Annotated in this window: 52 protein-coding genes and 1 riboswitch (2 of these 53 only partly in view); of the genes, 10 read left to right on the top strand and 42 right to left on the bottom strand. The window is 70.5% G+C overall.

What is annotated here, in order from left to right; all coding sequences use genetic code 11:
• The 35 genes from ACZ5KV_RS02490 to ACZ5KV_RS02320 all read right to left on the bottom strand — a co-directional run.
• Positions 1–459, bottom strand: the 5' portion of a protein-coding gene (locus tag ACZ5KV_RS02490) for a metal ABC transporter permease (protein ID WP_464240765.1). It extends 432 nt beyond the left edge of the window; 459 of the gene's 891 nt are visible here — the first part of the coding sequence; its start codon is at positions 457–459; its stop codon lies off the left edge, out of view.
• 7 nt (positions 460–466) lie between these two features.
• Positions 467–1,273: a metal ABC transporter ATP-binding protein gene (locus ACZ5KV_RS02485; protein WP_464240764.1), complete on the bottom strand. Its 807-nt coding sequence runs from the start codon at positions 1,271–1,273 to the stop codon at positions 467–469.
• Positions 1,274–1,275: 2 nt separating this feature from the next.
• The gene (locus ACZ5KV_RS02480; protein WP_464240763.1) at positions 1,276–2,106 is read right to left on the bottom strand and encodes a metal ABC transporter solute-binding protein, Zn/Mn family; all 831 of its coding nucleotides are present in this window, start codon (positions 2,104–2,106) and stop codon (positions 1,276–1,278) included.
• A 16-nt stretch (positions 2,107–2,122) separates the two neighbouring features.
• Positions 2,123–3,190, bottom strand: coding sequence for a methyltransferase family protein (locus ACZ5KV_RS02475; RefSeq protein WP_464240762.1), 1,068 nt, complete (start codon positions 3,188–3,190; stop codon positions 2,123–2,125).
• Positions 3,191–3,208: 18 nt separating this feature from the next.
• Positions 3,209–5,134, bottom strand: coding sequence for a TonB-dependent receptor (locus ACZ5KV_RS02470; protein WP_464240761.1), 1,926 nt, complete (start codon positions 5,132–5,134; stop codon positions 3,209–3,211).
• 418 nt (positions 5,135–5,552) lie between these two features.
• Positions 5,553–6,164, bottom strand: a complete 612-nt coding sequence (locus ACZ5KV_RS02465) for a cysteine hydrolase family protein (RefSeq protein ID WP_464240760.1) — start codon at positions 6,162–6,164, stop codon at positions 5,553–5,555.
• Entirely contained in the window at positions 6,161–9,220 is a 3,060-nt protein-coding gene (locus tag ACZ5KV_RS02460; RefSeq protein WP_464241795.1) for an efflux RND transporter permease subunit, read from the bottom strand. Before ACZ5KV_RS02460 ends, ACZ5KV_RS02465 begins: the two co-directional genes overlap by 4 nt.
• Positions 9,220–10,440, bottom strand: coding sequence for an efflux RND transporter periplasmic adaptor subunit (locus ACZ5KV_RS02455; protein ID WP_464240759.1), 1,221 nt, complete (start codon positions 10,438–10,440; stop codon positions 9,220–9,222). Before ACZ5KV_RS02455 ends, ACZ5KV_RS02460 begins: the two co-directional genes overlap by 1 nt.
• The gene (locus tag ACZ5KV_RS02450; protein ID WP_464240758.1) at positions 10,437–11,171 is read right to left on the bottom strand and encodes a TetR/AcrR family transcriptional regulator; all 735 of its coding nucleotides are present in this window, start codon (positions 11,169–11,171) and stop codon (positions 10,437–10,439) included. The genes ACZ5KV_RS02455 and ACZ5KV_RS02450 overlap by 4 nt, the downstream gene beginning before the upstream one ends.
• A gap of 331 nt (positions 11,172–11,502) precedes the next feature.
• On the bottom strand, positions 11,503–11,892 hold the full coding sequence (locus ACZ5KV_RS02445) for an ANTAR domain-containing protein (RefSeq protein ID WP_464240757.1): 390 nt from the start codon (positions 11,890–11,892) through the stop codon (positions 11,503–11,505).
• 16 nt (positions 11,893–11,908) lie between these two features.
• On the bottom strand, positions 11,909–12,163 hold the full coding sequence (locus ACZ5KV_RS02440) for an FmdB family zinc ribbon protein (protein ID WP_464240756.1): 255 nt from the start codon (positions 12,161–12,163) through the stop codon (positions 11,909–11,911).
• Positions 12,164–12,243: 80 nt separating this feature from the next.
• On the bottom strand, positions 12,244–12,621 hold the full coding sequence (locus ACZ5KV_RS02435; protein ID WP_464240755.1) for a NifB/NifX family molybdenum-iron cluster-binding protein: 378 nt from the start codon (positions 12,619–12,621) through the stop codon (positions 12,244–12,246).
• A gap of 2 nt (positions 12,622–12,623) precedes the next feature.
• On the bottom strand, positions 12,624–13,565 hold the full coding sequence (locus ACZ5KV_RS02430; protein ID WP_464241794.1) for an ATP-binding protein: 942 nt from the start codon (positions 13,563–13,565) through the stop codon (positions 12,624–12,626).
• A 4-nt stretch (positions 13,566–13,569) separates the two neighbouring features.
• On the bottom strand, positions 13,570–14,457 hold the full coding sequence (locus ACZ5KV_RS02425; protein ID WP_464240754.1) for a nucleotide-binding protein: 888 nt from the start codon (positions 14,455–14,457) through the stop codon (positions 13,570–13,572).
• 6 nt (positions 14,458–14,463) lie between these two features.
• Positions 14,464–15,159, bottom strand: a complete 696-nt coding sequence (locus ACZ5KV_RS02420; RefSeq protein ID WP_464240753.1) for a DUF134 domain-containing protein — start codon at positions 15,157–15,159, stop codon at positions 14,464–14,466.
• A 453-nt stretch (positions 15,160–15,612) separates the two neighbouring features.
• Positions 15,613–17,184 (bottom strand): amidohydrolase, encoded by a 1,572-nt coding sequence (locus ACZ5KV_RS02415; RefSeq protein WP_464240752.1) that lies wholly within the window; start codon positions 17,182–17,184, stop codon positions 15,613–15,615.
• A complete protein-coding gene (gene aguB, locus ACZ5KV_RS02410) occupies positions 17,181–18,059 on the bottom strand; it encodes an N-carbamoylputrescine amidase (protein WP_464240751.1) in 879 nt (292 codons plus the stop codon). The genes ACZ5KV_RS02415 and aguB overlap by 4 nt, the downstream gene beginning before the upstream one ends.
• Positions 18,060–18,068: 9 nt before the next feature.
• Positions 18,069–19,229 carry an agmatine deiminase family protein gene (locus tag ACZ5KV_RS02405; protein ID WP_464240750.1) on the bottom strand — a complete coding sequence of 387 codons (1,161 nt, stop codon included), beginning with the start codon at positions 19,227–19,229 and terminating at the stop codon, positions 18,069–18,071.
• 10 nt (positions 19,230–19,239) lie between these two features.
• Complete coding sequence (locus ACZ5KV_RS02400) at positions 19,240–20,694, bottom strand: aminobutyraldehyde dehydrogenase (RefSeq protein ID WP_464240749.1); 1,455 nt, start codon at positions 20,692–20,694, stop codon at positions 19,240–19,242.
• Positions 20,695–20,713: 19 nt separating this feature from the next.
• Positions 20,714–22,066 carry a putrescine aminotransferase gene (locus tag ACZ5KV_RS02395; protein ID WP_464240748.1) on the bottom strand — a complete coding sequence of 451 codons (1,353 nt, stop codon included), beginning with the start codon at positions 22,064–22,066 and terminating at the stop codon, positions 20,714–20,716.
• A 76-nt stretch (positions 22,067–22,142) separates the two neighbouring features.
• The gene (locus tag ACZ5KV_RS02390; protein WP_464240747.1) at positions 22,143–23,183 is read right to left on the bottom strand and encodes a polyamine ABC transporter substrate-binding protein; all 1,041 of its coding nucleotides are present in this window, start codon (positions 23,181–23,183) and stop codon (positions 22,143–22,145) included.
• 16 nt (positions 23,184–23,199) lie between these two features.
• Positions 23,200–24,000 (bottom strand): ABC transporter permease, encoded by an 801-nt coding sequence (locus ACZ5KV_RS02385; RefSeq protein ID WP_464241793.1) that lies wholly within the window; start codon positions 23,998–24,000, stop codon positions 23,200–23,202.
• Positions 24,000–24,914, bottom strand: a complete 915-nt coding sequence (locus ACZ5KV_RS02380) for an ABC transporter permease (RefSeq protein WP_464240746.1) — start codon at positions 24,912–24,914, stop codon at positions 24,000–24,002. Before ACZ5KV_RS02380 ends, ACZ5KV_RS02385 begins: the two co-directional genes overlap by 1 nt.
• Entirely contained in the window at positions 24,907–25,929 is a 1,023-nt protein-coding gene (locus tag ACZ5KV_RS02375; RefSeq protein ID WP_464240745.1) for an ABC transporter ATP-binding protein, read from the bottom strand. The genes ACZ5KV_RS02380 and ACZ5KV_RS02375 overlap by 8 nt, the downstream gene beginning before the upstream one ends.
• Positions 25,930–25,957: 28 nt before the next feature.
• The gene (locus ACZ5KV_RS02370) at positions 25,958–27,322 is read right to left on the bottom strand and encodes an NAD-dependent succinate-semialdehyde dehydrogenase (protein ID WP_464240744.1); all 1,365 of its coding nucleotides are present in this window, start codon (positions 27,320–27,322) and stop codon (positions 25,958–25,960) included.
• A gap of 39 nt (positions 27,323–27,361) precedes the next feature.
• The gene (gene gabT / locus ACZ5KV_RS02365) at positions 27,362–28,669 is read right to left on the bottom strand and encodes a 4-aminobutyrate--2-oxoglutarate transaminase (RefSeq protein WP_464240743.1); all 1,308 of its coding nucleotides are present in this window, start codon (positions 28,667–28,669) and stop codon (positions 27,362–27,364) included.
• Between the two features lie 487 nt (positions 28,670–29,156).
• Positions 29,157–30,590: a sigma-54 interaction domain-containing protein gene (locus ACZ5KV_RS02360; RefSeq protein ID WP_464240742.1), complete on the bottom strand. Its 1,434-nt coding sequence runs from the start codon at positions 30,588–30,590 to the stop codon at positions 29,157–29,159.
• A 64-nt stretch (positions 30,591–30,654) separates the two neighbouring features.
• On the bottom strand, positions 30,655–33,810 hold the full coding sequence (locus ACZ5KV_RS02355; RefSeq protein WP_464240741.1) for a hypothetical protein: 3,156 nt from the start codon (positions 33,808–33,810) through the stop codon (positions 30,655–30,657).
• A gap of 219 nt (positions 33,811–34,029) precedes the next feature.
• On the bottom strand, positions 34,030–34,833 hold the full coding sequence (locus tag ACZ5KV_RS02350; RefSeq protein WP_464240740.1) for an HAD-IIB family hydrolase: 804 nt from the start codon (positions 34,831–34,833) through the stop codon (positions 34,030–34,032).
• Positions 34,834–34,911: 78 nt separating this feature from the next.
• Entirely contained in the window at positions 34,912–35,715 is an 804-nt protein-coding gene (gene phnE / locus ACZ5KV_RS02345) for a phosphonate ABC transporter, permease protein PhnE (RefSeq protein ID WP_464240739.1), read from the bottom strand.
• Positions 35,708–36,493 carry a phosphonate ABC transporter, permease protein PhnE gene (phnE, locus tag ACZ5KV_RS02340; RefSeq protein ID WP_464240738.1) on the bottom strand — a complete coding sequence of 262 codons (786 nt, stop codon included), beginning with the start codon at positions 36,491–36,493 and terminating at the stop codon, positions 35,708–35,710. The genes phnE (ACZ5KV_RS02345) and phnE (ACZ5KV_RS02340) overlap by 8 nt, the downstream gene beginning before the upstream one ends.
• A complete protein-coding gene (phnC, locus tag ACZ5KV_RS02335) occupies positions 36,490–37,284 on the bottom strand; it encodes a phosphonate ABC transporter ATP-binding protein (RefSeq protein ID WP_464240737.1) in 795 nt (264 codons plus the stop codon). Before phnC ends, phnE (ACZ5KV_RS02340) begins: the two co-directional genes overlap by 4 nt.
• 21 nt (positions 37,285–37,305) lie before the next feature.
• Positions 37,306–38,322 carry a phosphate/phosphite/phosphonate ABC transporter substrate-binding protein gene (gene phnD / locus ACZ5KV_RS02330; protein WP_464240736.1) on the bottom strand — a complete coding sequence of 339 codons (1,017 nt, stop codon included), beginning with the start codon at positions 38,320–38,322 and terminating at the stop codon, positions 37,306–37,308.
• Positions 38,323–38,387: 65 nt separating this feature from the next.
• On the bottom strand, positions 38,388–39,677 hold the full coding sequence (gene glpB, locus ACZ5KV_RS02325; RefSeq protein ID WP_464240735.1) for a glycerol-3-phosphate dehydrogenase subunit GlpB: 1,290 nt from the start codon (positions 39,675–39,677) through the stop codon (positions 38,388–38,390).
• Entirely contained in the window at positions 39,674–41,287 is a 1,614-nt protein-coding gene (locus tag ACZ5KV_RS02320; RefSeq protein ID WP_464240734.1) for an FAD-dependent oxidoreductase, read from the bottom strand. Before ACZ5KV_RS02320 ends, glpB begins: the two co-directional genes overlap by 4 nt.
• 301 nt (positions 41,288–41,588) lie before the next feature.
• On the opposite strand from ACZ5KV_RS02320, the gene ACZ5KV_RS02315 reads away from it, so the two are divergent.
• Positions 41,589–42,920: a (Fe-S)-binding protein gene (locus ACZ5KV_RS02315; RefSeq protein ID WP_464240733.1), complete on the top strand. Its 1,332-nt coding sequence runs from the start codon at positions 41,589–41,591 to the stop codon at positions 42,918–42,920.
• 116 nt (positions 42,921–43,036) lie between these two features.
• On the opposite strand, the gene ACZ5KV_RS02310 is transcribed toward ACZ5KV_RS02315, so the two are convergent.
• The 7 genes from ACZ5KV_RS02310 to ACZ5KV_RS02280 form a co-directional block, all read right to left on the bottom strand.
• Positions 43,037–43,945 (bottom strand): O-methyltransferase, encoded by a 909-nt coding sequence (locus ACZ5KV_RS02310; protein ID WP_464240732.1) that lies wholly within the window; start codon positions 43,943–43,945, stop codon positions 43,037–43,039.
• Between the two features lie 47 nt (positions 43,946–43,992).
• On the bottom strand, positions 43,993–44,679 hold the full coding sequence (gene thiE, locus ACZ5KV_RS02305; protein WP_464240731.1) for a thiamine phosphate synthase: 687 nt from the start codon (positions 44,677–44,679) through the stop codon (positions 43,993–43,995).
• A complete protein-coding gene (thiF, locus tag ACZ5KV_RS02300) occupies positions 44,676–45,347 on the bottom strand; it encodes a sulfur carrier protein ThiS adenylyltransferase ThiF (RefSeq protein ID WP_464240730.1) in 672 nt (223 codons plus the stop codon). Before thiF ends, thiE begins: the two co-directional genes overlap by 4 nt.
• Positions 45,344–46,498, bottom strand: coding sequence for a 2-iminoacetate synthase ThiH (thiH, locus tag ACZ5KV_RS02295; protein WP_464240729.1), 1,155 nt, complete (start codon positions 46,496–46,498; stop codon positions 45,344–45,346). Before thiH ends, thiF begins: the two co-directional genes overlap by 4 nt.
• Positions 46,495–47,331, bottom strand: coding sequence for a thiazole synthase (locus ACZ5KV_RS02290; RefSeq protein ID WP_464240728.1), 837 nt, complete (start codon positions 47,329–47,331; stop codon positions 46,495–46,497). Before ACZ5KV_RS02290 ends, thiH begins: the two co-directional genes overlap by 4 nt.
• A 3-nt stretch (positions 47,332–47,334) precedes the next feature.
• Positions 47,335–47,535: a sulfur carrier protein ThiS gene (gene thiS, locus ACZ5KV_RS02285; protein WP_464240727.1), complete on the bottom strand. Its 201-nt coding sequence runs from the start codon at positions 47,533–47,535 to the stop codon at positions 47,335–47,337.
• A 102-nt stretch (positions 47,536–47,637) separates the two neighbouring features.
• Positions 47,638–47,744, bottom strand: a riboswitch (TPP riboswitch).
• A 70-nt stretch (positions 47,745–47,814) separates the two neighbouring features.
• The gene (locus ACZ5KV_RS02280) at positions 47,815–48,882 is read right to left on the bottom strand and encodes a LeuA family protein (protein WP_464240726.1); all 1,068 of its coding nucleotides are present in this window, start codon (positions 48,880–48,882) and stop codon (positions 47,815–47,817) included.
• 337 nt (positions 48,883–49,219) lie between these two features.
• Here ACZ5KV_RS02280 and nifH point away from each other — a divergent pair, with 337 nt between their 5' ends.
• The 9 genes from nifH to nifE form a co-directional block, all read left to right on the top strand.
• Positions 49,220–50,050 carry a nitrogenase iron protein gene (gene nifH, locus ACZ5KV_RS02275; RefSeq protein ID WP_464240725.1) on the top strand — a complete coding sequence of 277 codons (831 nt, stop codon included), beginning with the start codon at positions 49,220–49,222 and terminating at the stop codon, positions 50,048–50,050.
• Positions 50,051–50,111: 61 nt separating this feature from the next.
• A complete protein-coding gene (locus tag ACZ5KV_RS02270) occupies positions 50,112–50,465 on the top strand; it encodes a P-II family nitrogen regulator (RefSeq protein WP_464241792.1) in 354 nt (117 codons plus the stop codon).
• The gene (locus ACZ5KV_RS02265) at positions 50,462–50,836 is read left to right on the top strand and encodes a P-II family nitrogen regulator (RefSeq protein WP_464240724.1); all 375 of its coding nucleotides are present in this window, start codon (positions 50,462–50,464) and stop codon (positions 50,834–50,836) included. Before ACZ5KV_RS02270 ends, ACZ5KV_RS02265 begins: the two co-directional genes overlap by 4 nt.
• 20 nt (positions 50,837–50,856) lie before the next feature.
• Positions 50,857–52,488 (top strand): nitrogenase molybdenum-iron protein alpha chain, encoded by a 1,632-nt coding sequence (gene nifD, locus ACZ5KV_RS02260; RefSeq protein ID WP_464240723.1) that lies wholly within the window; start codon positions 50,857–50,859, stop codon positions 52,486–52,488.
• Between the two features lie 34 nt (positions 52,489–52,522).
• Entirely contained in the window at positions 52,523–53,899 is a 1,377-nt protein-coding gene (nifK, locus tag ACZ5KV_RS02255) for a nitrogenase molybdenum-iron protein subunit beta (protein WP_464240722.1), read from the top strand.
• 60 nt (positions 53,900–53,959) lie between these two features.
• Complete coding sequence (locus ACZ5KV_RS02250; protein ID WP_464240721.1) at positions 53,960–55,099, top strand: NifB/NifX family molybdenum-iron cluster-binding protein; 1,140 nt, start codon at positions 53,960–53,962, stop codon at positions 55,097–55,099.
• Positions 55,100–55,137: 38 nt separating this feature from the next.
• Positions 55,138–55,440 carry a (2Fe-2S) ferredoxin domain-containing protein gene (locus ACZ5KV_RS02245; protein WP_464240720.1) on the top strand — a complete coding sequence of 101 codons (303 nt, stop codon included), beginning with the start codon at positions 55,138–55,140 and terminating at the stop codon, positions 55,438–55,440.
• Between the two features lie 9 nt (positions 55,441–55,449).
• On the top strand, positions 55,450–55,917 hold the full coding sequence (locus ACZ5KV_RS02240) for an N-acetyltransferase family protein (RefSeq protein WP_464240719.1): 468 nt from the start codon (positions 55,450–55,452) through the stop codon (positions 55,915–55,917).
• A 1-nt stretch (position 55,918) separates the two neighbouring features.
• Positions 55,919–55,964 carry the start of a nitrogenase iron-molybdenum cofactor biosynthesis protein NifE gene (gene nifE, locus ACZ5KV_RS02235; protein ID WP_464240718.1) on the top strand. 1,394 nt of this gene lie beyond the right edge of the window, so only the first 46 of its 1,440 coding nucleotides appear in the window; the start codon lies at positions 55,919–55,921; its stop codon lies beyond the right edge, outside the window.

The raw sequence follows: 55,964 nt of genomic DNA, 5'->3' as shown, positions 1-55,964 counted from the left end.
TTCCTTGAAGAAGAGCACGAGCCCCAGCAGCAGCGCGGCCGTCACCGCCGCGAGCACCTTGATGTCGAACCACGTGGCCGTGAGGATGCTGCCCCAGAACAGATCCAGGGCCTCGGTGCGCGGGCCGGTCATCAGCCCGAGGAACAGGAAGGCCAGCCCGAGCATGGTCGAAAACAGGATGCCCACCACCGTGTCCGGGGCCAGGTCGGCCTTGTCCGTCAGCGGGCCGAGGATGCCCGCCACCAGGAAGCTCGTCAGAAACGCGGGCCCCAGCGGGCCCATGCCCAGCAGGATGCCCAGCAGCGCCCCGGCGAAGGCCGCGTGGGCCACGCAGATGCCGATGGCCGAGATGCGCATGGTCACCACCAGCACCCCGGTCAGGGCGCAGGACACCCCTCCCAGCAGCCCGGCCAGCAGCGCCTTGTGCATGAATCCGTATTGCAGCAGCGACCAGTCCATGGCGCCCTCAACTGACGATATGGTCGCGCCCGGCATGGCGCACCACGTGGATGGGGATGTTGTACAGGGCCGAGAGCCGCGCGCCGTCCACGGCCTGGGCCGGGCTGCCGCTCCAGGTGATGGTGCCGCCCTTCATGTAGGCCACGCGGGTGCACACGGCGGGCAGGGTGTTCAGGTCGTGGGTCACGATGAGCGTGGTCAGCCCGAAGCGGGCGTGCAGCTCCTGGATCAGGGCCAGGATGCCGCGCTGGGCCTGCCAGTCCAGGGCCGCCGTGGGTTCGTCCAGCAGCAGGATGTCCGGCTCCTGGAGCAGGGCCCGGGCGATGGCCGTGCGCTGCTTTTCGCCGCCGGACAGGTGCCCCAGAGGGCGGCGGGCCAGTTCCGTCAGGCCCACCAGGTCCAGCAGCTCTTCGGCCCGGCGGCGGGCGGCGGCGGGTACGCGGCGCAGCGGCCCCACGCGCCCGAAGCAGCCCGAGAGCACCGTCTCGCCCACGGTGATGGGCAGCAGGGGGTCGATCTCCTGCAACTGGGCCACGTAGCCGATGCGCTTGCGCAGGGCGCCCACCGTGGCGGGCGTGAGCGGCCGACCGAGCACCTCGACCCGCCCGCCCACCACGCGGGCCAGCCCGTTGAGCACGGTGAGCAGGGTGGTCTTGCCCGCGCCGTTGGGGCCGATGACGCCCAGGAACTCGCCCCGGCCCATGGTCAGGTTCACCTCGCGCATGGCCACGTGGCGCCCGTAGGCGGCGCTGACGTTTTCCAGGCGGAGGGCGGTTTCGCCCGGGGCGTGGGGGTGTTCGTCCGTGGCGGCCATGGTCAGGCCCCGGCCAGGGCTTGCAGCAGCAGGCGCACGTTGGCGCGCAGGGCCTGCTCCCAGGTGTCCGCGCCGTCCGGCGCGCCGGGGAAGCTGGTCAGGTCGATCTGCCGCGCGCCCAGTTCCTCGGCAAGGCTCCGGCCCGCGCCCGCGCCGCTTTGGATGTTGTCCATGACCAGCACGACGTTGGCGGCACGCCCGGCCTCCAGCAGGGCGCCCACGCGCCCGGGCGTCAGCTCCTCGGGGCGGCCGTAGGTCATGGCCACTTCCAGCCCGGCCCAGCGCGCCAGGGGCGCCTGGAGGGCCGAGGCGAGCACCGCGGGCCGGGCCGCCCGCAGGGGGGCGAAGGCGGCCTCCATTTCCCGCTCCACGGCCAGGATGCGTGCCGTGCGGGCCTCGGCCCGGGCGCGCACGTGTCCGGCCCAGGCCGGGAAGCGCCGTTCCAGAATGCCCTGCACCGCGCGGGTCAGGGCCTCCTGGCCCCGGGGCAGCATGGGGTTTTCGGGCTCGGGCAGATAGTCCGCGTCCAGGGCTTCGCTCTGGGCGGCGCGCAGCAGGTTGCGCATGGCGGCCATGTCCTTCTGCCACTGGTGCAGGATCACGGCCTGGGCGTCCTGGACCAGGGCCAGGTCGCCGGGCTTGAGGTCGAAATGCCCGGGGCAGGCCCCCCCGGGGATGAGCACCCGGATTTCCACCCCCTCGGGGCACAGGTCGCGCAGCGCGTCGGCCACGAGGGTCGTGCCCGCCAGGATGCGCACCGGTTTTTCGGCCAGGGCCGGGGCGGCCCACAGGGTCAGGCACAGGGTCAGGACGGCGACAAGGCGTAAAGGCACGGGAACCTCCGGGCCGCTAGCGTTTGCGGCCGATGATGATCTGGCTGTCCAGCCGGTCGCCGAACTTGCCCAGGTCGGGCGAGGCGAACTGGCGGGCGTCGAGATGGGCCAGCAGTTCGTAGCGCTCCAGGAAGAAGGGCAGAAACTCCTCGCGGGGCATCTCGTTGGCGAAGCGGTAGACGTTGGGCTGCTTGTCGATGCCCGGAAAGCGCGTGAGCAGCCATTCCAGGTCCAGCAGGGGGCTTTTGGAGCCCTCGGCCGCGTTGTAGTAGGCGTGCTTGGTCACGAACAGACCGCCCGGGGCCAGGGCCTGGTGAATGCGCTCCAGGATGGACCGCTGCTTGCCCCCGGGGTTGTAGGAGAAGAAGATCAGGTCGTAGCCCCGGCCCCAGTCGTCGCGAAAGAGGTTGCCGGGCCGGAACTGCATGCGCTGGTAGCCGAATTCATCGGCGAAGGACTCGAACACCGGCTGGGTGCCCGGGGTGTCCAGGACCACGGCGTGCAGCCCGGGGTTGCGCTCGCACAGGGCCCAGGCATAGAGCCCGTGGCCGCCGCCCAGGTCCAGGGCCAGACGCGCCGTGTCGAACCCCGGGGCGGCGGCGATGGCCTCGGCGCAGGCGTGGACTTCGCGCAGCAGCCCCTCGCGGCCCAGGGCGTCGATGAAATTGCCCTTGAAGACCTGCTCGCGGGCCATGTCCACCGGCCCCTGGCGCAGCAGCTCGGGCAGCCTGCGCCACAGGTCGAAGCCTTCCTCCATGCAGCGCAGCACCTCGCCCTGGAACAGGCTGGAGCGCGGGTCGAGGTACAGGGCGGCCAGTTCCGTGCGCCGCCAGCCTTCGGCCTCGCGGCGCAGCAGGCCCATTTCGCCGAGCAGGGCGCACAGGGCCTCGGTGAGCACGGGGTCCAGGCCGCGGGCGGCGGCCAGGGCGGGGGCGGCGGCGGGCCGCTCCAGGTGCTCGAACAGCCCTGCGCCCAGGGCCGCGCGCAGGGCGTGGAAGCGTTTGATGCCCTCGGAGGCGGCGCGCAGTTGGTCGTACAACCGCGCGCCGTCCACGGCCGGGGGCAGGAGGGTGCTTGCGGGCATCGCTCCGTCTCCGGGGGGTCAGAAGGTGAGCTTGGCGCCGATCATGCCGTTGATGCCGGGCATGGGGTAGTCGGGCCGGTAGGCGTATTCCTCGTCGGTCAGGTTCTGCACCAGCAGGTAGAGCTCGCCGTGGGCGTCCCACCGCGGCAGTTCGAACTCCCAGCCCAGGCGGGAGTTGACCAGGAAGTGGCTGCTCACGCGCGCGGTGTTCGCCTGGCCGACCTTGCGCGCCTGGCGCAGGGCGTACATGCCGTCCACGTATTCGCAGTCCGCGCTGAGGGTGAACTTTTCCAGGAAGCGCCAGTTGAAGCCGCCGCTGACGGAGGTTTCGGGGGCGTAGGGCATGTCGTCGGGGGTGACGCGCTGGGCCGTGACCCCGGCGAACAGGGACAGGTTGGCCAGCGGGGTCACCGTCAGCGAGGCCTCCATGCCCCGGATGTCGAAGTCCTCGGTGTTGGTCCACACCGGGGGGAAGGGCGGCAGGTTGAAGGAGTAGCGGTTGCTGCCCTTGTCCTGGTAGACGGCGAGGTCGAACACGGCCAGGTCGCCGAAGGAGTGGCTCAGGCCGACCTCGTAGTGCATGACATCCTCGGGGTCCAGGACCTCCCAGTCGCTGGCGGGGAAGACGATGAGCACGTCCAGGCCGGGATAGTTCACTCCGCGCGCGACGTTGACGCGCAGGTCGGTGTCGCCGTAGCCGGCCACGATCCCGGCGAAGGGCGCCATGCGGCTTTCGAACTGGTTGTGGAAGTAGCCGCGCGCGCCGATGGAGGGCGTGGCGTGCCAGGTTTCGTCCTCGCCCAGGGTGCGGCTTACGGCCACATAGGGCATGGTCAGGGAGAACTGCGGGGTGGTCAGGGTGTCCTCGGTGCCGCCGATGTAGTCGTAGCTGACGATGCTGTCCCACCATTCCTGGTCCAGCCCGAGCAGCAGTTCGCCGCCCTGGCCGAACTCGACGATTTCCTTGGCGTGCATGCCGAAATACCAGAATTCGTTGCGATTTTTGTCAACGCCGTCGGGGATGTCGTCGCTCCAGACGCCTTCGCCGCCGTTGGCGAAGAACTGGACCTCGCCGTGGGCGCCGTCCAACTGGTTGCGCAGGGTCAGGGCGGCCATGCGCGCGCGGGTTTCGTAGCGGCCCTCGGAGACGGCGCCGGGCGTGTCGGCGCCGGGGTCGTCGGCGTAGTTGTCCATGGCCAGCCCGAGCAGGCGGGCGGACCAGATGTCGTTGAGCCGCATGCCCATGTTGGCGAAGCCCGAGGTCAGGCGGCCGTCGGAGTTGTCGCGGTGGCCGTTGGAGTAGCGGAAGCTCTCGCCCAACTGGTAGTCGAAGTCGCCTGTGCGCCCGGCGTGGCTCAGGCTCTGGGCCACGGTGCCGTAGCTGCCGCCCGCGGCGGCCACGGTGGTGCTGAAGCCTTCCTCGGTGTGCTGTTTGGGCACGAGGTTGATGGCGCTGAAGGTGTTGCCCACGGTCTGGGGCTGCGGGCCCTTGATGACCTCGATGGCCGCGGCCATGTCCACAGGCAGCAGGTCGAGCAGGGGGTGGCTCCAGGGGCCCATGTACATGGGCACGCCGTCGATATACATCTTGATTTCCGAGCCCGGGCGGGTGGAGCCCATGCCGCGGATGAACACCGCGCCGCCCTCGGCGCCGCCGAAGGAGCCCACCTGGTTGTAGCGGGTGATGGTCACGCCCGGGGTCTTGCGCAGGGCGGAGCTGAGGTCCGAAGCGCCCAGGCGCTCGATCTGCTCCTGGCCGACCACGGTGGTCAGGGCCCCGAAGCGGTCCACCTCGTTGCTTTCGATGATGGGCCGTTCGATGACCACCATCTCCGGCATCCGCACGGCGGGTTGCTCTTCCTTCTGGTCCTGCTGCGCATGGCCCGGCCCGGCCATGCCGACCACCAGGGCCAGCGCCGCGAACAGTACGAAAATCCGTTGCATGACACCCCTCCATCTCGCTGTTTGGTGCGCGTTGAGTAGCACCAATTGAAATATCATGCAATTAAAACGGGAACATATCTTGTGATGTTTTTCCTGTCAGGCTGTTTTTCATATTGTCGGCAGGGGGAGACATACAATAACACTGTAAAATAAATGATTTTATTTTACTCGGCTGTCCGGGCTGCCGCTTGTTCGTATGCCTTTTTTCATACTTTTTCAGATTCATTTCTTTTGTGATGGTGGCACGGAGGCGGCCCGCCCGCTGCCGGGCGCCGCGTCGGCTGGCGGCGCTCGCGTCGGTGCATGTGGCGGACGAAGCGACGCCGAAAAATGCGCAGGAGGCGGCTCCTGCGCATTTTTCGGCGTCCGGGCGAGGGGGGGCGGCGTGCCCGGCGTGTCGGGCGCGCCCCCGGGGCGGTCAGTCTTGCGGGTCGGCTTCCAGGGCGGCGGGCAGGTCGGCCAGGGGCACGCAGGTCAGGCCCATGGCGCGCAGGTCGGCCACGTTGGCCTCGGCCACGGCCTGGCTGGCCGCGGAGCAGCAGTCGGTGACCACGATGACGCGGTAGTCCCGGGCCAGGGCGTCGGTGGCCGTGGCCCGGATGCAGTTGGGGTACTGCGTGCCGCCGATGACCACCGTGCCCGTGCCCAGGGCCGTCAGGCGGGCGTGCAGGTCCGTGCCGAAAAAGGCGCTGAAGCGCTTTTTGACCACGCGCTCCTCGCCGGGCAGGGGCCGCAGGGGCTCGACGATGCGCGCCCCGTCCGAGCCCGGCAGGCAGAAGCCCCCGCCGCCGGTGAACAGCCCGCGCCGGGTGATCTCGGCGTCGCTGCCGTCCGGCGCGTGCTCGCGCACCACGTGGAAGACCGCCCAGCCCCGGGTGCGGCCCAGGGCCAGCAGCCGGGCCAGGGCGGGCAGCGTGGCCGGGGCCCCGGCCACGAAGAGCGGCCCCGTGGGCAGCACGAAGTCCTCCTGCATGTCGATGACGAGAAGGGCCACGGGCGCAGCCTCTGTTTCCTTTTGTGTCGTCGTCATGGCGCGGCCTCCTCGGGGCCGTGCCCCTCGTAGGGGCAGGTGCGGAAGAACAGGGTGTAGAGCACGGGCACCAGGACCAGGGTCAGGAACGTGGCCGCGAACAGGCCGCCCATGATGGTCGCCGCCATGGAGGCGAACAGCGGGTCCGTGAGCAGCGGGATCATGCCCAGGATGGTCGTTCCGGCGGCCATGACCACCGGGCGCAGGCGCGAGACCCCGGCGTCGAGCACGGCCCGCAGGCAAGGCGCCCCGGCGCGGCGGTTGGCCTCGACCTCGTCGATGAGCACGATGGCGTTCTTGATGAGCATGCCCGACAGGCCCAGGAAGCCGAGGATGGACATGAACCCGAAGGACAGCCCCGTGGCCAGCAGGGCCGCCGTCACGCCCACCAGGGCCAGGGGCAGCACCAGGAAGATGATGGTCGCCCGGCGCATGGAGTTGAACAGGGCCACGGTGGTCACGAACATGCCCAAAAGGCACAGGGGGAAGATGGCGTAGATGCCCGCTTCGGCCTCGGCGGCGTCCTCGTGCTCGCCGCCCCATTCCATGGAATAGCCCGGCGGCAGGGGAATGGCCTCCAGGGCCGGGCGCAGCTCGGCGCGCAGGGGCTCGGCCAGCCCCCGGGCCGGGTTGCAGCGCACGGTGACGATGCGCTGGCGGTCGCGGCGCTCGATCAGGGCCTGTTCCCACGCGAGCTCCGTTCCCGGGGCGGCCTGCCCGATGCCCACGAAGCGCCCGCTGGTGGAACTGAAGACCTGGACGCTGTCCAGGTTGTCCACGGCCACGCGCTCGGCCCGGGGGGCGCGGGCGATGATGGGCAGCAGCTCGTCGCCTTCACGGTAGACGCCCAGGGTCTGGCCGCTGAAGTTCCATTGCAGGGCCTGGGCCAGGTCCTCGCGGGTCAGCCCGGCGCGGCGCGCCGGAGCCTCGGCGTAGTCGGGACGCAGCACGGGCACCTGCTGGCGCCAGTCGGTGCGCAGGTCGCGCACGTTGGGCGAGGCGGCCATGACGGCCCCGGCCCGGGCGGCCAGCTCGCGCAGCACGGCGAAATCCGGCCCCCGGAAGCGGGCCTCGACCTTCATGTCCACCGCCGGGCCGGTGGTGACCTTGAGGCAATAGGGCTCGGCGTCGGGGAAGCGCCGGGCGATGTACTCCTCGATGCGCGGGATGAGCGCGTCGATGCGGTGGTAGTCGTCCACGCGCACCAGAAGCTGGCCGAAGCTGGTGTCGGGCTTGGCCACGTCGTACACGAGCATGAAACGCAGGGCGCTTTGCCCGGCCAGGGCGGTTACGCCCGTGACGCCCTCCATGCCGCGCACGGCCTGCTCGATGGTTCGCAGGTCGGCCAGGGTGGCTTCGATGTGCGCGCCCTCGGGCTTCCAGTAGTTGACCATGAACAGGCGCTGGGTGGAGTCGGGGAAGAACGACTGCGGCAGGCGTGCGGCGCCGGCCAGGGCCAGGCCCAGAAGCAGCAGCACGAACGCCGTTGCGCCCACGCGGTGGCGCAGGGCCCCGGCCAGGAAGCGCCGGTAGGCCCGGAAGAAGGGCCGGTCGTAAGGGTCGCCCCCCGTGCCGGGCGCGGGAACCTTGAGGAACCAGACGCACAAAAGGGGCGTGGCCGTCACGGCCAGCACCCAGCTCAGGCCCAGGGACAGGGCCATGACCTGGAACAGGCTGCGGCAGAACTCGCCCACGTTGCCCGGCGAGAAGCCGATGGCCGTGAAGGCCAGCACGGCCACCGCCGTGGCGCCCAGGAGCGGCAGTTGCGTTGCGGCCACGACCTCGCGCGCGGCCTGCTCGCGGTCCATGCCGCGCTGCACGCGCACCAGGATGCCGTCGGCGACCACGATGGCGTTGTCCACCAGCATGCCCAGGGCCAGGATCAGCGCGCCCAGGGAGACCTTGTGCAGGTCGATGCCCCACAGGGCCATGCCCGCCAGGGTGCCCAGGATGGTCAGCCCCAGCACGGCGCCGATGAGCAGGCCGCTTTGCCAGCCCATGAAGAGCATGAGCAGGACCACGACGATGACCACGGCCTCGGCGAGGTTGACCAGGAACATGTCCACCGCCTCGGTGACCACCTCGCTCTGGTAGAAGATGGGGGCGAGCTCCATGCCCGCCGGGCGTTGGGAATCCAGTTCCGCCAGCCGTTGACGGATGGCCTCGCCCATGGCCACCACGTTGCCGCCGTCGCGGGTGGCGATGCCGATGCCGATGGCGGGTCGGCCGTCGTGGAGCATGGCGCTTGCGGGCGGGTCCTGGTAGCCCCGGCGCACGTCGGCCACGTCGCGCAGACGGACCATGCCCGATGCCCCGCCGATGAGCAGGTCGCCGATGTCGCCCTCGGAGGTGAAGGCGCCGCCGGGGGCGATGCGTATGTAGCGGCCGTCCACCTCCACGCGCCCGCCCGGGGTCACGGCGTTGCGCCCCTCCAGGGCGGCGGCGATCTGCGCGGGGCTGACGCCGAGCCTGGCCATGCGCGCGCGGCGCATCTCCAGGTACACGACCTCCTGTTGCAGGCCCCAGAACTCGATGCGCGCCACGTCGCGGCACAGCAGCAGTTCCTTCTTGAGGCTCTGGGCGTAGGCCTTGAGCTGGGCCGGGCTGTAGCCCGGGCCCGTGAGAGCGAAAAAGACGCCGTACACGTCGCCGAAATCGTCGTTGACCACCGAGGGCCCGGCCCCGGGGGGCAGGCCTGCCTGGGCGTCGGCCACCTTGCGGCGCAGTTCGTCCCATATCTGGGGCAGGTCCTTCGAGGGGATTTCGTCCAGGATGTCTACATAGACGTAGGACACCCCGGCCTCGGACGTGGAGCGGATGTTCTTGATCTGCCCCATGGCCTGGACGGCCTCTTCGATGGCGTCGGTGACCTGGCGCTCGACCTCCAGCGGCCCGACCCCGGAGTACGGGGTGGTCACCAGGGCCGTCTTGATGGTGAAGGACGGATATTCGAGCTTGCCGAGTTTGCCGTAGGCCAGCACTCCGGCCACGGACAGGACCGCGAGCAGCAGGGTGGTGGTCACCCGGTTGCGCAGGGCGAAGGTGGCGGGGTTCATCACGGCCGGGCCTCGCCGCCCTGGGGGGCTTCGGCCCCGGGGGCGCCCGGGGCGTCGGCGTCGGCCAGGGGCCGCAGGGCCATGCCCTCGGCGATGAAGTCGCGCCCGGCGGTGACCACCTGTTCGCCTTCGGCCAAGCCGTCCAGAATCTCCACCCGCGAGCCTTCGAGCATCCGTCCGGTGCGCACGGCGCGGCGCGCGGCGGTTTCCGCGGCGGGGTCGAAGACCCACACGTCGGCCGCGCCGCCGCCTGCCCGGGCGGAGGCCAGGGCCGAGGCCGGAACGGTCAGGGCGCCCAGGGCCGCCCGTCCGGTGGGCAGCAGCACCTGGCAGGTCATGCCCGGCAGGATGGCCAGCCCCTCGGGGGCGGGCAGGGCGAAAGTCACGCGGTAGGCCCGGGTGGCCGGGTCGGGCTCGGCGCTCCACTCCTTGAGCCGCGCCGGGTGGCGCCGCCCGGGTTGGGCCAGGAACTCGACCTCCGCCGCAGGCGCCGTAGGCGCTGCGGACGCTCCGGGCGCCCGGCCCGGGGCCATGCGGGCCATTTCCGTCTCGGGCACGTCGGCGTCGATTTCCAGCTCGGAAATGTCGCGCAGGGCCAGGGCCTGCTGCCCGGCGGCCACCAGTTCGTGGTTCTCCACGTGGCGGGCCGTGACCAGCCCGTCGAAGGGCGCATTGAGAGTCGTATCGTCCAGGGCGTGGCGCGCGGTGGCGATCTGGGCTTCCAGGGCCCGGGCCTGGGCCCGGGCCGTGTCGCGGGCGCTCAGGGCGTCGTCGTAGTCGGCCTGGGCCACGGCGCCGCGCGCGAGCAGCGGCCCGGTGCGGTCCAGGTGCAGTTGGGCGTTGTGCTCGGCCGCGCGGGCCCCGGCAAGTTGGGCTTCCAGGGTGCGGATGGCGTCCTCGAAATCGCGCGGGTCGATGCGCAGCAGCGTCTCGCCCTTGCGCACCACGTCGCCGGGAGCGACGCGGACCTCCACCAGGGGCCCGCCCACGCGCAGGGACAGCTCGGCCTGCCGCGCGGCGCGCACGGCGCCGGGGTAGCCGCGCCCGGGGCCGTCGCCCAGGCGCTCGGCCCGGGCCAGGGAAACCACCCGGGGCTGGGCGGCGGCCTGTTCCTCGGGCTGGCCGGAGCAGCCCGCCAGCAGCCCGGCCGTCAGGGCCAGCGTCAGGGCCATGGTCAGGGCCATGGTTCGCAGGGTCGGGGTCGGGATGGCGGGTTTCATGCCGGGGCGGCTCCCGCGCTCAGGGTGTGCAGGGTCTGGTTCACAAGCATATCCTCCAGTTCGCGAAGATAGTCCTGGTCGTAGCCGTCGCCTCCGATGACCTGATGGATGGGCATGGCGTAGTCCAGGTGAAAGATGATCGGCCCGATCATGGCCGTGTAGAGCATGACCTTGCGCCGCAGGGGCAGGCCGGGGAGGGCGCTGTCCAGCAGGCGGAAGAAGAGGCTGGTTTCCTGGTGCGCGAATTCCTCCCAGGCCACGTCGAACAGCGCGGAGTCGTGCTGCATGGCCTGGTAGAGGATGCGCTTGTGCCAGGAAGGGCGCTTGGGGTCGAACAGGGCCTGGATGTGCCCGCGGACCATGGCCCGCACCAGCTTGGCCTGGACCGGCGGCGCCCCCAGGTCGGCGGTGTGGAACCCGGCCAGGGTGTCCAGGTATTCCTCCTGGGCCCAGGCCAGCACATGGCGCAGCACGGCCTCGATGAGCCCGGCCTTGCTGCGGAAATGGTAATGGATGCTGCCGATGGTTTCTCCGGCGCGTTTGGCCACGGCGCGGGTGGTCAGGCTGGCGAAGCCCACCTCGGCGGCCAGTTGCCCGGCGGCGCGGATCAGCCGCGCGTGGGTCTTGCGGCCGCTGGCGTAGGACGTGGCGGCTTCGGCCTTGGGCGCGGGGCGGCGGGCCCCGGCGGCCGGGCCGGGCGCGGGTGTGCTGGCGGGGGTGGCGTCGGACATGGCGAAGTCATATCAAGCGACCAAATTTTTTCAAGTGAATTATTTTGTGCCCGGCAGCGGCGATGCAAGGCGTGCCCGGACCGGGGCGGGGCAACGGTGCGCAACGGGATGCCCGGGCAGGGCCGGGCAATGGTGGCGCAAGGGGGCGGGGAAAGGCGGCTGCGGTGGCGGAGGGCGAAGCGGAAGCCGTTGGTCCACGCCACCCGCCCGGTCCGGGTGTGAACGGAAGCGGGGGTGGCGGGGGGCTGGAAAGGAAAACGGCCCGGACCGGAAGGCTCCGGCCCGGGCTCATGGAACGGCGAGGTCGGGGGGGCTGCGGTCCGGCGTCGGCCTAGGCCAGCGGGCCGGTGACGGCGCGCAGGGCGCGCACCAGGGCGGCGGCGTCCTCGGGGCCGGGGGTGGGCGCCAGGGGCATGAGGATGCCCAGGCCCTCGCTGGCCTCGTGGAATTCCTCTTCCTCCAGGGTGCTGACCACCGCCGTGTTGATCATGGCGTTGACGCGCAAGAGGGCCCCGGCCAGTTCCAGGGCGCCCATGCCGGGCAGGTTCTCGTCGATGACCACCAGCTCCGGGGCGTGGGCGGCGGCCAGCTCCAGGGCGCGGGCGGCGCTGGGGGCGTGCAGCACCCTCGCCCCGCCCAGGCGGACCAGTTCGTCGGTGAAGGTTTCCAGCTCCACGGGGCGCGGGCTGGCCAGGATGTGCAGCGGCTGGGTCGTGGGCATTGGCGTGGTCTCCTTGTCAGCCCTGGGTGCGCCCGCAGCAGGAGCCCGGCCCGGCGCAGCCCGCCGCGCCGGGGTGTGAGCCGCAGCAGCCGGTGTCGCCGGGGCCGGGGTGGCTTTTGGGTGTCCTGCCGGTCAGGGAGCTGGGGGCCGAAAGGCGGCGGAACGTGTCCGCCGCGCCGCAGGCCGGGCAGGGCGGCAGGGGGCCGTCGCCGGAGGCGATGACCTCGCTCACGGCGCCGCAGGCCCGGCACTCGATGTCGTACAGGGGCATGTGTCTCTCCTTGGTGTGCGGCCCCGTCCGCGATTTCCGGTTTCGGAACGCGGGGCGGGCGGGGCCGCGCCGGGGCGAGCCTAGTGGCCGCCGCCGCAGGTCATTTCGGGGCGGAACTCGACCAGCCCGCCGCGCAGGAAGGCCTCCACGGCCTGCCCCACGCTGGGCGCGTCCGCGCCGTGGAAGACGTGGATGCCCACCTGGTTGAAGCCCATGAGCGGGCGCATGCCCAGCCCCCCGGCGATGAGCACGCCCACGCCGTTGTCGGCCAGATGGCGCACCGGGGCCATGCAGCCGCCCTGCTGGTGGGGCACGTTGGGCAGGGTGCGCACCCCGGCCACGGCGCCGTTTTCGACCTCGATCAGGGTGTACAGGGCACAGTGCCCGAAGTGGGCGCCCATGGGGGAGTCCATGCCGCCGGGGGCCTCGGAGGGCACGGCGATGAGGGTCTTGTCCATTTTTATTCTCCTTGTGCGTTGAGCGGTTGCAGTGGAGCCCGGCGGGCGGGGCGCCCGGCCAGACGCAAAACATGTTCCCATGCCTGGGTGAGAACCTCCGAGGTCGGCGAGGGCGGCAGCTCCGTGACCACCTTGCCCCGGGCCATGGCCTGGACGAAGGCCGGATCGTAGGGCAACTCGCCCAGCAGGGCGTGGCCCTGGTCGCGGCACAGGGCGGCCAGTCCCTCGGCGGCCTCGGGGTTCAGGTCGGCCTTGTTGACCAGCACGGCCAGGGGCACCCGGAAGTGCGCGCACAGCGCGGCCACGCGCTCCAGGTCGTGGCGGCCCGAGGGCGTGGGCTCGGTGACGGCCACGGCCAGATCGACCCCCGACAGGGAGCTGATCACCGGGCAGCCGATGCCCGGGGCGCCGTCGCACAGGATGAGCTCCAGGCCGCGTTCCCGGGCCAGGGCCCGGGCCTCGGTCTTGAGCAGGCTGACCAGTCGCCCGGAGTTCTCCTGCCCCGGGAAGAGCTGGGCGTGGACCATGGGCCCGAAGCGCGTGGCGCTCACGGCCCGGTGCCCGCAGTGGCGCGCGGGGAAGGCCACGGCCTCGGCCGGGCACACCGCCACGCAGACCTTGCAGCCCTCGCAGCGCAGCGGGTCCACGGCGAAGGCGCCGTCTTTTTCGTGGATGGCCCCGAAGCGGCAGGCGGCGGCGCAGGCCCCGCAGCCCAGGCACAGGGCGGAGTCGATGCGCGCCTCGTTGCCGGAGATGAAGTCCTCCTCGCGCTCGGGGCGCGGGGCCAGCAGGATGTGCAGGTCCGGCGCGTCCACGTCCAGGTCGCAGATGACGGGCGGGCGGGCCGTGGGCTCGCCCCGGCGGGCGGCCAGGGCCGCGAAGGCGCCGGTGATGGAGGTCTTGCCCGTGCCGCCCTTGCCGCTGATGATCACGATTTCACGCACGGCGTCACGCATGGGCGGCCTCCTTGCGGGCTGCGGCCATGCCGCGCACGGCGTCGCGCAGGGCGGTGAACGCCGCCCGCTGCTCCGGGCCCAGGTCGGCGACCACCCGGCCCCGGGCATAGCCCTCGGCCACGGCGCGGTCGAAGGGGATCTCGGCCAGCACGGGCAGGCTCTGGGCGCGGCAGAACCCGCGCACGGCGTCGTCTCCCGTCCCGTCGCCCACTCCGGCGCGGTTGATCACCACGCCCAGGGGCACGCCCAGCGCCCCGAAGGCCTCCACGGCCAGGCGCAGGTCGTGCAGCCCGAAGGCCGTCGGCTCGGTGACCAGCACGGCCATGTCGCTGTCCATCACGGCATTGACCGCCGGGCAACTCACCCCGGGGGGGGCGTCCACCACCGCGTCGGCGGGCTCCTGGGCCAGCATGGCGCCCAGGCGGGCCTTGACCTCGCGCATGAGCGGCGGGCTCATGGCCTCGCCCACGCGCAGGCGGCCCATGAGGAAGCGCGCGCCACGCGCCCGGCCCCAGGCCACCTCGCCCAGCACCCGTCGCCCGGCGCTGACGGCGCCCTCGGGGCATACGACCATGCATCCGCCGCAGCCGTGGCACATCTCGGGGAAGGTCAGCAGCGTGTCGCCCATGAGGGAGATGGCCTTGAACTGGCACAGATCGGAGCAGGCCCCGCAGCGCGTGCAGCGCGCGAGGTCCACCACCGGCACCTCCAGGGTCGCGTCCCGGGCGCCGTCCAGCTCGGGGCGCAGGAACAGGTGCAGGTTGGGCTCTTCCACGTCCAGGTCCACGGCGACCAGGGGGGCGTCCCACACCGCCGCCAGGGACGCGCTGACCGTGGTCTTGCCCGTGCCGCCCTTGCCGCTTGCGATGGTCACGATCATGGCGGCCTACCGGTTGGGGGCGGTGGCGGCGGTGGTCCGCCCGGCGGCGAATTCCTCCACGGCCTGACGCACGGTCATGTCGCCCATGTCCTGGACCACGGCGATGCCCGCGGCCTTGAGGGCGGCGAAGGCCTTGGGGCCGACGTAGCCCGTGAGCAGCGTGCCCGCGCCCGCCCGGGCGATGGTTTCGGCGGCGTTGATGCCCGCGCCCTGGCTCATGGCCTGGGACGCGCCGTTGTCCACGTACTGGAATTCCCAGGTCGCGGGGTCCACCACCATGAATCCGGCGGCCCGGCCGAAGCGCGGGTCGAGCATGGAATCGAGGGTCGGGCCCTCGCTGGTCACGGCGATCTTGCTCATGGTCGTCTCCTTGCTCCGGGGCGCCGCTCCGGGGCTTCTTTTACAGTGCGGTTTCACGGCCCAATGGCCGCCTTCGATGCGCAGGGCCTGGCCCCCGGTCAGGGCGCGGGCCACGGTCCCGCGGGCCTGGGCCAGCACGCGGCCGAAGGTGTGGCGCGACACCTCCATGACCGCGGCGGCCTCCTGCATGGACAGTCCTTCCACGTCGGCCAGGCGCAGGGCCTCCAGGCCCTCCACGCTCAGGCAGGCTTCCTCCAGCTCGCGCATGGGGATGCCCCGTGGCTTGTAGAAATCCACCCGGGGGGTCTTCTCGATGCGGCGGCACTTGCGGGGTCGTGGCACGATGGGCCCTCCTGTTTTGCTCAAATGAGCAAATAGGTCCGGGCATCCGATGTGTCAAGTCATGATAAAATATGACTTTTTTAATATAATATTAAAACGATATTAAATAGTAGGGAAATACAGGAAAGGCGCGGGGTTGGCACGAGGCCGGGGCGGCCGGGTGGAGCGGCGCGTGGGCCGGGGTTGAGAAAAGCAGGCCGGGAGCGCGGTGGGGAAGGCCGGGGTGGGCGGGGCCGATCGGGGCTGGGCGCCGGGCGGGCGGCCCAAGGGATGCGGCCGACGATGGCGCACTGTTCCGGTGGGCAGAGCCCCGGGCGGCGGGGGGGGGGTGCCGGGATCGAAAAAGGCGCGGGGGCCGCGTCGGCGCGGCCCCCGTGTGTGCCGACCTGGGGGCGGGGCGGTGGCCCGGGTCTGCCGCGCCGGTCGTCGCGGGGCACCCGGTGCGGTGCGGGCTCAGGGCAGGGGCGGGGCCTCGGGCGTCGCGTGGGCCGGCCGCCCGGCGACCCACGTTTCCAGCACCGCGATGCGCTCCACCTCGTCCGGGCTCGCGGCCAGCGGGTCCGCCCCGAGGACCGTCAGGTCCGCGCGCATTCCGGGGCGCAGGCGGCCGCGTTCGGCCTCGGCGAAAACGGAGTGGGCCGCTTCGGTGGTGAACATGGCCAGGGCCTCGGGCGCGGTGACCGACTGGCCGGGGATGGGGTGGCGCATGGCGTCGGCCATGCCGCGCAGGGGCGCGTAAGGCGTGACCGGGCTGTCCGAGCCGCCGCACACGCGCACCCCGGCGTCCAGGATGGTGCGGTAGGGGTGCAGGCGTCGCACGCGGTGCGGGCCGAACAGCTCGACCATGTGCGGCAGCCGGGGCCCGGCGATGAACTCCGAAAGGAAGGCGGGCTGCATGGAAGCCACCACTCCGGCGGCGGCCATGCGGTCGATCTGGTTCCTGGTCGGCAGCTCGAAGTGCTCGATGCGGTGGCGGGCGTCGGCCCGGGGCACGGCGCGCTGGGCGCGCTCCACGGCCCGCAGCACCTGCTCGATGGCCCGGTCGGACTCGCAGTGTACCGCGACCTGGAGGCCCCGGCCGTGAGCCGCCAGCACGAAGTCGTCCATGGTCCGCTGGCTGTAGAGCAGGGTGCCGTCGTTGCCCGGGTCGTCGCAATAGGGCTCGAACAGGGCGGCGGTGCGCGCGTCCAGTTCGCCGTCGGCGCAGATGCAGCCGCCGACCCGGGGCAGGCCCAGGGTCTGGACTTCGGCCAGATCCATGCTCTGGTTCCAGCAGATGACGGGCAGGGGCAGCCGGGGCGCGCAGGCCAGCAGCAGCCCCGAGCAGCCCGGGGTCAGTTCGCCGCCTTCCATGGACTGGACCAGGGTCACCCCGGCGGCCAGGGCCTGACGCGCGGCGGTCAGGGCGGCGTCTTCCAACTCCGTCCGGGCCATGGCTTGCAGCACGCCGGGGAAGACGCGGGTCAGGATGCCCGGGTCGCGAACCACACCCGTGGGCGCGCCGCCTTGCAGGTCCAGCCCGGGCACGGCCCGGGGGTTTTCCAGCAGCCCCAGGGCCCGCAGGGCCGCGCTGCTCAGCGAGCAGCGGTGCAGGGTGGGGTGGAAGAGCACCACCGGGCGTCCGGGCGTCACGCGGTCCAGCTCCCGGGCCTCGGGCATGCGGCCCTCGGCCAGATTCCGGTCTTCCAGCAGGAAGCCGCGCAGCCAGGATTCGGGGGGCAACCCGGTGCAGGCCCCGGCCACCAGGGCGCACGCGTCGTCCACGCTACGCGCCGCCGCGAGGTTCAGCCCCTGGGCGACCATGCCCGTGAGCAGCATGTGCGAGTGGCAGTCCATGAATCCGGGCAGGATCACGGCCCCGCCCATGTCGCGGCGGGTCAGGCCCTGGTCCTGCAACGGGGTCAGGTCCGCCTCGTGGCCCAGGGCCAGCACGCGCCCGTTCCGCACGGCCAGGGCCGTGTGCGGTGCGGCTTCGCCGTCCAGGGCATGCACGCGGGCGTTGACGAAAAGCACGCCCGCGTTCATGACGCGGCCTCCCCGCCGTCCAGGGTCGTCAGCGCGCCGTAGGCCTCGGGCCTGCGGTCGCGGAACAGGCCCCAGCCCGCCCGGCGCACGGCGATGGCCGCGAAGTCGAAGGCCGCCAGGGCCACGCCTTCCCCGGTGCGGTCCAGGTGTGCGGCCAGTTCTCCCGTGGGCCCGGCCAGGAAGGACGAGCCGTAGAAGGTCATGGCGAAGGCCGCGCCCTGCTCCTCGCCCACGCGGTTGGCCGCCGCCAGGGGCATCATGTTGGCCGCCGCATGGCCCTGCATGGTCCGCCGCCAGTGGTCGCGCGAATCCCAGCCCGGGTCCGTGGGCTCGGAACCGATGGCCGTGGGGTAGAGCAGCAGGTCAGCGCCCATGAGGGCCATGGCCCGGGCGCATTCGGGGAACCACTGGTCCCAGCAGACGCCCGTGCCCACGGCGCCGTACCGCGTGCGCCAGACGCGAAAGCCCGTGTCCCCGGGGCTGAAGTAGAATTTCTCCTCGTAGCCCGGGCCCTGGGGGATGTGCGTCTTGCGGTAGACCCCGAGCAGGGTGCCGTCCGCGTCGAGCATGGCCAGGGAGTTGAAATAGGCCTGCCCCCGGCGCTCGAAGAAGCTCACGGGCAGCACCACGCCCAGCTCGGCGGCCAGGGCGGCCATGCGCCGCACGGCGGGGCTGTCCCGCACCGTGCGGGCCAGGGCGAAGTGGGCGGGGTCCTGGTCCTTGCAGAAGTAGGGCCCGCTGAACAGCTCCGGGGGCAGGATCACCTGCGCCCCGCGCCCGGCGGCCTCGCGCACCAGCGCTTCGGCGCGGGCCAGGTTGCGTTCCTCGTCCTGCGTGCAGGCCATCTGCACGACGGCGACCATGGTTTCGGCCATGTGCGGCTCCTAGAAAGGCGGCAGGGGCGGCCCCGCCGGTTGCTGCTGGGTGATGCAGTGGATGCCGCCGCCGCCCCGGAAAATGTCCAGGGACGGCACCTGGACGACCTCGCGGCCCGGGAAGGCCCGGGCCAGGGTTTCGCGGGCCCGGGCGTCGGTTTCCGGCGCGTCGAAGCCGGACATGACCAGCCCGCCGTTGGCCAGGTAGAAGTTGATGTAGGACAGGTCCAGCCGCTTGCCGCCGTGGTCCACGCGCGGCGGCTGGTCCACGGGGATGATTTCCAGGCGGCGCCCGGCGGCGTCGGTGGCCAGTTCCAGGCGGCGCAGATTGTCCTGGTAGACGCGGGAGTTGTGGTCCTCCGGGTCGGTGCAGCGGTGCAGCAGCACGGCCCCGGGCCGCGCGAAGCAGCATACGATGTCCACATGGCCGCGGGTGTCGTCGTCCTCCAGGCCCTCGCCCAGCCAGACGACCTTGCGCACGCCCAGGTACGCGGCGAACAGCTCCTCGAAGTCGGCCTTGGTCAGCCCCGCGTTGCGCCGGGGGTCCAGCAGGCACTGTTCGGTGGTGATCAGCGTGCCCTGGCCGTCCACGTGGATGGACCCGCCCTCCAGGATGAACGGCGCGGGATAGCGGCGCATGTTCTGCGATTCGAGGATGCGCTGGGCGATGTCCGTATCGTGGCTGCGCTCGGTGTAGAAGTGGCCCCAGGCGTTGAAGAGCCAGGAGATGCCCGCCACGCGGCCCCGGGCGTCGGTGACGAAGGTCGGGCCGAAGTCGCGGGTCCAGGCGTCTTCCACGGGCAGTTCCATGATTTCCGCCCCCGGGCCGCACAGGCAGGCGGCGTGGCGGGCGTGCTCGGGGCGGGCCAGCATGGTCACGGGCTCGAAGCGGCCAATGGCCCGGGCCACGGCGGCGTAGGCCTCGCGGGCCCGGCCCAGGCCCTGGCCCCACAGGGATTCCAGGCAGGGCCAGGCCATCCAGCAGCGGGCGTGGGGCGCCCATTCGGCGGGCATGGCCAGCCCGTCGCTGGCCGGGGCGCGCACGGGAATGCGCACCGGCCAATGGCCGTGGGTTGCGGAGTCGGTCCCGGGTCGGCCAGCCCCGGGCTCCGGCAGAGTCTCGGGCCGGGAGCCCGGCGGGCTCCCGGCGTTGTCGGTTTCGATATGCATTGCGCGCTCCCTAGGAGTTGAGAATCATGACGTGCTTGGTTACCTGATAGTCGCCTACGGCTTCGCTGGAGAGATCCTTGCCGAAGCCGGACTGCTTGAAGCCGCCGTGGGGCGTTTCGGAGGTCAGGGGCAGGTGGTCGTTGACCCACACGGTGCCGAACTCCAGCGCGGCGGAAACGCGCATGGCCCGGGCCACGTCGGCGGTGAACACGCTGGAGGCCAGGCCGTAGACCACGTCGTTGCCCAGGGCCACGGCCTCGGCCTCGGTGTCGAAGGTCTGGATGGTGATGACCGGGCCGAAGACCTCCTGCTGGATGATCTCCGCGCCCTGCTCCACGCCGGTGATGACCGTGGGGGCGTAGAAGTGCCCGGGGCCCGCCTCGGGCATCGGGGCGCCGCCGGTGAGCACCGTGGCTCCGGCGGCCCGGGCGCGGTCCACGAATCCGGCCACGGCCTCCAGGTGCCCGGCGGAGATCAGCGGGCCCATCTGGGTGCCCGGGGCGAAGGGATCGCCCACGGCCACGGAGCGCATGGCCTCCACCAGCGCCTCGGTGATCTCCTTTTCGCGGCTTTTGTGTACGTAGACGCGGGTGGCGGCGGTGCAGTCCTGCCCGGAGTTGCAGAAGGCCGCCAGGGAGGCCTTGGCCGCCACGTGGGCGGGGTCGGCGTCCTCGAAGACCAGCACCGGGGCCTTGCCGCCCAGCTCCAGATGCACGCGCTTCAGGGTGTCCGCGCAGGAGCGCATCACGTCCTTGCCCGTTTCCGTGGCGCCGGTGATGCTGACCATGCGGATGTCGGGGTGGGCGGTGAGCCGGCGGCCCACCCCGCCGGTGACCACGTTGACCACGCCGTCGGGGATGCCCGCCTCGGCGGCCAGTTCGCCCAGGAGCAGCGCCGTGCGCGGCGTGAGCGAGGCGGGTTTGAGCACCGTGGTGCAGCCCGCCGCCAGGGCCGGGCCGAGCTTCCACACGGCCATGAGCACGGGGTAGTTCCACGGGGTGATCTGTCCGACCACGCCCACGGGCTCGCGGCGGTACAGCGAGGTGTAGCCGGGCATGTACTCCCCGGCGTGGTGGCCGTGGGTGTCGCGCACGGCGGCGGCGAAGAAGCGCATGTTGTCGATGCAAAACGGCAGGTCCGCGCCCAGGCTCAGGAACTCGTAAGGCTTGCCCGTATCTTCGGACTCGACCCGGGCCAGGGTCTCGATGTCGGCCTGCATCAGTTCGGCCAGCTTCCACAGGGCTGCCTGGCGCTGCCCCCGGGGCAGGCGCGACCAGCGCCCGTCCTCGAAGGCGGCCTTGGCGGCGGCCACGGCGCGGTCCACGTCGGCAGGGGCGCCCGCCGGGACGGTGGCCACGGTCTCACCCGTGGCGGGGTTTTCCACCTCGATGCGCGCGGCGGACGCGGAATCCGTCCACTGCCCGTTGATCCACAGTTGCATGTCCTTTGCCACGGCGACTGCCATGATCGGCCTCCTTGCGGCGTCAGGCCGCGATGCCCCGAAGGGTGTCTTCCAGGCGGTTGAGCATTTCGTCGAGCACGTCGTAAGGCACGTTGAGGGCGGGTTCGATGCGGATGCACTCCGCGTTGGTCAGGGTGCCCGCCGTGAGCACGCGGCGCGAGAACAACCCGGCGGCGACCTTGTAGCCGACCTCGCCGCTCATGAATTCCATGCCGATGAGCAGGCCCTTGCCGCGAATTTCGCGGAAGATGCCGGGGTGGCGCTCGGCCAGCCCTAGGAGCCGGGGCAGGAGATAGTCGTTCTTGGCCTTGGCCTGGGCGGGCAGGTCCTCGTCGAACATGACCTCGATGCCCGCCAGGGCCGAGGCGCAGGCCAGGGGATTGCCGCCCGTGGTGGTGGTGTGCATGAAGGGGTTGGGTTCCATGACCTTCCAGATTTCCGGGGTGGACATGAAGCCCGACAGGGGCACCACGCCGCCGCCCAGGGCCTTGCCGAAGCACATGATGTCCGGGGCAACGTCCCAGTGGTCCACGCCGAAGACGGCGCCGGTGCGCCCGAAGCCGGTCTGCACCTCGTCGGCGATGAGCAGCACGCCGTAGCGGGTGCACAGCTCGCGCAGGCGCGGCCAGTAGTCGTCGGGCGGGGTCACGGCTCCGGCCTCGCCCTGCACGGGCTCGGCGATGACGGCGGCGATGCCCTCGCCCACGGCCCGCGCCGAGGCCAGATGCGCCTCCACGGCGTCGGCGTCGCCAAAGGGCGCAAAGCGTACGTTGCCCAACAGCGGCAGCAGCGGCTCGCGGAACATGGCCTTGCCCATGACGGACAGCGAGCCCAGGGTCTTGCCGTGAAAACCCTTGAGGGTCGAAATGAATCCGGCCTTGCCGGTGTAGAACTTGGCCAGCTTGAGCGCGCCCTCCACGGCCTCGGTGCCGCTGTTGGCGAAGAAGCCGTACTGGATGTCGCCGGGGGTCATGGCCGCAAGGACCTTGCCGAGCTGGGCGCGCAGGGGGTCGAGCATCTCCTGGCTGTATTGCGGGGAGCGGTCGAGCTGGGCCTTGACGGCCTCGACGATGCGCGGGTGGCGGATGCCGTAGCTGTACAGCCCGAACCCGCCGAGCATGTCGATGAACTCGCGCCCGAGCACGTCGCGCAGGATGGACCCCTGGCCCATCCACTCCGTCACGGCGAACCCGCCGGACTCGGTGACGGACTTGCGATATTGCAGGAAGCCCTTGTTGATGTGGTTGGCGAAGTTCTCGGCGGTGTCCCGGGCGATGCGCTCGCGCTCCTGTTGGGTGATGGCGTCTTCGGGGCGGCGGATGATGTCCAGGATGCGCGAGGCTTCCGCCTTGGCCAGTGCGAGGTCGCGGTGCATTCGGTCTCCTTGTGTTGCGGTGGCTGGGCGCCGCCGGGGCCGGGGGAGGGGTCGGAGCCCCTCCCCGCGCGGCACCCTAGCGGGTTTTGATCATCGTCCAGAGTTCGTCGTAGATGCGGTTGTCCTTGCCCAGGTCGCGCAGGAGCTGGAGCTTGTCCATGTACTCCGCCGGGGGGTAGATGGCGGGGTTCTCGCGGTCCTCGGGGGTGATGAATTCCATGGCCGCGGCGTTGGGCGTGGGGTACTGGGTCCAGTTGGACAGCACGGCGCCGGCCTTGGCCTCGAGCACGTAGTCGATGAACCGGTGCGCGGCCTCGGGGTTGGGGGCCTTCTTGGGGATGCACAGGCTGTCCACCCACATCACGGCGCCCTCGGCGGGGTTGGCGAAGCCGGAGGTCGGGTCTTCGGCCACGGCGCGCAGGCCGTCGCCGTTGTAGACGATGGCCGCCACGGCGGCCCCGGCCACGACCTTGCTGCGGGCGCCGGTGCCGACCTCGAAGCCCTGGAAGTAGGGGCTCTTCTTCACCTTGAGCATCATGTCGGCCAGGGCCTTGAGGTCCGCCGGGTCGGTGGTGTTCACGTCCTTGCCCATGTAGCACAGGGCGCTGCCGAGCATCTCGCGCACGGAGTCGATGAGCACGAAGGGGCCGACCTGCTTGGTCTCGTCGAACATCACGGCCCACGACGGCGGGTCGCCGGGCACCTTGTCCTTCTTGTACATCATGCCCAGGGTGCCCCACTGGTAGGCGGCGCTGAACTTGTTGCCCGGGTCGTACACGGGGCTCACGAACTTGGGCGCCAGGTTTTTCAGGTTGGGCACCTTGGCGTGGTCGATCTCGGCCAGCAGGTCGAGGTTGATGAGCGTCGGCATCACGTAGTCCGAAGGCACGATCACGTCGTACTGGGACACGCCGCCGGCCTGGAGCTTGGCGATCATCTCCTCCATGGACTCGTAGTAGTCCACGCGGACCTTGATGCCCGTGCGCTCCTCGAAGGTGGGCACGAATTCCTCGGGCATGTACTCGGACCAGATGAACAGCCGCATTTCCTTGTCGGCGGCCAGGGCCAGGTTGGCGGCGAACAGGACCATCGCCAGGGCCAGAAGCAGTCTGCGCATGGGGGGTCTCCTCGGGCTATGGGTTGCTTTGTTTGCGGGACAGGCGTTCGGACAGCATGACCAGCACCACCGTGACCAGCAGGGCCAGGGTCGACAGGGCGTGGATCTCGGGCGTCACCCCCCGGCGCACCGAGGCGTAGATGTACAGCGGCAGGGTGACGGAGGTGGGCCCGGCAGTGAAGAAGCTGATGACGAAATCGTCCAGGGACAGGGTGAAGGCCAGCATGGCCCCGCCGACGATGCCGGGCTTGAGCAGGGGCAGGGTCACGTGGCGCAGGATGTAGGCGTTGTCGGCGTAGAGGTCGCGGGCGGCCTCTTCCAGGTCCTGCGTGATGGCCTCCAGCCGCGCGCCGACCACCAGGGCCACGAAGGAGATCTGGAAGGTGATGTGGCCGATGATCATGTTGAGCATGCCGGGCTCGAAGGCCGAGAAGGCCAGCCGCAGCACGCCGAAAGCCACGGCCAGGGCCGCCGCGAAGACGATCTCGGGCGTGACCACCGGCAGGTGCAGGTTCACGTCCAGCGCGGCGAAGATGCGCCGCGACCAGGGGTGGCGGTACAGCCCGATGGCCAGCATGGTGCCGATGACCGTGGCCAGCACGGTGGATACCGTCGCCAGGACCAGCGTATTGCGCGCGGCTTCGAGAATCTGCTCGTTGGCCAGCAGCCGGGCGTACCAGTCCAGGGTGAAGCCCTTCCACGACAGGCCGAAGCGCGAGGCATTGACCGAGAAGACGGCCACGGCCAGCAGCGGCACATACAGGAAGGACAGGGCGCCCAGGGCCGTTACGGGCACGAGCCAGTGGAAGCGTCGCATCACGCGCCCTCCTTGGCCTTGCGGTCGTATTTGCGGTGTACGTGCAGGCCCACCAGGGTCAGGACCATGAGCGCGAAGCTCACGGCGGCGCCGAAGGGCCAGTCGCGGCTGGTGCCGAACTGCTGCTGGATCAGGTTGCCGACGAGCATGTATTTGGCCCCGCCCAGAAAGTCGGGCACCACGAACATGCCCATGGCCGGGATGAAGGTCAGGGTGATGCCCACGGACAGGCCGGGCACGGTCTGCGGCCAGATGGCGCTCCAGAACACGCGCCAGCGCCCGCTGTAGAGGTCGCGCGCGGCCTCGACCAGGGCCCAGTCCAGCTTCTCCACGCTGGCGTAGAGCGGCAAGGTCACAAAGGGCAGGAAGGTGCCGATCATGCCCAGGTAGACCGCCAGGGCGCTGGGATACAGCGGCGCGCCCTCGGGCACGATGCCGAAGATGGCCGCCAGCCGCGCCAGGGGGAGCTGCGGCGCCAGCACCAGCAGCCACGCGTAGGCCCGGATGACCAGGTTGGTCCAGAAGGGGATGATGACCAGGGTCAGCCAGAAGTAGCGCGTGCGCGCGGGCTTGTTGGCGATGTAGAAGCACAGCGGGAAGGCCAGCACCACGCAGATGAGCGTGGTCCAGAAGGCCACCCACACGCTGCGCAGCAGGATGAGCAGATAGTCCGCCGACCAGCCGAAGAGCCCGTAGCCCATGAGGCGGCGGAAGTTCTCGATGGAAAAGGTCCATTCGATTTCGCCGTAGGTGCCGCGCGTGGTGAAGCTGACCACGATGAGCAGCAGGCTCGGCAGGGCCAGGAACAGCAGAATCCACAGCATGCCCGGCGCGGCGAAGAACAGCCCCCGGCGCAGCAGCCGGATGCGGGTGGTCAGCTCTCCGTACCAGACGAGGAAGGTGTCCTTACTCATGCAGGGCCACCAGGGAGCCGGGCAGCAGTTCGACCCAGATTTCGTCGCCCTTGGCGATGCCCCGGCGCGGGGCGGCGGTCATGCGCAGGTTGCCGGGCTCCAGCCAGACCTCGGCGCTCTCGCCGCGATAGAAGACCTCGGTCACCCGCACGCGCAGGCCGTTGCGCTCGGGCTGCTCGGGGTGGAAGACGATGTTCTCGGGGCGGATGGCGATCTGGCCTTCTTCCCATTCGGGCAGGCGGTCCATGGCCAGCAGGCCCAGGTCGGTCATCACTCCGCCTTCCGCACGGCGGCCCTCCAGGATGTTGGCCTTGCCCAGGAACTCGGCCACGTAGCGGCTGTTGGGCCGCTCGTAGAGCTCGCGCGCCGGGGAGCACTGCACGATGCGCCCCTGGCGCATGACGGCGATGCGGTCGGAAACGGTCAGGGCCTCCTCCTGGTCGTGGGTGACCAGGATGAAGGTCTTGCCCAGGGTCTGCTGGAGCTGGCGCAATTCGGTCTGCACGGCCTGGCGCAGCTTGGCGTCCAGGGCGGACATGGGCTCGTCGAGCAGCAGCAGTTCGGGTTCGTTGACCAGGGCCCGGGCCAGGGCCACGCGCTGGCGCTGGCCGCCGGAAAGCTGCGCGGGCAGGCGGTCCTTCATGGGCAGCATGTGGACCATTTCCAGGGCGGCCTTGACCTTGTCGGCCACCACGGCCTTGGCCACCTTGCGCGAGCGCAGGCCGAAAGCCACGTTCTCGAAGATGCTCAGGTGCGGGAACAGGGCGTAGCTCTGGAACACGGTGTTGACGTTGCGCTCGTTGGCCGGGGCGGTGGTCACGTGGCGGCCCGAGAGCATCACGGTGCCCGAGTCGGCCAGCTCCAGCCCGGCGATGATGCGCAGCAGGGTGGTCTTGCCGCAGCCCGAGGGGCCGAGCAGGGTGAAGAACTCGCCGCGCGAGGCGATGAGGTCCACGTTGTGCAGGGCGGTCACGTCCCCGTATTTCTTGTAGATGGCGTAAGCTTCCAGGCTCATGCGGCTGCCTCCGGGCGCGGGGGGTGCGTCACCCGATCCACACGGTCTTCTGGTTCATGAATTCGCGCATGCCGTTTGCGGACAGCTCGCGGCCGTAGCCCGAGGCCTTGATGCCCCCGAAGGGCAGGCGCGGGTCGCTTTTGACCTGCCCGTTGACGAAGACGCTGCCGGCCTCGATGCGCCGGGCCATGGCCTCGCCTTTGGCCCGGTCGCGCGTCCAGACCGAGGCGCCCAGGCCGAAGGGCGTGGCGTTGGCCAGGGTCAGGGCGTGCCCGGCATCGCGGGCGCGGATGACCGCCGCCACGGGCCCGAAGGTCTCCTCGTCGAAGGCGGCCATGCCGGGGGTCACGTCGGCCAGGATGGTCGGGGCGTAGAAGGCCCCGGGTCCGGGCAGGGGCGCCCCGCCGCAGACCAGCCGGGCTCCGGCGGCCACGCTGGCGTCGACCTGGGCCTGCAACTCGCCCACGAGGTCGCGCCGGGCCAGGGGGCCGACCACGGTGTCGTCCTCGCGCGGGTCGCCGACCCTGAGTGCCGCCACGCCCCGAGCCATCAGTTCCAGAAAGGCGTCGTACACCGGCTCCTCGACGATGAAGCGCTTGGCGGCGATGCAGACCTGGCCCGCGTTGGCGCAGCGGGCCATGACGCCCGTGGCCGCGGCCTGTTCCAGGTCCGCGTCGGCCAGAACCACGAAGGGATCGCTGCCGCCCAGCTCCAGGAGGCTCTTCTTGAGCAGGGCCCCGGCCATGGAGGCGACCTTGGCCCCGGCCGGGCCGCTGCCCGTCAGGCTCACCCCGCACACAGCCGGGTGGGCCAGCACGGCCTGCACCTGGCTCGCGCCGATCATCAGCGTGCGGAACACGCCCTCGGGCAGGCCCGCCTCCTGGAAGACGCGCTCGATGGCCATGGCGCACTGGGGCACGTTGGAGGCGTGCTTGAGGACCATGACATTGCCGCCCACGAGGCAGGGCGCCGCGAGGCGGAAGACCTGCCAGAAGGGGAAGTTCCAGGGCATGACGGCCAGCACGGCGCCCATGGGCTCCCAGGCCACGTAGGAGCGCACGGCGTCGCTGGCCACGGGCTCGGGGGCCATGATGGCCGCGCCGTTGTCGGCGTAATACTCGCAGACCAGGGCGCATTTGCCGATCTCGCCCCGGCCCTGGGTCACGGGCTTGCCCATTTCGGCGGCCATGACGGCCGCGAGTTCGTCCGTTCTGGCGCGCAGCACGGCGGCCACGGCGCGCAGGGCGTCCGCGCGCGTGGCCAGGGGGGTGTCGCGCCAGGCGGGCCAGGCGGCGCCCACGGCGTCCAGGGCCTGGGCCGTGGTGGCGGGCTCCCATTCAACGAAAGCCGCCAGGGTGGTCCCGGTGCAGGGGTCGATGGAAACGAGGGTCATGGCTGCTCCTTGTCCGGTGGTCTCGGGCAGGGGGCCCGGCTAGGGGCGTTTGGAAAACACGTGGTCCAGGGCCTCGCGCAGGATGGCCAGCCCGCGCGTGAGTTCCGCGTCGGAGATGACCAGGGGCATCAGGGTGCGGATGACGTTGCCGTGGTGCCCGCAGGAGAGGATCAGCAGGCCGTTGTCCGTGCAGCGGGCGACCACGGCCTTGGCCTCGGCCCCGGCGGGTTCGCGGGTTTCGCGGTCGCGCACCAGCTCGATGGCCAGCATGGGCCCCAGGCCGCGGATGTCGCCGATGCAGGGCATTTCGGCGGCCCAGGCCGTGAAGGTGGCGCGCACCCGTTCGCCCAGGGCGCGGGCCGTGGCCAGCAGGTCGTCGCGCTCGAACACGTCGAGCACCGCCAGCGCCGCCGCGCAGGATACGGGGTTGCCGCCGTAGGTGCCGCCCAGGCCGCCGGGCAGGGGGGCGTCCATGATCTCCTGGCGGCCGACCACGGCGGAGATGGGCATGCCGCCGCCCAGGCTCTTGGCCGTGATGGTGATGTCGGCGGCCACGCCGTGCTGCTCCATGGCGAACATGGTCCCCGTGCGGCCGATGCCGGTCTGGACTTCGTCGGCGATGAACACGATGCCGTGGCGGGCGCAGATTTCGGCCAGGCGTTTGAAGTAGCCCGGGGGCGGCACGATGAAGCCGCCCTCGCCGGTCAGGGGCTCGACGATGACGCAGGCCACGGACTCGGCGGCCACGTGCCCGGCGAAGAACTCCTCCAGGCGGTCGGCGCAGGCCAGGTCGCAGCCGGGGTGGGTCCGGCCCAGGGGGCAGCGGTAGCAATAGGCGTAAGGCATGCGGTAGACCTCGGGAGCGAAGGGCCCGAAGCCGAGCTTGTAGTTCTTGACCTTGCTGGTCAGGGTCATGGCCAGCAGGGTCCGGCCGTGGAAGGCCGTCTCGAAACAGATGACGCCCTGACGGCCGGTGGCCGTGCGGGCGATCTTCACGGCGTTTTCCACGGCTTCGGCGCCGCTGTTGAGCATCAGGGCCTTTTTGGGGAAGTCGCCGGGGGTCAGGGCGCACAGGCGCTCGGCCAGGGCCACGTAGGGTTCGTACATGGCGATGTGGAAGCAGGTGTGCATGAGGCGCCCGGCCTGCTCGCGCACGGCGGCCACCACGTCGGGGTGGCAATGGCCGACGTTGTTCACGCCGATGCCGCCCACGAAGTCGATATACTCGCGGCCTTCCACGTCGGTGACCCGCGCGCCCTCGGCGCTGGCCGCGAAGCAGGTGCAGAGGTTGGAGACGCCGCGGGGCACCACCGTGTGCCGCCGCTCCAGAAGCGAAGATGTGGACATGATCTGCCGCCTTGTAGGTGTTGTCTGCGGCGCGGGGCGCCGTGGGAATGCGGGACACAGTACAAGGGGCGGGCCAATGGGATTTTAATTTGTTATTTCAGCATGTTGACAACTTAAGGGTGCTGGTTGGGCGATGCGTGATTCATTTTTGAATCATTTGTTTATTTAATATACTGGAATAAAATACTTTTTACACGATTCTACATTGAATCGAATTTCAAAGTTTCCATTTTTGTCTAAAATGAGGCTTCCGGCCTGGTCGCTGCGCCCTTTACCCGGGGCATGCCGGTCCGTCTGCTATTGAAAGCAAAAAATATCTGCGTGTTGCAGATATTTGCCTGGATATGGATTTTATAACAAAAAAGGAAAATAATTGTGTATTTCTAAAAGAATTCACGGAAGATGTCGCCATTCAGGGCTTCTTTCCGGGGATGCAGTCTTAGTTTGTTGAAATAATATATGATTTGTGTTAACGAAAATGTCTAAATCAGGAATCGGTATGCAGCCCGGCCTCGGCGCGGGACAGGCGGATGCCGTGCTGGCGCAGCTTGCGGACCACCGTGGGCTGGCTCACGCCCAGGTGGGCGGCCATTTCGCGGGTCGAGCGGCAGCGCGCGGCGGCGCGCAGCAGCAGGTCGCGCTCCAGGGCCAGCAGCTCGCGTTGCAGGTCGATGCCCTCCTCCGCCGGGATGGGCCGCACGCCCAGGGATTCGGCCAGAAAGCCGTCCAGCAGGTCGTCCTGGGAAACGACTACCCCTTTCTTGAGCAGGTTGATGAGTTCGCGCACGTTGCCCGGGAAGGAGTGGGCCTGGAGCAGGCTTAGGGCGTAGGGCGAGAGGCGCTTGCGCGTGCCGAAGTCGCGGTTCAGGGTTTCCAGAAGCTGCGGGGCCAGTTGCAGCAGATCCTCCGGGCGCTCGCGCAGGGGCGGGATGCGCACGGTGAAGGCACTCAGGCGGTAGTAGAGGTCCTTGCGGAAGCGCCGCCCGGCCACCTGGGCCTCCAGGTCGCGGTTGGAGGCGGCCACGATGGTGCATTCCAGGCGCCGGGGTGCGCGGGCCCCCAGGGGGTAATATTCGCGCTCATCGAGGCATTTCAGCAGCTTGGCCTGGGTTTCGGCGGGCATGTCGCCCACCTCGTCCAGGAAGAACGTCCCGCCCCGGGCCAGGTCGAGCAGCCCGGCCTTGGCCTCGTGGGCGCCGCTGAAGGCGCCGCGCTCGTGGCCGAACAGCTCGGCCTCCACCAGGGCCGGGGGCAGGGCCGCGCAGTTGATCTGGATGAAGGGCCCCTGGGCGTGGGCGCCGTGGCGGTGGATGAACTTGGCCAGCAGGCCCTTGCCCGTGCCCGATTCCCCGAGCAGCAGGATTTCCCCGCTGCCCAGGCGGGCCAGCTTGAGGGCCGTGGAGAGCACCTGGCGCATCTCCTTGCTCTCGGCCACGATGCGCCGGTCGCCCAGTTCCAGCAGGTTCAGTTCCGTCAGGGCCTCCTCGGCCTTGAGGCGCGCCCGGCGGTCCTGCTCCATGCTCGTTTGCATGGAGCGCACGTCGGTCACGTCGCGTTCGTGGACCACCACCAGATACAGCTCCCCGCGCTCGTCGAACACGGGCACCCCGGTGACGTACAGGTGGCGCCCGGTGCGCCGCGCCTCCTGGACGAAGCTCACCTGGCGGCGCCGGGTCAGAACCTCCAGGCTGGCCGAGCGGTCCACGATGCCCCGGGCCACCACCTGGTCCACGCGCTGGCCGATGACCTCGTCGGCGCGGATGCGGTTCAGCAGTTCCGAGGCCTTGTTCAGGTCCAGCACGGTGCCGTCGGCGGCGGTGATCCAGATGCCGTCCGTGGACGAATCGAAGACCGCGCGCAGGCGGCGGATGCGCTCCTGGCAGCGGGCGAGTTGCTCGGCGGGGTGTGTGTCGGTGGTCATGGCTGCTCCTGCGTGGGCCGGGGGGACTGACCCGGCCCATGCAGGAAGCGTGCGCGCCGGGGCGTTAGAAGGCGTTGCCCGGTTTGTTTTCGGCCACCGGATGCGACGCGGGCGGGATGGGCTCGGGGGGCGCCGGGGGCGCGGCGGGTTCGGCGCCGTCCTCTCCGGCGGTTTCGGGCAGGCCGCTTTGCAGGTCGCCCAGGGGCCCGGCCTGGATGGCCAGTTCCTGGAGGTCCTCCAGGTAGTGCTGGTAGCGGTCCAGGTAGAAGGCCAGCGCCTTGGCGAAGTTGCGGCCGACCAGTCCGTCCAGGAACATCTGGCTGATTTCGTGCTCGCGTTGCAGCACCATCTGCGAGAGCAGGAACACCCGGCGCTCCTCGCGGGTCATCTCGCGCAGCAGCAGGGTCAGCACCGTGCGCGCCCGGGGCTGGTAGAACCAGAAGTACATCAGGTCCAGGGCGTTGACGATGATCATGGACAGCAGTTCGCGGCTTTCCACGCCCAGCTCCGCGACCAGCCGCTTGGGCGATTCCAGCAGCCGGGCCACGTCCTGGGTGGGGTGGCGCAGTTCCAGGCTGGCGTAGGTGTCGAAGAGCTGGCGCAGCTTGCCGCGGTAGTCGAAGAAGCGCAGGCGCATGTTGGCCCGGCGGTCGGCCAGCCCCTCGATGACGGCGGCCACGCAGTCCGAGGCCAGCTTGGAGATCACCGCCGCCCATTTTTGCAGCTCGCCGTCCACGTCGGGCAGGCCCGCCTGGGTCAGCAGCAGGCTGGCCCCGGCGTTGAAGGCCACGGCCAGGGGGATGGACAGCACCGTGCGGAAGAGGTTGGCGAAGGCCGCCGAGCGCGGCAGGCCCCGGAAGAGATTGTGGCTCATGATGTACAGGCCGTTGACCAGGGCCATGGCCGAGTAGAGCAGGATGGGCCCGGTGTGGGCGTTGATGCCCAGGCCCTGGTCCAGCAGCAGGCTTTTCACCAGCCAGTCCAGCAGGGGCACGGAGAAGCCGGTGTACATCAGCGAGTCGGCCAGGCGGTCCCAACTCACGTATTCCGTCCAGCGCAGGAGCGGCGAGCGGCGGATGCCCCCGGAGCCCAGCACGGACTGGATGACGTTGCGCACGCCGGTGATGCCGAACCACAGGAAGGCACCCAGGTAGGCCAGCACCCACCAGTCCTTGGTCAGGGCGAAGGTCAGGAAGGCCGGGACGAAGCCCAGCAGGACCTTCAGGGTGTTGGACACGGAGCTGTTCAGGTAGCGCAGGGGCGGGCGCGCCTCGGGCTCGGGCGGCGGGGCGTCGCAGTCCAGGTGCAGGCCGTTGCCGCTTTCGGGCTGGAAGCCGCCCAGCAGGCAGATGTTGCTGGCCTCGGGCGTGGAGGCCTCGTAGCCGTCCACCACCCAGTCCTCGCGGCGGTCGTATATCCATGGGGTCAGCAGCGGCACCCGGCGGGCCAGGCGCTCCTTCTGGCGCCACAGCCAGGAGTCGTCGTCGTCGGGCAGGTAGGTTTCGCGGCGCAGCACGCGCACGCGCACCGGGACCCGGGCGTGCAGGGCCAGGGCCTGTTCCAGGCTGTGCTGGGCCTTGCGCGGCAGGGTGTCGCGCACGGCCATGCCCATGCCCGGCACGCGCGCCGAGCTGCCCGTGGAGTCCGTGCCGATGCGCGAAGACAGGCGGACCTTGGCGTAGGACGCGCGCAGGATGGCCATGCCGCCCAGCACGCGCAGGAGCTTGGCGCGCTGGTCGGCCTGCTCCGGGGCGTCGCCCAGGTCCTCGATGGTGGTGACGATGGCCTTTTTCAGGCGCACGGCGTTGCCCGAGTTCACGGCGCACTGGAGCTCGATGATCCGTTTGTTGTCCGTGGAGCGGCCATAGGCCGTGTCCTTGTAGTTGAAGATTTCCAGGTGCGTGATGAGCCCGCCGCAGTCGTAGAGCAGCTCCAGCACGTCGGCGGCGCGCAGGTGGGCCAGGTTCAGGGTGATGGTGTGCCCCGAGTGCAGCCCGGCAAGGCGCGCCAGGAGCACCGCCGGGGGCAGGCGCAGCAGCAGCGGCGCGTCTTCGTCCTGGCCGGGGACGTAAGGGTTGTGCAGCCCCGGGTTGCACTCCGGGCACAGGTAGCGCGCGATGAGGTGTTCGATGTCCAGGGCGTTCATGCGCCGAACGCGTTCCTCGGCGGCTCTGCGCTCCTCGGGGCCCAGGGCGCAGGCCGCGCGCATTTCCTGGGCCTTGGCCGCCAGCAGGGGGAAGAGCTGGTCGTGGATCAGCTTGGCCAGGTGGTGCAGCGAGGCTTCGCCCGAGCCGACCATGGCCTCCAGGGTTTCGCGGGCCGGGGGCGCCATGTCCAGGCCGAACTCGGCGTTGAGCGCGGGCAGGTGCCGGGCGTTGAATTCGTCCAGGGCGGCCAGCACGTAGCGTTGCTGGTACTGCGAGACCTCGCGGCCCTCGGCCATGAGTTGGGCCGTGTCGGGCAGCTCCAGGAAATCCAGAAATTCCGAGGGGTCGGCTATGCCGCGCGGGGTCCAGATGAAGCGCACGAAGCGCCCGCGCAGGGGGGCGCAGTATTCGATGCCCACGCGCACGCGGATGTCGGTGATGGCCCCGGCCTCCAGCAGTTCGCGGGCGACCTCGGGCGGCACGTGGTTGTAGTAGATGACCGTCAGGCGCCGGATGCCCTTGATCCAGGCGTCCATGATCAGGTGCGTGGCGGACTTGCGGCCCTTGGTGTTCGCGTCGTGAACGTGGTCGTCGAAGCTGACCTGGTTCCAGGCCTCGGGCATTTCCACCAGATGGTAGCGCCGCAGTTGGGCGGCCACGGTGCGCGGCTTGCCCGTGGCGGCGTTGCGGAAGTCGCGCGCCAGTTGCAGGCGGCGCAGTTCGTCCTTTTCGCGCACCAGTTCCTTCATGATCTGCATGAGCACGCGGGCGGTGTTCAGGCGCAGGTGGCTGTGGGAGCTGTGCAGGGTCTCGTCGCGCAGGGCGCGCAGGCTGCGCAGGCGCTCGTCGGCCTGGCCGCGCTCCAGGGAGCGGAACAGGCTGGCCACGGCGTAGGCGATGCGCAGGCCTTTGGTGGCGGCCATTTCCTTTACGCCGCGCGGGTGCATGATGGGCGCCAGCAGGCGCTTGAGGTCGCGGCCCTCGCGGTGGCGGAGCACGTCGGAGACGATGCCCAGAAGCTGGTGGTCCTTCTGGTCGAAATACAATGGGGAACGGATGCTGCTCTGGTACATGGACACGCTGCCGCTGGAACCGGCCCGGGGCGGGCCGGAATGTTACGAAGTTGTCACAAGCAAATTCCAAATTTCACAATCGGCGGAAGTCGCGGGGATGTCAAGGGGGTTTCGGGCTGCATGCCGGAGGGCGCGCAAGGCCGGGGGGCCGGGCTCCCGGCGGTCGACCGGGGGCCGGGGCCGGGCCTGGCTGGCGCGGTGGTGCGGCCTGGGCGGGGCTCAGGCACCCGCGCGGTGGGCCAGCAGGTGCCCGGCCAGCTCCACGAAGCCCGCTCCCCCCCGCGAGGGGGTGACGAAGGCCGGTTCGGCCTCCAGCTCCCCGGCGAAATCCAGGACGTTGGCCACGCCCACGGCGTTGGGGAAGTAGGCGAACATCGGCGCGTCGTTGGGCGAATCTCCGCTGAATACCACGGTCTGCCGGGCGGCGTCCAGGTCGGCGCCGAAAACACGGGCAAACAGCGCGCGGGTCATGGACAGTTTGTCCCACTCGCCGAACCAGCCGTTGACGTGGATGGAACTGACCTTGGCCCGGGCTCCGGCCGCCTCGAACATCTCGCGGATGCGCCGCACGGCCGGGCGGGGCAGGGGCGGCACGTCCTCGCAGAAGTCGATGGCCAGGTCGGTTTCGCGGTAGGCCTGATCGGCGGAGATGGCTGCGCCGGGCACTTCGGCCACGATGCGCCGCCCCAGTTCCGCCAGCCGGGCGCGGTCGGCCTCGCGCCGGGGGGCGTCCAGGGCGTAGTGGCGTTCCATGCTCCGGGCGGCGTGGTCGTAGCGGAAATAGAAGGCTCCGTTTTCGCCGACCACGGCGTCCACGGGCCACATGCGCGCGATGTGGTCGCACCAGCCCGCCGGGCGCCCCGTGACGGGCACCACGGCCAGCCCGGCGGCGCGCAGGCGCTCCATGGCCGCGTAGGTGGCGGCGCCCAGCCGGCCGTGGTCGGTCAGGGTGTCGTCGATGTCGGTGAGCACGCAGCGCACGGCGCGGGCTGTGGCCGGGCTCATCTGGGCCAAGGGGCGCATGGGGCCTCCGGGGAAGGATAAGCGGGAACCGCCCCGCCCGGGGCGGCTCCCGCCGGTTCGTCGCTTTTTCCGCCCGCGCTAGATGATGCGCTGGCGGATTTTGGTTACCACCACTTCGGCGGCGATGACCACCGCGAAGATGCACAGCAGGATGAGGGCCACCTGCTGCCAGCGGAAGAGGTTCAGGGCCGTGTCCAGCGCCACGCCGATGCCGCCCGCGCCCACCAGCCCGATGACGGCGGACTCGCGGACGTTGATGTCCCAGCGGAACAGGGTGATGCCCCAGAAGGCCGGGGCGATCTGCGGCCAGTAGCCCTTGAGGAAGATGCTCGGCCAGGGCGCGCCCGCGGCCCGCAGGGCCTCGACGGGCCCCTTGTCGCACTCCTCCAGGGCCTCGGAGAGCAGCTTGCCGCAAAAGCCCACCGAGCGGAAGCCGATGGCCACCGTGCCCGCCAGGGCCCCGGGGCCGAAGACGGCCACGAACAGGATGGCCCAGACCAGGGTGTTCACCGAGCGCGAGGACACCAGGATCAGCTTGGACAGCCAGTTCAGCGCGGGCACGCGCACGATGTTCGACGCGCCCATGACGCCCACGGGCAGGGCCATGAGCAGCGCGAGAATGGTGCCCAGCCCCGCGATGTTCATGGTTTCGATGAGCGCACTGTGGACGTGCTCGGCGTAGCTGGCCGTGTCCGGCGGCCACATGCGCCGGAACAGGTCGGCCATCTGCTGCGGGGCGTCCCACAGGAACTCGGGGATGACGCTCACCGTGCGCATGGAGACCGCGAGCAGCACGGCCATGGACAAAAAGACCGTGAACCGCGCCAGACGCTGGGCCGGGGTGAAGCGCTCCCATTTGCGGTGGAGTTGGGCATCAGTCATTGAACACCGCCTTGACCCGGGTGGCCACATACTCGCTGCACATGATCAGCGCGATGATGGACAGCAGGATGGCCGCCAGGAAGTCGTAGTCGAAGCGCTGGAAGGCGGAGAACAGCGTGCCGCCGATGCCGCCCGCGCCGACGATGCCGACCATGGTCGAGTTGCGCATGTTGGCGTCGAACTGGTAGGTGGCGAAGCCGATGAAGCGGTTGAGCACCTGGGGCAGCACGGCGTAGAGCAGCAGGCTCATGAACGGCGCCCCGGCGGCCCGGCAGGCCTCCACGGGCTTGAGCGAGATCTCCTCGATGGCCTCGGCGAAGAGTTTGCCGATGAAGCCGATGGAGGCGAAGATCAGCGTCAGGATGCCCGCCAGGGGGCCGAAGCCCACGGCCTTGACGAACAGGATGGCGAAGATCACCGGGTGGAACGAGCGGCAGACGGCGATGACGGCGCGCGCGGGCCAGGTGGCCCAGGCGGGCATCAGGTTGCGCGCGGCGGCCAGGCCGATGGGCAGCGAGAACGCGACCCCGAAGGCCGAGGCGATGACCGCGATCTGCACGGTTTCGTACAGGCCCTCCATCAGCAGCTTCCAGCGCTCGAAGTTGGGCGGCACCATCTCGGCCAGGAAGCGGGCGCCGTTGTCCAGGCCGATGAGAAACCGGGGCCAGGTGATTTCCAGCGAACCCGCGGCGTAGAGGCAATACACCCCGAGCAGGACCCAGCCCGCCCGGGCGCCCCAGTTCGGCCTGAAGGGCCGCTTGGCGGCGGTGGCGGTCATTGCAGCCAGCCCTCCCCGCCGTAGATGTCCTTCAGGTGCTCGTCGGCCAGTTCGTCCGGCGGGCCGTCGAAGACGATGCTGCCCCGGGCCATGCCGATGACCCGGTCGGCAAAGCGCTTGGCCAGGTTCACGTCGTGGATGTTGATGAGGATGGGGATGCCCCGGGCCCGGGAAAACTCGTTGAGCAGGCCCATGATCTCCACGGAGGTCTTGGGGTCCAGGGAGGAGGTCGGCTCGTCGGCCATGATGATGCTCGGGCTCTGCATCACCGCGCGGGCGATGCCCACGCGCTGGCGCTGGCCGCCGGAGAGGGCGTCGGCCCGGGCGGTGGCGAAGTCGGCCAGGCCGACCTGCTCGATCAGCTCGAAGGCGCGGTCGATGTCCCGCTGGGCGTATTTGCGCAGCCAGGCGCGCCACACGGGCACCGAGCCCAGCCGCCCGCACAGCACGTTTTCGATGACCGTCAGCCGTTCGACGAGGTTGAATTCCTGGAAGACCATGCCCACCTGCTGGCGGGCGCGGCGCAGGTCGCTGCCGGACAGGCGCGTCATGTCGCGCCCGGCAACGGAGATGGTGCCCCGGGTGGGGTCGATGAGCCGGTTGATGCAGCGCAGCAGCGTGCTCTTGCCGGTGCCCGAGGGGCCGATGATGGCCACGGTGGTGCAGCCGGTGACCTCGAAGGAGATGCCCTGAAGCACGGGTTTGCCCGGCACGTATTCCTTGACCAGATCCTTGACGATCAGGGAACGGGGGGCCGAGCCCCCGTTCCCTTTGCAGTTGTTGTCGTTCACTTGGGTCGCCTTGGGGGAGGGTTACTGCTTCTTGGCCTTTTCGGCTTCCTTCTTGGCCATCTGCTGCAGGCCTTCCTCGTTGTAGCTGGTGCCGGTGGCTTCGGCGATCTCGCGGATGACCTTCCAGTCGGCCATGTAGGTCACGGGGTAGAAGCGGTCGGCCCCGTCGAAGGACTTCTGCATGGACTCGGGGAAGCGGTAGGTGTGGAACGCGCCCACGACCTTCTGCGCCAGTTCGGGGCAGAGCTGGTTGGAGTAGCCGAAGGACGAGGTGGGGAAGCGCGGGCTGGTGTAGATGGCGCGCAGTTCGCCCTCGGCCACGCGGCCGGCCTTGAGCATGCGCTCGTACACGTCGGAGGCCACGGGGGCGGCGTCGTAGTCGCCGTGGGCCACGCCCAGCACGGACTGGTCATGCTTGCCGGAGTACAGCACGGTGTAGTCCTCGTCGGGCACCAGGCCGAGCTTGGGGAACAGCGCGCGCGGGGCGAGGTTGCCGGAGTTGGACGAGGGCGAGGTGTGGGCCACCTTCTTGCCCTTGAGGTCGGTCAGGGTCTGGTAGGGGCTGTCCTTCTTGACCAGCATGATAAGGTGGTAGCCCTGGAAGCCGTCGGGATAGCCCTTGACGGCGATGGGGACGTAGCCCGCGAGGTTGACGGCGAAGCCGGTGGGGCCGGTGGAGAAGCCGGCGATGTGCAGGCGGCCGGAGCGCATGGCCTCGACCTCGGCGGCGTTGGACTGCACGGTGTAGTAGACGACCTTCTTGCCCGTGGCCTTGGCCAGATACTCCTGGAAGTCGGCGAAGGCGTCACGGTACACGGCGGGGTCTTCCACCGGGGTGTAGGTGAACACCAGGGTGTCGGGGTCCTTGCACTGGTCGGGCCCGGCCAGGTCGGCCACCAGGTCCATGTCGTTGTCGCAGTACATGCTGTCCAGCAGGCCGCGGTTCTTGCACTCGTCGGCCAGGGCGGGCGCCGCCAGGGCCAGGAGCAGCGCCAGCACGAGCAGGCTCAGGCATTTTTTCATCGTCTCTTCCTCCATCCAGACAGGGTTGTCAGCACCGGCGCGGCCCCGCCGCGCCGCCTCCACACACGCAAAAAAACGGTTCAGCGCGCCGGGGCCATGGTCCGCACGGCCTTGAAGGCCGTGGCGATGGCCACTCCGGCGCCGCATTTCATGCGAATCCAGTCCTGCCCGGCGAGGATGGACCCGGCGGCGAAGAGCCCCTCGTGGGCCGGAGTGCCGTCCGGGCCCAGGGGCCGCAGGGCGGCGTCCACCCGCAGCCCTGCGCGGTGCAGGCCGTGGCCGCGCGGGTCCAGGTAGTCCTGGCGGTACCAGTCGGCGCGGTCCTCGGGCTGGGCCACGGGCAGGCCGAAGACCGTCTCGGTGATGCGCCGCCCGCGCAGCCCGCCCAGCCCGCCGCCCAGGAAACGCCCGCTGCACAGGAGCACCCGGTCGGCCAGCACCTCGTGCTCCACGGGCTGACCCGTGACGCGCAGGCGGAAGGGCTGCCCCGGGGCGGGCAACGGGCCGACGAGCTTCTGCTGGCAGAACAGGGCCACCCCGCGCCCGGGCAGCAGGCCCTCGAAGGTCTCCTTGAGGCGGATGCCCGGCACGCCCGGGGGCATGGTCGGAATTTCGAACACCGGGCGGCCCAGCAGGCGGGTCATGTCCGCCGCCACGTCGCCGGGGCGGTGCATGCCCAAAACGGCGGGCAGGCCGACCACCCGCGCCCGGCCCACCAGGGGCGCCAGGGCCCCGGCCAGGGCCCGGCGGGCGGCGGGCACTTCGAGCATCCGCGCCACCTGCTCGGGGTAGACCTCGCCGCCCGGGTGCCCGGGCATGGCCACGCGGGCCGTGGTCAGCCCCGGCCAGCGCGGGCCGAGGTTCGCGGCCACCTGCCGGGCCGAAAAGCCCTTCATGCCCTCGAAGGCCACGATGCACGTCGGGGTGCCTTCGGCCAGGGCCTCGCAGCCGGGCAGGGTCGTTTCGGGCACGCACCAGGAGTGCTTGAGGGTGCCCGCCGGGGTGGGCAGCAGGAAGTTCGTTTCGCCCCCGGCGCGGTAGGGCAGGCCCGCCTCGCGCAGGAAGTCCATGACCTCGTGGAAGGCCAGGCGGATGTCTTCGGGGTCCAGCAGGGCGTAGGGGTGGCCGGGCTCGTCGCGCAGCAGCGCGGCCAGGGCCTCGAAGGGCCGCTCCACGGGCCGCGCGGGCTGGCCTTCGGCCATGGCGGGCAGGGCGCCCAGCACGTCGAAAACGCCGCTGGTATAGGATATGGCCCCGGTGCTGCCCGCCTGGACCACGGACAGCCCCCGGGCCGAGGCGAAGACGGCGGCGGCCATGCCCGCCAGCCCGGTGCCGACGACGGCCAGATCGTAGCGCGGGGTCTGGCTCATGACCGGGCCTCCCCGTCCTTGGCCGCACCGGGCGCATCGGACGCCGCTGGGGCGCCGGGTGCGGAATCGTCCAGCTCCAGGCCCAGCAGGCCGCAGTGCAGCGCCTCGGCCAACTCGGCCTGGATGAGCTGCGGGCCCCACAGAACGGGCCGCTGGCCCTTGAAGCGCTCGGTGAAGAATTCGCGCATCCGCGCAAGCCCCTTGGGGGAGGTGTAGTGGCCGGTGTCGTACAGGTGCGCCGCCACGCGCACGCCGCAGAAGGCGCCCTGGCAGGAGCCCTTGCCGATGCGGCTGCGCTTGCCCAGGGCCTGGAGCCCGGGGTCGGGGAACTGCTGGCCGCAATCGTTCATGATGCCGTCCACGGCGCTGGCGGGCACCATTTCGCACTCGCACAGCAGCGGGTCGTCGGCGTCGTGGCGCTGGGCCCACAGGCGCGGGGCGAAGCCCGGCTCGGTCCAGCGGCAGGCCGGGGCGGCGGGCAGGGGCTCGGTGCGCGTGCGGCACGGGGCGCCGACGCCCAGGCGCGCGCAGACCAGATCGGCGGTCTTCTCGGCCATCAGCCGGAAGGTGGTCAGCTTGCCGCCGGAAACGGAGCAGAAATTGGAGAGTCCGGCCTCGGCGTGGTCGTAAAGCATGAACCCGCGACTGACCGTGCGCCCGTCGCCGCCGCCCGCGCTGATGAGCGGGCGCACGCCGCAGTAGGCGCGCACGAAGCGCGTGTAGGCCAGGGAGGGGATCATCGGCAGGGCCTGGCGCAGGTTTTCGTCGGCCTCGGCCACGGTGGGCCGGGCCGCATCGGGGTCGTCGATGGTCACGCTGGTGGTGCCCAGGATGGACACCGTGCCCCCGGGCACGAGGATGTCGCCGTTGCCCGGCGGGCGCAGGCGGTTGACCACCCGGCGCGTCATGCGCTCGTGGGTCACGAGCAGCGTGCCCTGGGAGCAGAGCATGGGAATGCTCGCCCCGGCCAGGGCCGCCACGCGCCCGGCCCAGGCCCCGGTGGCGTTGACGACCTGGGCGGCCTCGATGGTTCCGGCCTCGCCGCTGACGGTGTTGACCGTGTGCACGCGCACCACGCGTCCGGAGTCCACGTCCATGCCCGTGACGCGCGTGCGCCGCAGCAGGGTGCAGCCCGTGAGGCTGTGGGCGTGGGCCATGTTTTCCAGGGCCAGCCGGAAGGGGTCGATGGTCGCGTCGGGCACGGCGAAGGCCGCGATGACCTTGGGGGAGAGCACGGGCTCCATGGCCCGGGCCTCGGCGGGCTCCAGGCAGCAGACTTCGATGCCCGCCGCCGCGCACCAGCCGGGATAGTCGGCCACGAAGCGCTCGTCGTCGCCGGCCACGGCCACGAACAGCCCGCCGCAGTCCTCCACGCACTGCGGGGCCAGGCGTTTGATGAGCGCGCCCTCCTCGCGGCATTCGCTGGCGGCCTCGGTGTCGTTGGACACGTAGCGCCCGCCGCTGTGCAGCAGGCCGTGGTTGCCGCCCGAGGCCCCGGAGTTCACGTCGCCGGTTTCCACCACCACGCACGACACGCCGCGCAGGGCCAAATCACGCGCAAGGCCGGTGCCCGTGGCACCGGCGCCGATGATCAGCACATCCGTCTGCATTCTGCTCCTTCCGCAGGTCCGCGGCGGCCGCCCGGGGAATGTCGTCCGGCCGCCCCACCGGGGCCGGGCGCGGGCAGGCCGCTGGCTGAAAGTTCTAGATGAACCCGGGAGCCAAGGCAACCCTTGGCGCAGGGAAATGCCACCGGAGCGCTGTTTTTGGGGATGACTGTCGGCCCGGATGGCGGTATGGCCCCCTGGGTGCGGCGGGTTGCCTTTACGGGCCGCCGTGTTATCTTTCACGCTCGGAACACGACGACGCGCCCGGCTCCGGCGGCCGGGCGTCAACCCACAGGGAGCCGCCATGGACGCCACCCCCGCCCCCGATTCCAACTCCGCCTCCGCCGCGGGCGCGCCCGTCTGCGCGGCCTGCGCCCCGGCCTTCCAGGTCAAGGCCCTGGAGTTGCTGCCTTCGGGCGGCAACTACACCATGTGCCTGACCTGCGGGCTATGCTCCTCGGGCTGCCCGGCCTCGGGCCTGGAGGGCATGGACCCGCGCAAATTCGTGCGCATGGCCGCCCTGGGCATGAACGAGGAACTGGCCGCCACGCCCTGGGTCTGGATGTGTACCATGTGCAAGCGCTGCCAGCACGTCTGTCCCATGAACATCGACATCCCGCGTCTGGTGTTCCACGCGCGCTCCTGCTGGCCGCGCGACAAACGCCCCCGGGGCATCGTGGCCTCCTGCGAGCAGGCCCTGCGCACGGGCACCCACTCGGCCATGGGCATCGGCCCCGACGACTTCGCCTTCGTCGTCCAGGACGTGCTGGAGGAACTGCACGAGTCCCAGCCGCAATTCGCCGGGCTGACGGCCTCGCTGAACCGCAAGGGCGCCCATTTCTTCCTGAACCAGAACTCGCGCGAGCCCGTGACCGAGCCCGACGAGATGCTCCCGCTGTGGAAGATCCTCGACTACGTCGGCGCGGACTGGACCTACGGCACCAGCAGTTGGGCCGCCGAGAACTTCTGCATGTTCGCCGCCGACGAAGCCGCCTGGGAAAGCATCGTCCGCGACCTGGCGCGCAACGTCCACGACCTGGGCTGCAAGGTCTGGCTGAACACCGAGTGCGGCCACGCCTACTACGCCGTGTGGGAGGGCATGCGCCGCTTCGGCATCCAGGCCGATTTCCGCCTGGAGAATCTGGTGACCTGGTACGCGCGCTGGATCCGCGAGGGCAAGCTGCCTGTGAACAGCGACTGGAACCGCGAGCTGGGCATCACCTTCACCGTCCAGGACCCCTGCCAGATCGTGCGCAAATCCCTGGGCGACGACATTGCCGAAGACCTGCGCTTCGTCATCAAGGCCGTGGTCGGCGAGGAGCATTTCATCGAGATGTACCCCAACCGCTCGAACAACTACTGCTGCGGCGGCGGGGGCGGGGCGCTCCAGGGCGGCTACCCCGAGCAGCGCCGGGCCTACGGCCTGCGCAAGCGCGACCAGATCCTGGCCACGGGCGCCAAGTACTGCATCACGCCCTGCCACAACTGCCATTCGCAGATCCACGACCTCTCCGGGCAGGCGGGCCACGCCTGGGAAACGGTCCACCTGTGGACGCTCATCTGCCTGTCCCTGGGCATCCTGGGCGAAAACGAGCGGGCCTACCTGGGGCCGGATCTGGCCGGGGTCGGGCTGTAGGCGGGCCGCCGCGCGCCTGCTTTCCGCCGGAAACGCGAGCGCCCCGGCTGCCTTGGTGGCAGCCGGGGCGTTTCGCGTCCGGGGGCATATGGGGCCCGCCCGGGGAACCTGGCGCCCTAGCGTCTGCGGGCCACGAGCAGCCCCTGGGGCGTGGTGGTGTCGTGGTAGAGCACGTCCCAGTCCGGCGAGGCCGCGAGCATGGCGCAGAGCAGGAACGTCTTGACGCTCTTGGGGAAATGCACGTCGTGGAAGATGGCCAGCCCGCCGGGGCGGATGCGCCCGCTGGTCAGGGTCCATTCGGGCATGGTCGAGAATTCGCCGCAGTCGTAGAACACGGCGTCGAAGGTGTCGGCCTCGGCCAGCACGCGGTCCAGGGCCGTGGGGCCCTGGGCGGCGCAAAAGCCCGCGTCGGCCTCCCAGCGCTCGGGCAGGACCCGCGACAGGCAGCGCAGCCCGCCATCCTCGAAGAGCCGCGCGTCCACGGCCGGGGCCAGGGCCCCGGGATCGGCGGGCAGGCCCAGGGCCGCCGCGTAGGCGCCGCGCTCCACCGGGCGCACGAAGGGCCCCAGATGCCCGCGCAGGGCCGCCACGGGCAGGCCCAGGAAGTCCGCCCTGGTTTGGCCGTCGTAGAAGGCGCGGTACTGTTCGCGGGTCAGGGTCGGGCCGGTGATGAAGCGCACCCGGCGGGCCACGGCCCGCAACGGCTCGCGGATGTCGTAGGCGTCCACGGGCTTGCCGTCCACGGAAAAGACCCGCGTGCCCTCCGGGGCCAGGGTGCCCCAGAGCAGGGAGCTGTAGCCCGTGCCCAGTTCCAGCACCGTGTCTGCGCGGTCCAGGTTCAGCGCGAAGTTGACGCCTGTGGCGTATTGCAGGAAAACCGGGATGTTGTGGCGGTCGTTGGCCCGGCCAGCGCGGGTGTCCAGGGCGGCCTTGGCCAGCCCCTGGAGCAGGGCGGTGTTGGCGTCGGGCCGCAGGGCGCTCACCGCGTGGTACTTGAGCAGCTTCCTGTTCCAGTCGAAGGACATAGGTTCCGCCTTGGTCTGCCGTGGGGATACACAAACTATCCCAGGCCTTAGGGCATCCGGGCGGGAACGTCAATGGGCGCCGCCGCGCGCAGGATGGCCGTCAGTTCCCCGATGCGCGCGCCCACGTCCGGGGCGCCGACGATCTCCGTGACCAGACAGACCGTGCGCGCGCCGTGGGCCAGGACTTCGGGCAGGTTGTGGGCCTTGATGCCGCCGATGGCCGCGAAGGGCAGGCCGATTTCGCGGGCCACGAAGTCGAGGTAGCCCAGGCCCACGGGGGCGCTGGCGTCCTCTTTGGTCTTCGTGGCGTAGACGGGCCCGGCGCCGATGCTGTCCGCCCCGGCGGCCACGGCGGCCCGGGCCTGCTCCGGGCCGTGGGTGGACAGGCCGACGGCCACGCGCGGGCCCACCAGCCGCCGCACGGCCTGCACCGGCAGGTCCTGCTGGCCCACGTGGACCCCGTCGGCCTGCACCAGCAGGGCCAGGTCGATGAAGTCGTTGACGATGAAGGCCGCCCCGGCGGCGCGGGTCATGGCCCGCAGCTCCTTGCACTCGCGGTACATCTCTCCGGCCTTCTTGTGCTTTTCGCGGTATTGGATCAGGCGCACGCCCGCGTCGAGCATGGCGCGGACCACCTCCACGTTGCCCCGCCCCAGGGAGAAAGGCTCGGCGGTCAGGCAGTACAGCCCTCCCTCACGCATCAGTCCGGTCACCAGTTCGCGTCCGTCGGTCATCGGGGTTCCTCCTGCGGGTCGTCGTTCACTGTGGGGCCGGGCTCCTGCCCGGCCAGGAAGCGGTTCAGGAAATGGGCCAGCACCGCGTCGGCCTGCATGGCGGCGGCCACGCCGACCATGGGCGACAGGGGCGGCGCTCCGGGCCCGCAGGCCGTGCGGCCGTCGCCCACCAGCACGAAGTTGGGCCGCAGGGTGCGGGTGGCGATGGCTCCGGCGCGGCCGAAGCCGCCGATGCCCGAAGCGGCCACCAGCAGCGCCGGGCCGGGCAGCACGGCCTCGGCCAGGGCTTTCTTGGCCCGGGGGTCGTCCAGGGCCTCGACCACCGCATGGCAGGCGCCGAAGACCGGGGCCGCGTTGTCCCGGTCCAGGCGCGTGTGGTGCAGGGTCAGGTCCAGCTCGGGGCACACGGCGCGCAGGTTTTCGGCCAGGGCTTCGACCTTGGCCCGGCCGACCTGGGCCGCCGTGTAGCACTGGCGGTTCAGGTTCGAGGGCTCGACCACGTCGAAATCGGCCAGCACCAGCCGGGTGAAGCCCGAGCGCACCAGATGCATGGCGCAGTTGGAGCCCAGGCCTCCGGCCCCGGCCACGCCCACCGTGACCCGGGCCAGGAAGTCCAGGGCTTCGGCGGGCAGGTGCCGGGTCAGGCCCCGGCGCAGCGTGGAAGTCATGCGGCCCCCCGGGGTGCTCCCCCGGCCGCGAGCGGTTGCCCGGCGTGTTCCAGGGGCTCCCAGTCCTTGAACACGGGCTGGTAGCCGCGCCGGCGCAGGGCGGCGCACATGGCCTGCACCCCGCGCGGATCGGAGATCTCGAACTGCCCGGTGCCCGCCGCGCCGCCGGTGTGCCCGCCCACGGCGGTGGACACGCCCGCCGACATGCGCGTGACGCCCAGGGGAACGAGGTTGTCGCGCAGGGCCGGGGATTCGCGGGTGGAGATGGTGATGCCCGCCTGGGGCAGGAACAGGCGCAGGGCGGCCATGGCCTGGACCAGCGCGCGGTCCGTCAGCGGGTGCGCGGGTTGCCAGCTCCCGGCGTGGGGGCGCATCCGGGGCAGGGAGATGGCCAGGTCCACCCCCGGATAGCGGCGCTGGAGGTACCGGGCGTGCATGGCCGTGGCGAAGACTTCCAGCCGCCAGGGCGCGAGCCCGAGCAGGGCCCCGAGGTTGACCGTGCGCATCCCCGCGCGGCAGGCCCGCTCCGGGGCGTCCAGGCGCCAGGCGAAGTCGCGCTTGGGGCCCCGGGGGTGCAGGGTGGCGTACAGCTCGCGGTCGTAGGTTTCCTGGAACATGGTCATGCCGTCCACCCCGGCCCGGGTCAGGGCGCGGTAGTCGTCCTCGGACAGGGCGTGGACCTCCACGGCCAGGGACGGGAACAGCGGGCGCAGCAGCCGCGCGCAGGCCGCGATGTACTCCGTGCCCGCGCGGGCCGGGGCCTCGCCCGTGAGCAGCAGAAGCTGGCGCAGGCCGGTGGCGGCGATGGCCCGGCCTTCGTCCAGGGCCTGCTCCGGGGTCAGTTGCGCGCGCGGGATGCGGTTGGCGGTATTGAACCCGCAGTAGACGCAGCCGTTGGTGCAGTGGTTGGAGAGGTACAGCGGGGTGAAGAGCTGGATGGTCCGCCCGAAGTGGCGCACGGTTGTTTCGTGGGCCCGGCGGGCCAGGGCCTCCAGGTGCGGCTGCGCCGCCGGGGAGAGCAGGGCGGCCAGATCGTCCGACCCGGGGGCCGGAGCCGCCAGGGCGCGCAGCACGGCGGCCTCGTCGGCGGCCTCGATGGCCCGGGCCGCCTCGCCGTCGTGCAGCGCCGCGCAGGGTGCGACGAAGCTCATGGCGCCACCTCGCCTGGGACGGGTGCGCCCTGGGGGGCGTCCTGTCCTGCATCCAGAAAACCCGTCAGCGGCGAGGAGGCGCTGGCCCGGCGGCGCTCGGCCCCCGGTCCGGCCAGGAAGGCCGTGCGTCCGGCGGCCACGGCCCGGCCGAAGGCCCGGCCCATGGCCACGGGGTCGCCCGCGGTGGCGATGGCCGTGTTGACCAGACAGGCCGCCGCGCCCATCTCCATGGCCTCGCAGGCCTGGCTGGGCCTGCCGATGCCCGCGTCCACGATGACGGGCAGCGCCATTTCCTCGATGAGGATGGCGATCATCTCGCGGGTGCGCAGGCCGCGGTTGGTGCCGATGGGCGCGCCCAGGGGCATCACGGCGGCGGCCCCGGCGTCGGCCAGGCTGCGGGCCACGTAGAGGTCGGGGTTCATGTAGGGCAGGACCACGAAACCCTCGCGGGCCAGGGTTTCGGTGGCCCTGGCCGTGGCGTAGCCGTCGGGCAGCAGGTGGCGCGAGTCCGCGGTGACCTCGATCTTGATCCAGTCGCCGCAGCCCATGGCCCGGGCCAGCCGCGCGATGCGCACGGCCTCGTCGGCGGTTCGCGCGCCGCTGGTGTTGGGCAGGCGGACCATGTGCGCCGGGACGTGGCCCATGAGGTTGGCGGGCCCGGCGTCCAGGTCCACCCGGCGCAGGGCCATGGTGATGACCTGGGCGCCCGAGGCCTCGCATACGGCGGGGATCAGCGCGTCGTCGCCGAGCTTGCCGCTGCCGATGAACAGGCGGCTTTGCAGCCGCAGGCCGCCGATTTCCAGGGTGTCGTCCGTTTCCGAAATGCGGGTCATGATTCAGCCTCCGCCCACGAAGGTCAGGATTTCCAGCGAGTCGCCGGGTTCAAGGGCCGTGGCGGCGTAGTCGGCGCCGGGCACGATGGCTCCGTTGCGTTCGACGACCACCACGGCGGGGTCCAGGTCGCAGTCGCGCAGCAGGGCGGCCACGGTGGCCGGGCGGGGCAGGGGCCGGGCCCTGCCGTTGACTGTGAGGGTCATCGGGCAGCCTCCTCGGGCTTGTGCCGGGGAGGCCGGGTTCGCGGGGGGCTTGGCAAACGCGGCGCGCCCGCCGGGAGGGGCGGGCGCGCTACGGGTGTGCAGGCTGCTGTGAACCGGCTTCCCTACGGCAGAATGATCTGCATCAGGTTCGGAGGGTCGGGACGTTCGTCCCCTCTCAGCCCCGTCTCGGGGCTCCCCTAGCGCGTGTTTGGAGCCTATGCCCTCGGGCGGGCGATGTAAAGGGTCAACCGCCCATGAGGGTCACGGCCTCGGTGTCCGTCAGCGGGCGGCCCAGGGCGGCGGAGGCGCTGCGCACGCGGCGGGTGGCCTCGCCCACGGCGGGCCCGGGGATGTCGCGGCCCATGCGGTCCATGGCGGCGGCCACGGCGGCGCGTCCGCTCTTGGCGCCCAGGCGCACCTGGCGCGCCCCTCGGGGGCGCCCACGGCCCCGGGGGGGAAGGGCTCGAACAGGGCCGGGTCGCGCAGCATGCCGTGGGCGTGCAGCCCGCTTTCGCAGGCGAAGATGTCGCGCCCGCAGATGGGCTTGTCGCGCGGGATGGGCACGTCGGCCGCGGAGCTGACCAGCAGGCAGGCCTCGCGCACGGCGCGCAGGTCGTAGCCCGCGCCGCCCCGGCGCAGCACGAGGTAGGAGGCGACCTCTTCCAGGCGGGCCACGCCCGTGCGCTCGCCGATGCCCAGCACGCTCACGTCGGCCCAGCGGGCTCCGGCGCCCAGGGCGGTCAGGGCGTTGGCCGTGGCCATGCCGAAGTCGTCGTGGCAGTGCACGCCCACCTCGCCGGGGAACACCTGGCGGACCATCTCCACCAGCCGGGCGGCGCCCGTGGGGTCGAGCACGCCCACGCTATCGGCCAGGCGCACGCGGTCCACGCCCAGGCGCGCGCAGTGGCGCGCGGCTTCGAGCAGGAAGCCCTCGTCGGCCCGCGAGGCGTCTTCCAGGCCGACGGAAACGTAGGCCATGCCCCGGTTGCGGGCCAGGGGAACGACGTTGCGCATGCAGCGCAGCAGCTCCTCGCGCGTGGTGCCCAGGCGCGAGCCCAGGTGCGCGTCGGACACGGGCACCCCCAGGTTCAGGCGCGCGGCTCCGGCGGCGGCGGCCAACTCCACGTCGGCGGCCTTGAGCCGCGACCAGACGGAAAGCGCCGTGGGGTCGGCCAGGCCGCGCGCCCAGGCGAGCAGGTCGGCCAGCCCGTCCTGCCCGGCCCATCCGGCCTCGATTTCCTCCACCCCGGCCCGGACCAGCAGCTTCACGATTTCCCGCTTGGCGGAGGTGTCGAAATAGACGCCGTAGGTCTGGGCGCCTTCGCGCAGTGTCGTGTCTATGAGCATCGGGTCTCTCCTTGTCTGCGGCCGGTTCCGGTCGGTTCGTTCCCCGACGTATTGCAGGGATGGTGCCAGGAAGGTCTTTGCGATTATCTTTAATTATTGCACCGTGTTGTTTTGGCGTGGAGCCGGGAGTGCCCTACCAAAGCGTAGGAACCTACGCTTTGGTAGGGCCGGGAAGGCTGCTTTTGTAGCCTTTGCGGGCCGGGGGGAGGGGGCCTGGATTTTATTATGAAGCAAACCTGCATATTAGCGCATTCAGTCTGCTCTGGCACGCCCTTTGCCCTAGGCCCCCCAAGACACCAACCCATTCCCCGAGCACTTACAACCTGGGAGGCAGACAATGCGAAAGGTAGCAATCTATGGAAAGGGCGGCATCGGCAAGTCCACCACCACGCAGAACACGGTGGCGGGGCTGGCCGAGATGGGCCGCAAGGTCATGGTCGTCGGCTGCGACCCCAAGGCGGACTCGACCCGCCTGCTGCTGGGCGGCCTGGCCCAGAAATCCGTCCTCGACACCCTGCGCGAGGAAGGCGAGGACGTGGATCTCGCCGATATCCGCAAGCCCGGCTTCGGCGGCACCTGGTGCGTGGAGTCCGGCGGCCCCGAGCCGGGCGTGGGCTGCGCCGGTCGCGGCATCATCACGTCCATCAACATGCTGGAGAACCTGGGCGCCTACGAGGAGTCCGAGGGCCTGGACTACGCCTTCTACGACGTTCTCGGCGACGTTGTGTGCGGCGGCTTCGCCATGCCCATCCGCGACGGCAAGGCCGAGGAGATCTACATCGTGTGCTCCGGCGAGATGATGGCCATGTACGCGGCCAACAACATCTGCAAGGGCATCATGAAGTACGCCCAGTCCGGCGGCGTGCGCCTGGGCGGGCTGATCTGCAACTCGCGCAACGTGGATAACGAGAAGGAGATGATCCAGGAGCTGGCCAAGAAGCTCGGCACCCAGATGATCTACTTCGTGCCGCGCGACAACGACGTGCAGCGCGCCGAAATCAACCGCAAGACCGTCATCGAGTGGGACGGCGCGGTGAGCCAGGCCGACCACTACCGCAACCTGGCCAGGGCCATCGACGGCAACGAGATGTTCGTCGTGCCCAAGCCGCTGGCCATCGAGGAACTGGAGCAGTTGCTCATGGACTTCGGCCTGATGCAGCAGGCCTAGCCCGCTGGCGCACCCCTTCCCCCAACACAAGCAAGAAACCCAGGAGAGAAGCGATATGTCGATGATCATGGTCAGGGCCATTGTCCGGCCCGAGAAGGCGGACGACGTTCTTGCGGCCCTCATGGACGCCGGTTTTCCGGCTGTGACCAAGTACTCCGTCGCCGGGCGCGGCAAGCAGCGCGGCATCAAGATCGGCGAAGTGACCTACGACGAGATTCCCAAGACCATGCTCATCAGCGTGGTCCAGGCCCAGGACAAGGATTTCGTGATCCAGACCATCATGACCGCCGCGCGTTCGGGCAAGAAAGGCGCGTTCGGCGACGGCAAGATCTTCGTTTCCGAGGTCGAGGACGTCTACACCATCAGCTCCGGCGTGAGAGACACCGCCCCGGCGGCGGAAGGGGTGCCCGCATGAAGGAAATCGTCGCCGTCGTGCGCATGAACATGATGAACCAGACCAAGAAGGCCATCACCGCCGCCGGTGTGGACGCCTTCTTCGCCCACGAGGCCCAGGGCCGGGGCCAGGGGTTCGTCAATCCCACACTCGTGGCCGGAGCCAGCAAGGGCTACGAGGAGGCCGCCGCCCTGCTGGGCGAGAAGGGCAAGCTCTACCCCAAGCGCATGATCACCGTGGTGGTCAAGGACGACCTGGTGCCCGGCGTGGTCAGCGCCATCATCGAGGCCAACCGTACCGGCAAGCCCGGTGACGGCAAGATATTCGTCCTGCCCGTGGCCGACGCGGTCCGCGTCCGCACCGGCGAGGTGGGACTGAAGTCCATCATCTAGCAAACACGCGAGGAATTCCCATGGCGACGACCAAGCACATGCCCGCGCCCGCCGAGGTCAAGGAGGAGCTGCTCAAGAAGTATCCTCCCAAGGTGGCCCGCAAGCGCGCCAAGCAGATACTCATCACCGAGGCCCAGCAGGCCGAAACCCCGGAAATCACCGCCAACGTGCGGACCATCCCGGGCATCATCACCATGCGCGGCTGCACCTACGCGGGCTGCAAGGGCGTCATTCTCGGGCCCACCCGCGACATCGTGAACATCACCCACGGGCCCATCGGCTGCGGCTTCTACTCCTGGCTCACCCGCCGCAACCAGACCGACGCCTCGGCCCCCGGCGCCGAGAACTACATGACCTACTGCTTCTCCACCGACATGCAGGACCAGGACATCATCTTCGGCGGGGAAAAGAAGCTCGAAGCGGCCATCCAGGAGGCCTACGAAATCTTCCACCCCAAGGCCATCGCCATCTTCGCCACCTGCCCCGTGGGGCTCATCGGCGACGACATCCACGCCGTGGCCCGGAAGATGAAGGCCAAGTTCGGCGACTGCAACGTCTTCGCCTTCTCCTGCGAGGGGTACAAGGGCGTGTCCCAGTCCGCCGGGCACCACATCGCCAACAACCAGATATTCCGCCACGTGGTGGGCGAGAACGATGCCGACAAGCCCGGCGAGTACCGCATCAACCTGCTCGGCGAGTACAACATCGGCGGCGACGGCTTCGAGATCGACCGCATCCTCAAGAAGTGCGGCATCACCAACAACGCCACCGTCTCGGGCAACTCGACCTACGACCAGTTCGCCTCGGCCCACAAGGCCGACCTCAACGCCGTCATGTGCCACCGGTCCATCAACTACGTGGCCGACATGCTGGAGACCAAGTACGGCATCCCGTGGATCAAGGTGAACTTCATCGGCGCGGCCTCCACGGCCAAGTCGCTGCGTAAAATCGCCCAGTACTTCGGCGACCGCTCGCTCATCGACCGCGTGGAAGAGGTCATCGCCGAGGAGATGCCCGAGGTGGAAGCCGTGGCCGCCGACGTGCGCTCGCGCACCGACGGCAAGACGGCCATGCTCTTCGTGGGCGGCTCGCGCGCCCACCACTACCAGGACCTCTTCGCCGAAATCGGCATGAAGAGCATCTCGGCGGGCTACGAGTTCGCCCACCGCGACGACTACGAAGGCCGCCACGTCATCCCCGACCTCAAGGTCGACGCCGACTCGCGCAACATCGAGGAACTGGAAGTCGAGGCCGACGCCGAGCGCTTCTCCTCCCGCAAGACGCCGGACGAGCTGGAAAAGCTCAAGGAAGCCGGGTTCAAGTTCAAGCACTACGACGGCCTGATCCCCGACATGGACAAGGGCACCCTCGTGGTGGACGACCTGAACCAGTACGAGGCCGAGAAGCTCGTGGAGCTTCTGCGCCCGGACATCTTCTGCGCGGGCATCAAGGAGAAGTTCTCCATCCAGAAGCTCGGCATCCCCATGAAGCAGCTCCACAGCTACGACTCCGGCGGCCCCTACGCCGGGTTCAAGGGCGCGGTGAACTTCTACAAGGAGATCGACCGCCTGGTGAACAGCAAGGTCTGGGGCTACCTGAAGGCCCCCTGGCAGGAGCACCCCGAACTCTCCGCCGCCTACGTGTGGGAATAACGGGCCCGGCCCACTACCGCTCAAGGAAACAGACATGCTACTCAGACATACCCCCAAGGAAGTCGCCGAGCGCAAGGCCTTGACCATCAACCCGGCCAAGACCTGCCAGCCCATCGGCGCCATGTACGCGGCGCTCGGCATCCACGGCTGCCTGCCGCACAGCCACGGCTCCCAGGGCTGCTGCGCCTACCACCGCAGCGCCCTGACCCGCCACTACAAGGAACCCGTCAGCGCGGCCACCAGCTCGTTCACCGAGGGTGCCTCGGTGTTCGGCGGCCAGGCCAACCTGCTCCAGGCCATCGACAACATCTTCACCGTCTACGAGCCCGATGTCATCGCCGTGCACACGACCTGCCTGTCCGAAACCATCGGCGACGACCTGAAGCAGATCGCCGACAAGGCCCGGAAGGAAGGCAAGATCCCGGCGGGCAAGCACGTCATCGGCGCCTCCACGCCGAGCTACGTCGGCTCCCACGTCACCGGTTTCTCCTCCATGGTCAAGAGCATGGTGGCGGCCTTCTCGGAAAAGACGGGCAAGAAGAACGGCAAGGTGAACATCATCCCCGGCTGGGTGGAGCCTGCGGACATGGAGGAGCTCAAGCGCCTGGCCACCATGGTCGGCGTGGAGCACATCCTGTTCCCCGACACCTCCGGCGTGCTCAACGGCCCGCTGTCGGGCGAGTACAAGATGTTCCCCGACGGCGGTACCACCGTGGCCGACCTCAAGGCCACGGGCGACGCCATCGGCACCCTGGCTCTGGGCGAATGGTGCTCGGGCGACGCCGCCCGCCTGCTCGACTCGCAGTGCAAGGTGCCCTGCAAGGTGCTCGACATGCCCTTCGGCCTGAGCGCCACCGACCGCTTCGTGGACGCCCTGCGCACGCTGGCGGGCGTCACCGTGCCCGACGAGGTCGCCCTGGAGCGCGGCCAGCTCGTGGACCTCATCTCCGACATGCACCAGTACTTCTACCACAAGAAGGTGGCCCTGGTCGGCGACCCCGACCAGATCATCAGCATGGTCGAATTCCTGGCGACCCTGGACATGCTGCCCGTGCATATCGTCACCGGCACCCCGGGCAAGGCCTTCGAGCGGCGCATCAAGGCCCTGACCAAGGACCTGCCCTGCGAGGTCAACGTGCGCGCCGCGGGCGACATGTTCCTGCTCCACCAGTGGATCAAGAACGAGCCCGTGGATCTGCTCATCGGCAACACCTACTGCAAGTACATCGCCCGCGACGAGGACATCCCCTTCGTGCGCTGGGGTTTCCCGATCCTGGACCGCCAGGGCCACCAGTACTTCCCCACCGTGGGCTACAAGGGCGGCCTGCGCCTGCTGGAGAAGATCCTCGGCGTGCTCCTGGACCGCAAGGACCGCGACGATCCCGAACAGACCTTCGAGCTGGTGCTTTAGCACCCCTTCCCGGGGAGGGGCCGCCCTCCCCGGGCACCATTTCGACCACGAGGCGCAGCCATGACCAACCCCTGCTCCACCGCTCCGCACGCCAGTTCCCGGCCCGCCGGGGCCGCCCGGCTGCTCCTGCCCGTGGCCCCGCGCGCCGCCGCGCGCACCCGTTTCGCGCCCTCGGGCGAGGCGCCCCGGGCGCTCGGCCCGGCCGAGGCCCTGGCCCTGGTGGACGCCGCCGTGGCCGCCGGAGCCGAGCCCCGGGTGCTGACCATCGCCGGGCCCGGCGACCCGCTGGCCCAGCCCGGGCCGACGCTGGAGACCCTGCGCCTGCTGCGCGGGCGCTACCCGCGCGCCACCCTGGAACTGACCGCCCTGGGCCTGGGCGCCGAGGCGCTGGCCGACGATCTGGCCGCCCTGGGCGTGGGCCCGGTGACCCTGCTGGTGGACGCCGTGAGCCCCGAAGCCGTGCAGGCGCTGTACGCCTGGATTCGCCCCGGCGTGCGCACCGTGCCGCTGCCCGAGGCCGCCCGCATGCTGGTGGACGCCCAGGCCCGGGCCGTGTCGGCCCTGCGCGCGGCGGGGCTGGCCGTCCACCTGCGCACCACCGTCTACGCCGGGGTCAACGACACCCAGGTCGAGGCCGTGGCCGCGACCATGGCCGCCCTGGGCGCCGGGGGCATCCGTCTGCTGCCCTTCGACGGGCCCGACGAGGACTGGGCCGCCCTGCGCCCCGATATGGCCCTCATGCACCGCCTGCGCGGGCTGGCCGCGCGCCATCTGCCCCTGCTGGAGCCCGAGGCCGACGGCTCCGAGGCCGCGTCCGCCCCGGCCCGTGCGCCCGGGGCGGACGAGATTCCCGCGCCCGTGCCCGGGCGGCCCAACGTGGCCGTATGCAGCCTGTCCGGCGCGCGGGTGGACCAGCATCTCGGCCAGACCGGGCGCTTCCTGGTCTACGGCGCGCCGGACGGCGTGCCCGTGCTGCTCCAGGTGCGCCCGGCGCCGGAGCCCGGCGGCGGCGACGCCCGCTGGGAGGCCGTGGCCGAAATCCTCGACGATTGTTTCGCCCTGCTGGCCACGGGCGCCGGGGAGCGCCCCCGCGCCGTGCTCGCCCAGCGCGGCGTCCGCGTCCTGGTCCGCGACGGCGGCGTCGGCGGCGCGGTGGGCGCGCTGCTGGGCGTCCCCAAAGGCGGACGGCGCTGCTGCTGACCCTCAACCGACCTCACACACCACAAAGGAGACTCCCCATGGCCCTTCCCGAGCGCATCATCCTCGTCTGCCAGAGCTTCCGTTCCGGGGGCGACCCCAAGGGCATCTGCCACAAGCAGACCGAGGGCTTTCTGCAATATCTCGAAGAGGAAATCCTCGACCGCGGACTGGACGTGCAGATCGCGGCCACCGGCTGCCTGAAGCAGTGCGAGGTCGGCCCGGTGATGGTCGTGCAGCCCGACAACTGGTGGTTCAAGGGCGTGGCCAGCGAGGCGGCCATCGACGCCATCCTGGACGGCATCGAGGCCGGAGAGCCCGCCGCCGAATACCTCATCGCCTAGGACCGCGCCATGACCGACCCCGCCATCCTCGTCCGTCCGGCCACGGCCATCGATCTGCCGGCCATGGTCGCCCTGCTGGGGGAGCTGTTCGCCCTGGAGGCGGACTTCACTCCCGACGCCCAGGCCCAGGCCCGGGGGCTGGCCCTGCTGCTGGCCGACGGGCGCGCCCGGCTGCTGGTGGCCGAGGCCGGGGGGCAGGTGGTGGGCATGTGCAGCGGGCAGTTGCTGGTTTCCACCGCCGAGGGCGCCCCGGCGGCGGTGGTGGAGGATGTGGTGGTCCGCCGGGACTGGCGGGGGCGCGGCGTGGGCCGGGCCCTTTTGGACGCCGTGGCCGCCTGGGCCGCAGGGCGCGGGGCCTGGCGGCTCCAGCTCCTGGCCGACCGCCACAACCTCCCCGCCCTGGCCTTCTACGAACGCACAGGATTTTCAAGCACCCAACTCGTCTGCCTGCGCAGACGCGAGATTCCAGGAGCCTGACATGACCACGGGCATACTCAAGGAACGCAAGGACCAGGTCCACACCG

The organism is Desulfocurvus thunnarius (assembly GCF_055390965.1).
Note: the sequence above shows the minus strand (reverse complement) of the source record. Positions and strands in the feature narration are given on the sequence as shown.

Bases quoted from the DNA above. Each gene is read 5' to 3' on its own strand.
- ACZ5KV_RS02370 (WP_464240744.1), bottom strand. From the start codon at position 27,322: ATGACCCTCGTTTCCATCGACCCCTGCACCGGGACCACCCTGGCGGCT.
- ACZ5KV_RS02355 (WP_464240741.1), bottom strand. From the start codon at position 33,810: ATGTACCAGAGCAGCATCCGTTCCCCATTGTATTTCGACCAGAAGGAC.
- ACZ5KV_RS02475 (WP_464240762.1), bottom strand. From the start codon at position 3,190: ATGCCCGCAAGCACCCTCCTGCCCCCGGCCGTGGACGGCGCGCGGTTG.
- thiF (WP_464240730.1), bottom strand. From the start codon at position 45,347: ATGACTTCCACGCTGCGCCGGGGCCTGACCCGGCACCTGCCCGCCGAA.
- ACZ5KV_RS02400 (WP_464240749.1), bottom strand. From the start codon at position 20,694: ATGGCAGTCGCCGTGGCAAAGGACATGCAACTGTGGATCAACGGGCAG.
- ACZ5KV_RS02445 (WP_464240757.1), bottom strand. From the start codon at position 11,892: ATGCCCACGACCCAGCCGCTGCACATCCTGGCCAGCCCGCGCCCCGTG.
- aguB (WP_464240751.1), bottom strand. From the start codon at position 18,059: ATGGCCGAAACCATGGTCGCCGTCGTGCAGATGGCCTGCACGCAGGAC.
- ACZ5KV_RS02465 (WP_464240760.1), bottom strand. From the start codon at position 6,164: ATGACGACGACACAAAAGGAAACAGAGGCTGCGCCCGTGGCCCTTCTC.
- ACZ5KV_RS02440 (WP_464240756.1), bottom strand. From the start codon at position 12,163: ATGCCCCTGTACGACATCGAGTGCCGGGCCTGCGGCGCCGTGAGCGAG.
- ACZ5KV_RS02270 (WP_464241792.1), top strand. From the start codon at position 50,112: ATGATCATGGTCAGGGCCATTGTCCGGCCCGAGAAGGCGGACGACGTT.
- ACZ5KV_RS02405 (WP_464240750.1), bottom strand. From the start codon at position 19,229: ATGCATATCGAAACCGACAACGCCGGGAGCCCGCCGGGCTCCCGGCCC.
- ACZ5KV_RS02375 (WP_464240745.1), bottom strand. From the start codon at position 25,929: ATGAGCCTGGAAGCTTACGCCATCTACAAGAAATACGGGGACGTGACC.
- ACZ5KV_RS02350 (WP_464240740.1), bottom strand. From the start codon at position 34,833: ATGCGCCCCTTGGCCCAGATGAGCCCGGCCACAGCCCGCGCCGTGCGC.
- ACZ5KV_RS02455 (WP_464240759.1), bottom strand. From the start codon at position 10,440: ATGAAACCCGCCATCCCGACCCCGACCCTGCGAACCATGGCCCTGACC.
- ACZ5KV_RS02320 (WP_464240734.1), bottom strand. From the start codon at position 41,287: ATGCAGACGGATGTGCTGATCATCGGCGCCGGTGCCACGGGCACCGGC.
- ACZ5KV_RS02380 (WP_464240746.1), bottom strand. From the start codon at position 24,914: ATGAGTAAGGACACCTTCCTCGTCTGGTACGGAGAGCTGACCACCCGC.
- ACZ5KV_RS02280 (WP_464240726.1), bottom strand. From the start codon at position 48,882: ATGCTCATAGACACGACACTGCGCGAAGGCGCCCAGACCTACGGCGTC.
- phnD (WP_464240736.1), bottom strand. From the start codon at position 38,322: ATGGAGGAAGAGACGATGAAAAAATGCCTGAGCCTGCTCGTGCTGGCG.
- ACZ5KV_RS02485 (WP_464240764.1), bottom strand. From the start codon at position 1,273: ATGGCCGCCACGGACGAACACCCCCACGCCCCGGGCGAAACCGCCCTC.
- nifH (WP_464240725.1), top strand. From the start codon at position 49,220: ATGCGAAAGGTAGCAATCTATGGAAAGGGCGGCATCGGCAAGTCCACC.
- thiH (WP_464240729.1), bottom strand. From the start codon at position 46,498: ATGAGCTTCGTCGCACCCTGCGCGGCGCTGCACGACGGCGAGGCGGCC.
- thiS (WP_464240727.1), bottom strand. From the start codon at position 47,535: ATGACCCTCACAGTCAACGGCAGGGCCCGGCCCCTGCCCCGCCCGGCC.
- ACZ5KV_RS02385 (WP_464241793.1), bottom strand. From the start codon at position 24,000: ATGCGACGCTTCCACTGGCTCGTGCCCGTAACGGCCCTGGGCGCCCTG.
- nifD (WP_464240723.1), top strand. From the start codon at position 50,857: ATGGCGACGACCAAGCACATGCCCGCGCCCGCCGAGGTCAAGGAGGAG.
- ACZ5KV_RS02290 (WP_464240728.1), bottom strand. From the start codon at position 47,331: ATGACCCGCATTTCGGAAACGGACGACACCCTGGAAATCGGCGGCCTG.
- nifK (WP_464240722.1), top strand. From the start codon at position 52,523: ATGCTACTCAGACATACCCCCAAGGAAGTCGCCGAGCGCAAGGCCTTG.
- ACZ5KV_RS02245 (WP_464240720.1), top strand. From the start codon at position 55,138: ATGGCCCTTCCCGAGCGCATCATCCTCGTCTGCCAGAGCTTCCGTTCC.
- glpB (WP_464240735.1), bottom strand. From the start codon at position 39,677: ATGAGCCAGACCCCGCGCTACGATCTGGCCGTCGTCGGCACCGGGCTG.
- ACZ5KV_RS02395 (WP_464240748.1), bottom strand. From the start codon at position 22,066: ATGCACCGCGACCTCGCACTGGCCAAGGCGGAAGCCTCGCGCATCCTG.
- gabT (WP_464240743.1), bottom strand. From the start codon at position 28,669: ATGTCCACATCTTCGCTTCTGGAGCGGCGGCACACGGTGGTGCCCCGC.
- ACZ5KV_RS02460 (WP_464241795.1), bottom strand. From the start codon at position 9,220: ATGAACCCCGCCACCTTCGCCCTGCGCAACCGGGTGACCACCACCCTG.
- ACZ5KV_RS02310 (WP_464240732.1), bottom strand. From the start codon at position 43,945: ATGTCCTTCGACTGGAACAGGAAGCTGCTCAAGTACCACGCGGTGAGC.
- ACZ5KV_RS02470 (WP_464240761.1), bottom strand. From the start codon at position 5,134: ATGCAACGGATTTTCGTACTGTTCGCGGCGCTGGCCCTGGTGGTCGGC.
- ACZ5KV_RS02425 (WP_464240754.1), bottom strand. From the start codon at position 14,457: ATGATCGTGACCATCGCAAGCGGCAAGGGCGGCACGGGCAAGACCACG.
- ACZ5KV_RS02450 (WP_464240758.1), bottom strand. From the start codon at position 11,171: ATGTCCGACGCCACCCCCGCCAGCACACCCGCGCCCGGCCCGGCCGCC.
- phnE (WP_464240739.1), bottom strand. From the start codon at position 35,715: ATGACTGATGCCCAACTCCACCGCAAATGGGAGCGCTTCACCCCGGCC.
- thiE (WP_464240731.1), bottom strand. From the start codon at position 44,679: ATGACCGACGGACGCGAACTGGTGACCGGACTGATGCGTGAGGGAGGG.
- ACZ5KV_RS02390 (WP_464240747.1), bottom strand. From the start codon at position 23,183: ATGCGCAGACTGCTTCTGGCCCTGGCGATGGTCCTGTTCGCCGCCAAC.
- ACZ5KV_RS02315 (WP_464240733.1), top strand. From the start codon at position 41,589: ATGGACGCCACCCCCGCCCCCGATTCCAACTCCGCCTCCGCCGCGGGC.
- phnE (WP_464240738.1), bottom strand. From the start codon at position 36,493: ATGACCGCCACCGCCGCCAAGCGGCCCTTCAGGCCGAACTGGGGCGCC.
- ACZ5KV_RS02265 (WP_464240724.1), top strand. From the start codon at position 50,462: ATGAAGGAAATCGTCGCCGTCGTGCGCATGAACATGATGAACCAGACC.
- ACZ5KV_RS02415 (WP_464240752.1), bottom strand. From the start codon at position 17,184: ATGAACGCGGGCGTGCTTTTCGTCAACGCCCGCGTGCATGCCCTGGAC.
- ACZ5KV_RS02435 (WP_464240755.1), bottom strand. From the start codon at position 12,621: ATGGACAAGACCCTCATCGCCGTGCCCTCCGAGGCCCCCGGCGGCATG.
- ACZ5KV_RS02250 (WP_464240721.1), top strand. From the start codon at position 53,960: ATGACCAACCCCTGCTCCACCGCTCCGCACGCCAGTTCCCGGCCCGCC.
- ACZ5KV_RS02360 (WP_464240742.1), bottom strand. From the start codon at position 30,590: ATGACCACCGACACACACCCCGCCGAGCAACTCGCCCGCTGCCAGGAG.
- ACZ5KV_RS02240 (WP_464240719.1), top strand. From the start codon at position 55,450: ATGACCGACCCCGCCATCCTCGTCCGTCCGGCCACGGCCATCGATCTG.